Genomic DNA, 56,182 nt, shown 5'->3' with positions numbered 1-56,182 from the left:
GGGTCACACAGGTGATCTGGGTGTCGGACACGATCGTGGGGGCGACGACCGTGCTCCCCAGTTCTGCTCCTGAACTGAACCTGCGTCGCACCGGAGAGATTGCTCCCGGTGAGCGTCACCGCAGTGCCCCCGCCGGTGGAACCCTGATGCGGACTGATCGGCATGGCACCCTCCCGTCTGTGGGAGTACCGGGCGCCCCCGGCCCTTGACTCGACGGGACCGGCAACGGCCCGCTTGCGCTCAGGACCCGTTCCTAATTGGGGATATACGAGCCGTCTGCCACGCCCGGCAATACCGCGACCAATAATTCACCCGGACGAGCTACATGGGCTCCCTGTGGCCTGGGGCGTTCGCCGCGTGGCGCTCACGGGCCTCGCGGCGAGCTCCGTGCTCGCGGCGAGCGCCGCGACAAGGGGCGGGGGAGAGTCCGCCTCGTATGCGCTTTCGAAATTCTGATGCGGGATTAAATAGCTGTGCTTTTTCTGTGAGGGTGTGGCATTTTTAGATTTCGGTAATGACGGGCGTTAATTCAGGGACGCGGAGTGGTCGTGGGGGCATGATGTGAATCACCCGGTACGGCGGATCCGATCCCCCTGGCCGCCTTCCGGGTTTCTTTCATTGGGGGTTAGGGAGGGAGTTCCCATGACGGGAGTTATCAAGCGGTGGATCGCGGTCGGGACGGCGTCGCTCGCGCTTGCGGGCGGTGCGGCACTGACCGCGAGCGGGACCGCGTCCGCCGCTTCTCTCGCGCCGGCGCAGCACAAGCCGGTGAGGCACGTCCACTGCCACGTCGTCCCCGGCCACTGGACGCGGACCTGGCACCGGGCCTACCGCGACCACAAGGGCCACCTGCACGCGGGCTACTGGACGCGCACTTGGCACCCGGCCGAGCGCGTGTGCTCCCGCTGAATCGGTGAGCCTGCTGTGACCGCTTAGCGGAATGGATTCCGGGCCGGGAAGAGCACTTCCCGGCCCGGAATTCTCAGAACTTCATATCCCGGCCTCGCTCCTCGTGTGAGAAGCGAAAGGATTCGTCCGCCCGCCGGATATCAGGAAATGCAGCGGGCCGGGCGGCAGTACGTCACAGAGCCGCGGTCGTTTCCTGCCCGGAGGCGCTGCCCGTGAGCCACTCGTCCCAGCCCAGGTTGAAGTCGGCGTAGCCGTTGTCGGCCGAGGCCTTGGCGCGGGGAGAGCCGGTGATGGTGATGGGGTCGCCCTGCTCGACCTGGCTGTAGAACCACTTGGCGTCCGCCAGGGACAGGTGAACGCATCCGTGGGAGCCGCGGGCGCTGCCGCTGCCCGGGTTGGGGTCGCCGGTGGAGAAGTGCACATAGGTGCCGGACTGGGTCAGGTGGACGTCCCAGGGCAGCGTCAGGTCGTAGTAGTTGGGGCTGCTCTTGTCGCAGCTTATGCCGACGCTGCAGGAGGTCATGTGGACCTTCTCCTGCTTGTCGATGACGGCCATGACGCCGTTCCAGGTCGGGTATTCGGCGCTGCCCGCGTTGATGGACAGGGTGCGCACCGGCGTGCCGTTCCGGGTCACCTTCATGGTGTGGCCGGTCACCGAGACGTCCGCACGCACATCGGCGCCGATCGTGAAGGTGTGCGTGTAGTCGCGTACGCCGTAGCGTCCGTCGCCGTTGGTGACGCCCTTGAGGTCGGCGTCGATCTTCACCTTGGTGCCGGTGGGCCAGTACGTCTTCGGCCGCCAGTCGGCGCGCCTGTCGCCGAACCAGTGCCACGCACCGACCACCGGCTGCGAGGCGCTCACCTTCAGGTGCTTCTCCACCGTGGCCCGTGCCTTGGCCGCCACCGGGTTGGTGAAGACCACCGAAATCGGCATGGCCACACCGGCCGTGGTCCCCGTCTGCGGGGCGATCGAGTCCAGCAGCATCGGCGGCCCCGCGGGCTTCGTCGGCGAAGGGGAGGCACTCGTAGCGGACTTGCCCGGTGCCTTTGCGTCGTCCCCACCGGATGTGTCGCCCCCGCCGCACGCGCACGCGCCCGCCAGTATCGCCCCCGTGACGAGTGCGATTCCTATGCTGCTGCCCTTGCGCCGTCCCACGACCTGCCCCGCTCTCTCGCTTCTTCCGCCCCGAAAGGCCCGACTCCCTGTCAGACAGCCAGTGTGCGGGACCCAGTTGCGTGCGTTGTGTAAAACGTGTCTCAAAACTGGCTGCGAATGGCTGGGTTGAGGACAACCCGGTACACGGCCTGGTCGTCTCCCCGCCGTCGCACGCAGGGGCGGGGAACCCTGCATGCAGTGCGTCAGGCCTTCAGCGCGGCCCGGTCTCCCATCACCACCACGGGGTGGAGTTTGGGGTCGAGGGCGCGCAGCAGGTACTCCATCGCGGACTTGGACTGGCTTATACACGCCGATGTGCCGCTGCCATGGTCCATGTGCAGCCAGATGTTCCCGCCCTTGGACTGACCCTCGGGCCTGGTCGGGTCATTGGGCGAGGTGCCCCTGACCCGGTTGTAGTCGATGGCGATGACGTAGTCGAAGTCGTGCCAGGAGGACTTCTTCCAGGTGTGCGGGGCCTGGAAGGCCGCGGACCGGGTGTAGGGCAGCTTGGTCGCCGGCGCGGCGAGTACACCGCCCGCGTCGCTCAGGGTGAAGACACCCACCGGGCTGCGCAGATCATCCTCGTGGTGCTGCGTCGTCCAGCCCTTGCGTCCGTTGTGCGCCTGCCAGGACCGCTCCTGCTGCCACACGGAGCCGTGCTTGGTGAAGACCGTCACCGTGGAGTCGGCGGAGTCCTTGCCCGCTCCGTACACCGCGACGACCTGGCGCGAGTCGTCCGGCACCTGCTTCCACAACCGGTCCCCGACACCGGGGACCCGGGTGAGAACCGTCTTGTGAGGCGGCGCCCCGTCCGTCCCGTGGTGCGCGTCGTCGCCTCCGGAGCTCCGGCCACCGCAAGCCGCGAGGGGCATCATCAGCGCGGCACCGCAGGCTGCACCGACGGCGGCCCGTATCCAGCCTCTCTTTCGCATCCCCTCATCGTCGCAGGTCGCCTTCGCCCGGCTGCGCCCGGCCCTCCCCGGCGGCCCAGCTCCCCGCAGCCGCGACCGAGCCGCTCGTTCAGCTCCCTTGGGGCGGTGCTCAGGCCGTGAGGCCCTCGATCGCCACGGGAAGGTGGCGGGGGCCACGCAGCACGGCGTTGGTGCGGTACGGCGGCGGGTCCTCGAGGAGCCCGGAGAACGTGACCCGGCGGAACAGCTCGGGCACGGCCATATGGAGTTCCATACGGGCGAGGGGAGCGCCGAAGCAGTAGTGGATGCCGGTGTAGAAACCCAGGTGCTCGTTGTCACTGCGGCAGGGATCGAACCGGTCGGGATCCTTGAAACGCTTGGGGTCGCGGTTGGCCGCGGCCAGCATGAGCCACACCGGCGAGCCCTCGGGGATCGTGGTGCCGGCAACCTCGATATCGGCCAGAGCGGTGGTGAACGGAATGAACTGGACCGGGGGCTCGTACCGCAGCACTTCCTCGATGAGCGGGACGGCCAGCTCCGGCTCCTGCTGGAACCGCCGGAGGACATCGGGGTGGCGCAGCAGGGTGAGGGTCGTATTGGTGATCGCGTTGACGGTGGTCTCGTGCCCGGCCACCAGAAGCAGCACTGCGGTGGCCTCCAGGTCCGCCGGGGTCATGTCGGGGGTGAGCGCGCTGAGGATCCCGGGACCGGGCCGACGGCGCTTGGCCTCGATGAGATCGGCCAGATAGGCGCCCATCTCCTGGCGCGCCCGCTGCGCCGTGTCCGGTCCGCCGCCGTCGCCGGACTGGGGATCGAGCGCCGACGCCAGGGCATCGGCCCAGACATGGAAGCGCGGTTCGTCCTCGCGCGGCACGCCCAGGACCTTGCAGATGGCGGTGACAGGAAGGGGGTAGGAGAAGTCCTCGACGATGTCGACCTGGTCCTTGCCTTCGAAGGCGTCGAGCAGTTCGGTGACGACCTTGCTCAGCTCGCCGCGCAGACCGTCGAGGAACGCGGGGCTGTGCGGGGGACCGAAGGGCCGGTTGATGGTGTCGCGCAGCCGGTCGTGCACGGGCGGGTCGGTGAAGATGAAGCTGGGCGGCAAGCCGGTCTCCTCCGCCGGTTGCCCGGGGCGGGCGAAACCGGGCGGCCGATTGCTCGTGTCGTTGCTCAGCCGCGGGTCGTTGGCCAGGCTCCGCACCTCGTAGTAGGTGCTGACCAGGTAGGTTCCGTCGTCCTCCCGCAGAACCGGAGTCTTGCGCAGTTCCGCGTAGAGCGGGTAGGGATCGGCCCGACTGGCGTAGTCGGTGATCTGCGCGGAAAGGGTGCCGGGCGTCATGGTGTCTCCTCGGGGCTCCGGGCCGCACGGGGCGGTGGATCAGGCGCGCGACGGAACGAACTGGACACGCCGCTCGCTCGGTGAGTGGCCCGTCAGCGTGACCGTGGCCCCATGGGTGGGCAGATGGGGATCCGGGAAGGCCGGGTCGATCGGCTCCAGCATGTCGGTGCGGCGGTCGACCGTGTGGTACTCCGGCGGGAAGGGGGCACCGGCCGCGATCTGCTGCTCGTAGAACCCCAGCCACTTGGCTCCGTCGAAGGACGCCGCGGCGATGACGCGGCCGCGATACCCGTACACCGCGACGAACCGCTGCTCGGTCAGCGTCCCCTGGGCGACGACAAGTTTGTCGCCCAGGGAAGGCACACCCACCGACTTGATGTTGACGCCGAACTGGGAGGACCAGAACATCGGCAGCCACAGGTGCGGACGGCGCTCGGGACCGGCGCAGACCATGTTGTGGGCGGCGATCTCGGACTGTTCGACCGCGTTGCCCCAGTGCTCCAGCGACAGGAACTGATAGTCGAACAGCGGATGGGGGCTCCGTGCGACATCTCCGGCGGCGTAGATGTCGTCGGTGACGATGCCATTGACGTCGAACACCCGGCACCCGGCGTCGCACGCGATCCCCCGGGGGCCCGCGGCCAACCCCGAGCCGGCCAGCCACTCCGTGTTCCGGATGGCACCGAGCGAGACGACGGCCACCTGTACGTCGATCGACGTACCGTCGGACAGATGAGCGCGTCGGAGCCGTCCCCCGTAGTCGCCCTCAAGGGCGGTGACGCTGATGCCGCAGCGCAGATCGACACCCTTGCTGCGCTGCATCCGGTCCGCGACCGCCCCGATCACCCCGCCGAGCGCGCCCACCAGCGGTGCCGGGCCGCGTTCGGCGACCGTGACCGCGAGGCCCAGCTCCCGGCAGGCGGAGGCGACCTCGGAGCCCGTGAAACCGGCGCCGATCACCAGCACCCGGGACACACCGCCGGTCAGCTTCCGGTACAGGCGTGCGGAGTCGTCGCGGGTACGCAGCACGAACACCCCGTCCAGTGCGGCCTCGTCCGGGTGGATCCAAGGCCGTGCTCTGGTCCCAGTGGTGATCAACAGCCGGTCGTAGGGGACCGAGTCGCCGTTCGCCAGACGTACCTGCTTGGCATCCCGGTCCAAGCCTTCGGCGGCGACGCCCAGACGCCAGTCGGCAGCGATGTCGCGCCGACGCGGCAGCAGCGTGTCCTCCGGCCGGGCCCGCCCCAGCAGGCACTGCTTGGAGAGCGGCGGCCGGTCGTAGGGCTCGTACGGTTCATCGCCGATCATGGTCAATGATCCGGTGAAGCCCTTCTCCCGCAAGGTCTCCGCCGCGCGCAGCCCGGCCAGCGAGGCGCCGACGACCACGATGCGGCCCCGCCGCCGCAGGAGCTCGACATCCGTGTCAGCCGACATGGGGCTCCACACCCCTCGTCGGCTCGTCGGAGTAGTCCACGAGGATGGCCTGGACCGGGCACGCTGCGGCGGCCTTCTCCACCCGCTCACGTTCTGCCTCGTCGAAGCGAGGGGAGAACAGCAGTGCTTCGTCCCCGTGCAGGGAGAAGACGTCCGGCGCGAGAAAGACGCACTGCGCGAATCCCTGGCACCGGTTGAGATCGACGACAAGCCTCATCAGGAACCCGCTCCCTGCACAGGCCGCGGCCCAGCTGGGCGCCGCAGTCGACTGTGCTCGGTCCATAGAGTGGTCGGCATGCCTCCCACTCAGGATGGGCCTCTGCGCAGGGCGCCCGCAAGGCGAAGGCCACCGGGCAGAACGATCTATCTGCGGTTCTTCCTGGAGGCGGGCGGGATGCTCTGCTCGTACTGGAACACGTTGTAGGGGTCGTACTGTGCCTTGATCTCGCGCAGCCGGTCGAAATTGGATCCCCAGTAGGCGGTTTCCCACTCCTGCATTCCGATGTTCGGCACGTTGACATAGGCGCCGCTCACATAGGGGCGCAGCGCCTGGCTGAACTCGGCGATCCAGGCCTGCGCCTGCGGGGTCAGCGGGTCGCACACGCCCGGCTGCGTGCCACGCGTCCCCCACCCGGCGCCTGGCTCGGAATAGAAGAGCGCGTCGCGGTGCGGGAACGCGGTACCGCCGCGCGGGCTCCTGCGGACGGCCCCGCCGAATGCCTGGGTGAAGAAGTTGCTGTCGTCCGTCGGAGCGTTCTGCATGAACGAGGCAATCACGCCGATCGCTGCGGCAGGGAACGGCTTCCTGGTGAATTGCGAGAAGAACTTCCAGTTCGCAGGCTCGTTCTGAGTCGGGATCTGGAACCCCGCGTAGATGTCCCCCCAGTTGCCGGTCTGCACCGTGACCTGGGGGCTGCCGACGGAAAGGATCGGGGCCAGCATGTGCTGCGCCTGGGCCGGGGTTCCGTCCGCCAGGACGGCGAACAGCAGGATCTGGTTTCTGTGGATCTCGAGCTGGGTTCCGAGCCGGTTGTCGGCGACCGGCGCCGTCCGTTGCCAGGTGTCGAAGACTCCCGGCAGGTCCCCGATGCCGTTCCATGTCGCTTGCACATAAGTGACGCCCTTCAGAGGGGCCACTTCATAGGTGAGCGACGTGATGATCCCGAAGTTTCCGTTGCCCGCCCCGCGGAGCGCCCAGAGCAGGTCCGGGTTGTTCCGCAGATCCACTTTGATCACCTCGGCGCAGGCGTCACCCGACGCGACCACGATTTCGGCGCCGATCAGGCTGTCGCACGCCATGCCGAGCCAGCGGGTGAGGAAGCCGAAGCCGCCGCCGAGCGTCGCACCCGACAGGCCTACGGTTCCCTCCGTTCCGGTGGTCACCGCGAGGTTCTTCTGAGCGAGCGTGGTCACCGCTTCCAATTGGCTGAGTCCGGCGCCGACTGTCGCGATACGCGAGCGGGTGTCGATGTGGACCGACTTCAACTCGCTGATGTCGATCACGATGCCGTTGTCCACGTTCGACCAGCCCTCAAGGCTGTGACGGCCGCTCCGCACCCGCAGGGCGACGTCGTTCTGCCGCGCCCAGGTGAGGGCGTTGACCACGTCCTGGGTGTTCTGGGCGAAGACGACGACCAGCGGATAGTGAGAGAAGAGCTGGTCCCAGCCGAGGCGTGCGTCCGTGTAACCGGCGTCGTCGGGGCGGACGACGCGGCCGGTCAATTGCGCCGGAGGGCATTTCCTGCTCTCGGTTCGTGGGCTCACGGCCTCCGCGGCCGGAGCCTCAGCGGCTGTGATGCCGGGAACGACAACGGCACCGGCTCCGGCGGCCGCCGTCGCCCTGAACAGACCGCGGCGGGAAAAGTCGTGCATGGTCCATATCCTCTCGACCGGGAAACGCCAGTACTCGGCCGACAGCAATTCCCTCGGCCGACCGATGCGTTGCCGTCTTACGCGGGGAAGCCCCCGGGACCCGAAAAGTAACAGAGGAAGCACGCGAGAGACCGGCCTGACACCCCTGCCGGAGTGGCGGCGGAATATCGGATTTCGCAATTCGGTTTTCCAGTGACGGTGTTGACCTCCGGCGGGGTCTGTCAATATTAATTCCCGCTAAGGGACCTTTGCGTCGGCACGGCATCCATGTCGCCGATGACAAGGGGGCCTGCCAGTCGGGGGCCCACGCGGCGCGATCAACACAGGCGCGGCGAAGTTCACGCTTCCGGGTACATGATCTTCGGAGGTCGTTTCCCGCGGTGGTTCCCTACGCATGAGTCTCCTCGCGCCCCGAGTCGGGGCGTTTCCGAACGCTCATGGCTGTGAAAGGGGACGGGGACAGATGAGGTCCAGGAATTCGAACGTGCGTCGGCGGATCGGCGGGGCCGCCGGGGTGGCGGTCCTGGCAGTCGCGGGGCTGATGGCAGGCGGTGCGACGGCCACTGCGGCCGACAGCACGGTGCGGGCGGTCAGCGGCCCCGAGGTGGGACCGGGCGAAGTCTCCTGGGCGCAGTGCCCCCAGGGCACGGAACTGGTCGGCGGCGGCTATGCCGCCGCGCCCGCCTACACCTATGGGGGTGCCTACTCCGACACCGTGCGGGCCAGCGCCCCTTCGGTGAGTCACCCTGGAGCGTGGGCGGCGCAGCCGCATGCCGGGCGGATCAGGGCGTACGCCCTCTGTGACAGCAGTTCCGCACCCACCCGCGCGGTCGCCGACTATGTGCGCAACGGGGGAGACATCTCCTACGCCCAGTGCCCCGAAAACACCAACCTGGTGACCGGCGGCTATGTCATCAACCCCGTGTACAGCAACGGCGGAACCCCGTACGACTCGGTGGACATCAACGCCCCCTCCGAGAGCCGACCGAACGCATGGGCTGCCAAGTCCCACACCAAGGAAGGCCAGATCCAGGCCTTCGCCCTGTGCCGGGACGTGAGCTGACAGACGATCAGTCCCCGCCCGGCCGATTCCGCTGCGTACGACCGTAGTTGGCGCCTTGGGCCTCAGCCCCCATTCGGTGCTGAGGCCCAAGGCGTGACGACGGAGCCAGGGCCCGGACCTCACGCGAGGGTTCGGCCACCCGGTTCATCCGGTCGGCGACGGCCGTACACGGCGCGGCCGGCCGACCCGTTGCGGCCGTCGACCTCGTGCCCGGCGGCTACTGTGCGGCGACGTCCGAGGAGTACACCAGGGCGGTGCGGTGGTTGTACTGGATGGTGTACATCGTCTTCTGGCCCAGGACGACCCGGCCGCTGGAGGGGAAGTAGTCGTCGGTGGGAGCAGGTGCGGCGGTGGCGACGTACGCCTGGCCGACAGGGATGCTGTACATGCTCAGCGGGGCCTGGGTGGAGGGGGAGAGCCCGGCGGGGTATTCGCTCGCGTCCGGGTAGCTCGATCCGTACACCGCCACCGGTGAGGTACCGGCCGCGCCGACCACCTTCACATCACGGGCAGGTGTGGTGTTGCAGCCGTGCGGGTTGAGGAACCAGACCTTCGTGCCGCTGTACCAGATGGCCGTCCAATCCCCCTGGCGGTCGGCGACGACGAACTGCTGCCCGGCTGCCGCGGTGCTGCCCCAGTCGTTGACGCGGTCGGTGCCGACGCCGTCCGAGTGGATGGACTGGTCGCCGAAGAGCGGCGCGGTCGCGCTGGGGGCCGTGCGCAGATAGACGAAGTTGGAGGCCTGGGTCCGCTCGGTGCACTGGGGCGTGGCGCCCGTGGGGTCGTCGGACGGGCAGACCTGGACGCTCTGCTGGTTGCGGGTGTAGCCGGGGGTGATGGTGACCGCCGAGCCGACGGGGCCCACACCGTGCCGCCGGCCCGCCGGGGCGTGCAGCAGCTGCATGAAGTGCTCCCAGTCCCAGGACGGGCCCGGATCCCAGTGCATTCCGGAGACGGTGGCCGAGTTGGGGCCGGGTACGTTGTCGTGCCCGAGGATGTGCTGCCGGTCCAGCGGGATGCCGAAACGGTCGGCCAGGTAGCGCACGAGCTCCGCGCTGGTCTCGTACTCGGCCTCGGTGTACCAGCTGCCACCCGACGCGGCGTAGCCCTCGTGCTCGATGCCTATCGAGTGCAGGTTGGTCGAGTAGTTGCCCGCCTGGAAGGAGATGTCCTTGGTGGGCACCATCTGGGTCACCGCGCCGTCCGAGGAGCGGATGACGTAGTGCGCCGACCCGCCGCCCGGCTTTTGGAAGGCGTTGATGGCGGCGTCGTAGGACGACTCGGTGTCGTGGATCACGATGGAGTCGATCCTGATCCCGTTGGCGGGACGGTTGGAGACCTGGCCGTTGGCCGCCGCGGACGCAAGGAAGGTGCAGTCGATGGTGGCGGGGCACTCGGTGCCGTCCGCGGCCGCCGTCGCCTTCAGGTGCAGCGCGGACAGTTGCCTGGTGGCCGGCCGGACGCCGGGGGAGGGCGGCAGATCCATGTGCTGCCCGTCCCGGGTGGTCTCGCGCGCGCCGTTCTCGATGGTGGCGAACACCCGGTCGGCGAAGGCGCTTGCCGCGCGCTGCTCGGACGAACCGCTGTAACGGGCCACTGCGGCGTACCACTTGGCCGGGTCCTTCGGGGTGCCTCCGACGGTGACCTTCGCGTAGGACGCCAGAAGGGCCGCACCCGCGCGGATGTTGGCGGCCTCGTCGGTACGCAGTCGTCCGGCGGGCTGCCCCGTCAGCCCGGCGGCGGCCTGGAGGGTGTGCAGGGACGGAGCGGAGGCCAGCTTGGCGAGGTCGCCGCGACCGGCCGCGCCCGCGTCACCCGCCGCCATCATCTGGGCCGTCACGTCCGTCAGATGCATGGGGCCGTAGCCGCCGCTGGTGCTGCGTTCGCCGTCGTGGGCGTCCCAGGCGGACTCGTGATAGGCCACGGCCAGCAGGACGGGCAGCGGGACGTCGTACTCCGCCGCGGCCCGCTCGAAGGTGTGCTGGCGGCTGTCGGCCGCCACCCGATGTCCCGCCGCCTGTGCGGACAGCGGGGTGGCCGCGACTCCTGCGGCTGCCAGCACTCCTGCCGCGAGGGTCAGTGACAGCCGTCTTCGCGACTTGCGCTCATACACGTGTAGTACCTCTGACTTTCCTGTGCTGATGGAACTTCGTGAGCCCCCGCCGGGGCCCGTCGCGACCGTACTGCGGTCTGTGGGCGCCCAGTTGAGTGATGGTGACCTGTACATGAGGTGATGACGATCCGGGCCGCCGGGTTCCCCCGCTCGTGGATCTTGTGCGCGCCCGGCTCGCCAGAGGCGACGGGCGTGTCCCAGGGTCGAAGCGGCCGCCCCTGAACCGAAGCATCGGCCCCGGAATCCAAACGTCACTCGGGCATGGAGCCCGTTGTGAGCCGCCTTGTCTTGGCGGCAAAGACCATTCCGACACCGTCCGCGATTCCGGCTCGGCCCGTGGGTGGTGCCCGGCGAGGAGCCCTGCTTCGACTGCTATCTGGCGCGGCGGATCCAGCACGACGACCAGTCCGCGATCACCGCCGCCCTCTGGACCGCCTACGAGAACGACCCCGAGCCCGGTCCGCGCGGATACCTGCCCCAGCACGCCCGGGCAGCGGCAGGACTGGTACACGGCATGCTCAACAACCGGCCCGTCCCGGCACGGTGGTCACGCTCAGCCCGCGCAGTACGAACATCGACTCCCAGAACGTGCTGTGCTGTCACGGTTGCACACGCTGCGCCCCGGAAACCGTCCCCGGTCTCGACCGCACCGGGGCGCTGGCAGAACTGCTGCGCCACACGGCCAACGAGACGACACCGTACGAGGTCCACCGGCCACCCACGATCGCAACGCCACCGACCGAATGCGTCTGCGCCGCGGGCTCACCGTCGTTCCGACCGAACGCGGACTGGTCGTCGAAGGCGTAGGCCGTCGGCACCTGTTCGGCGGCAAGGCGGCCACGGATCTGCTGCCGCGGCTGTTCGCCCTGCTGGACGGCACCCGCGACCTCGCCGCCACAGCCGCCCAACTCGGCCTTGGAATCGAGCAGATCGGCATGGTCCTCGACATGCTGGCCGACCGGGGCCTCCTCGAAGCGGCCCCATCCGGCGCGCGCACTGCGCAGAAGACGGTCGCCGACTGTCTGTGCCGCACCGGGCCGGTGGCCGCAGCCGACGGCGGATCGGCGAAGGCGCTGGCCCGGCTGGCCCTCGGCCGTGTCGTGCTCACCGGGCCCGCCGCGGTGACCGAGCGCATCGCCGACGCTCTGCGCGCCTGTGGTGTGGGCGAGATCGCGGTCGTGGCGCGGGGCGACCGGCTGCCGGTCGGCCCGGCGAACCTGTTCGTGGTCTGCGACGACGAGGCGGACCGGAGCGCGGAGTCGGTCCAGGGCGAGAGGGGCGGCCGAGGCGGCGGGGCCGATCAGCTTGAGGAAGCATGCCGTATCGGCGCTGCGGAAGGTTTCGACGTCCTGCGGTACAGCGCGCGGCCGACCGCATCGCGGCGATCGAGATCGGACCACGCTTCCACCCCGGCCACACCGCATGCCCGTCCTGCGTCCGGATCGGCCACGAGCAGGCCTTCCCGGAGGAGAGGGCTCAGGCCGCCGACGCATCCGCCGACCTGCCTCCGGCCATGGCGGAGGACAGCGCGGCCACAGCCTGGCCGGGGCCGCCCGACGTCCTCGACCTCACGACCAGTCCGCGACGCCAACTGGTCCCCGCGGACGGTGCCGCATGCACCCCTGGACTGCTGGACGAACAGACGGTCAGCTTCCTGCTGTCCCGCACCGCGGGCTCCCGCGAAGCCTCCGGGGCACAGGATGGCTTTGTGTCGCGCTGGTGCCCCAGCGGCGGCAACCGCGCCTCCGTCCAGCTGTTCCTGCTCACCGAGGAACGCTGGCCACAACTGCCGGGCACCGTCTTCAAGTACGACGAGGGCACCCTGATCGCCGCTCGCGCCGACACCCCCTCCCTGCCCGAACTCCTCGCGGGCACCGGCCTTGAGGGACGGCCGGTCCGGGCCGCGGTGGTCATCACCGGCGCGGTGCACCGGCTGCGAGGCAAGTACGGTGACTTCGCCTTCCGGCTGACCCACCTCGACGCGGGCTGCGCCCTGGCACAGGCGGCGCTGCTCGCGGCCGAACTGGGCCTGAGAGCCGAGCTGGTGACCGGCGGCGTCGGCGACCTTGGCGCGCAACTGGGCCTCCACCCCGCCGATCAGCTGGCGATCGGAATCATGGGACTCTATGGAAGGGACACCGGCGATGCCGCTGCTGGATCAGCGTGAGGTGATGGACGACTTCGCCGCGCGGCTTGCCGCGGCCCGGCCGGTGCCGGTGACCGGCACCGGCCGGGCCGGGCGCTGCCGCTGCCGACCGGTTCGGTGGGGGAGGTCCTGGCGGCCCGGCGATCGGTACGGTCCTTCGCCGACCGCCCGATCGCCGTCACCGACCTCTCCGAACTGCTGGGCACCGCACTGACCGCCGAGCGCGACCGTTGGCCCGCCCGACCGGCGGACGACCTGACGGTGTTGGTGCCGGCCTACCGGGTACGGGGACTGGTCACCGGGTGGTACGAGGCCGCTGCCGGGGGAAGCCTCACCATGGTCGCAGGGGCGCCCGAGCTGCCGGATCCGGCAGCTCGGTACGACGACGCTCCAGCGGTGGTCTCGTTCGGCGGCGACCTGCGGAGCGCGGTGCGTCGTGCGGTTGTCTCCGGATACTCCGACCTGCTGGTGCGGGCAGCGGCACTGGCCCACACCTGCTGGCTGCTCGCGATCGGACGCGGGCCGGGCGGCTGCCTGCGCGGTCGCGCACAGGACGTGTCCACCGCCGCGTTCGCCGCCGGACACCCCGGCCGCCGACACCTCCTCAGCCTGACCCTCGGCCACCCCGGTCCGGAGCCGGTCCGGCACGGCACCCTCCGCCGACGGACGGCTGACGTGACCGGCACGGCTCCCGGAAAGACCGCCGCGGCGCCCGACGAGAAGGCGCACTTCGCGGGCACACACCGCACGTGTCCGCCCGCGGAGACCTGGGCCCGGATCGCCCCGCTGCTTCCGGCCGCAGGTGTCACCCGGATCGCCGATGTGACCTGGCTGGACGACATCGGCATCCCGGTCTATCAGGCCATCAGCCCGGCCAACCACTACCTCTCCGTGTACCAGGGCAAGGGCCTGGACCGCATCTCCGTGAAGGTGTCAGCGGCCATGGAAGCGATCGAGCGTTGGCACGGCGCGAACCTGGACACCCGACCCGACCACATCGGCACCGCCGGGGAGGTGGAGCCCCAACTGGGTTACCGGCTCGACGAACTCGCGCTGCGCCCGCGGCACTGCCTCAACCCGGCGACCCGGCTCGCCTGGCGCAGTGCGGTACGGCTCGACGACGGCGGCCGGTCGCTGGTGCGGCGATCAGCCACGGAGTGCATCGCGGGGTCTACCCGGACCCGCACGAGCACCCGGACGGTTTCGGCTTCCTGCGTTCCTGGCTCACCGACGACGAGGCGACCTGCGGCGACCGGCAGCATCAGCTGAGGCTGTTCCTGTCCCGCAGCTTCGGCACCGATCCGGAGTCAGGCGGCGACTCGGTACTTCTCGACCTTCTGGAACCCACCGAAGAATTCGCCGGGGCGGTACGCACGGCCGCGTCCTGCCACCGTTTCACCGACGAACTGTGCAGGACCAGACCGCAATTCACGCCGGACCGCATCGCGCCGGACCGGATCACTGAACTGCTCCTCGAGCGGTGGGGCGTCCGCCGCACCGACGCCGACCTCCACGCACTGGACCGGGGCTTCAGCTCCTTCGCGGACGCGGTCGAAGCCGCCCGCCCCTACTACCCGCTGGTCAGACTCACACCAAGGACCTGATGCCTCAGCAGCCGCCCCCACACCACCATGCTTATGGCCAAAGGGAGATGCGCCCAAAAGTGAGGTGAGCCACCGAGCTCCCCCTGCTATGGTGCGCCGATGTCATCAGTCAAGCAGTTCCAAGTCACCTTCGACTGCGCAGAGCCTGAGCGCGTCGCGCGATTTTGGTGCGAGGTGCTGGGGTACGTCGTACCGCCGCCACCGAAGGGATACGCCACATGGGGCGACTTCGACCACTCACTGCCGTCTGAGGATCAGGGCAGATGGTTCGCATGCATCGATCCCTCAGGTGTGGGCCCGAGGCTGTTCTTTCAGCGCGTTCCCGAGAGCAAGGCAGCCAAGAATCGGCTCCACCTTGATGTACGGGTCGGCACCGGCCTGACGGGTGACGAACGCCTGGCCGCGCTTGAGGCCGAGTGCGCACGCCTGATCGCGCTGGGCGCGGTGCGCGTACGACTCCTGCGTGCCGACGGTGACAACGAGTCGTGCCTGGTGATGCAAGACATTGAGGGCAACGAGTTCTGCCTCGACTGACCCTTCGCCGGGTCGGCACGGTGCGCGCGTCCCGCGCTGTGTCCTCATGGCTGTGGGGGACGGTCTCCAAGTACGCCACGGGCCGCGGGCGGCGATGTGCTCGGCCCAGTCGCCCGACCAGCATCCGCTCTGCCCCCTCCGCGCGCAGGCCGTCCCGGTCTCAAGGGATGGCCTGCGGGCCCCGGCGGCTGACCTGATCACCGCCCTTGTGGGAGCCCCGAAGCGGAACCGGCTCCGCCTCTTCTGGGCCGTCTCATGCCACCGTGGCGATGAAAATGATTCTCCCCTCCGCAGCCCCCATCCCGCATCTTCCCCTCTCTCGGTTCATCTGTGGCGCCCGTGAAACAGCGCGACGAGAAAGGTGAATAGCGAAATAACTTCCCGTTCTTGAATGAGTACTGACTGTCGAGTAGCTTTTCATGCCATCAACTCCCCTTTTCTGAGCCATGGTTCGGATGTTACGGTCGCTTTACCCGGGGCCGAGGTGCACATCGGTTCTTCGGTCTGCTCCGCTGCCTCGAGGAAGTTCGAGGCTGGAGTTCCCGGATCGAAGCCTGGGAATCTCAAGAGCTGTTACCGCAGCTCTGCTCGGTACGTAACAAAGTTAGGATGCAACATGGCTATCTTCGCCGCACTGGCTTCCGGTGTCCTCGGTTCGCTCATCACGGCGGGCGCGAACCTCATCACCAGCTTCCTGAGCTAGCAATCCACGGGCTGTCCCGTATATCTGACGACCGGTTACGGGTGTCCGGCCGCCGGGCCGCTCATGCGGCGCCCATGAGTTGCACGGGAGACCGGCACCGGACACACCACAGCAGTCTCCCGCCGGTCTTCACCGTGAGATTGCGGGACAGCCCTGGGCCCCCGCCAGGGCCCGCTTCCCCCCATACTGCTCCGCTCTTGAATTGCAAGAGCGCGCGGTCCATATTCTCGACCTGCAATGTCATGGACGCAGTTCGAGGAATTCCGCAATCAGCGGACCGGCCAGAATACTTGGTTGAAACTTGTGCCCCCGTCAGACGTCGAAGCGGCGGCGGGCGGTTTCGATGTGGCCGAGGTACCGGTGGGTCCAGTCGCACATTCCGTCGACCGTTGCGCGCAGGGCCAGGCCCGGCTCGGTGAGGGTGTACTCGACCCGCGGTGGCACGGTGGGGTGCACCTTCCGCTCGACCAGACCGTTGCGCTCCAGCATGCGCAGGTTCTGGGTGAGCATCTTGTGGCTGATGCCCTGGACTTCGTTGCGCAGCTCGCTGAAGCGCTTGGTGCGCTCACCGAGAGTCTCGATGATCAGGAACGCCCACTTGTTGGCGACATCCGAGAAGATCTCCCGCGCCAGGGAGTCCGCGCGCCTCAGGTCCGCTTCCTCGGGTGAGCCCCCGAACTGCTTGGTTCCCATCAGGTTCCCCAGTCACTGAAAAGTGCGTTCTTCCACGTCAGCCGACACTCTCCTACGGTTCCTGAGTAACCACAAGAAACCACGTGCGTCTCGGAACTGGTGGATGTGGGCCCACAGGCGCCCGGAAAAGGAGACAGTCAGCATGGCCATCACTCTGGTGAACCCCAAGGGACTACCCGCGATCGACGCCTACCGGCAGGTGTCGATCGCATCAGGAACCAAGCTGGTATTCATCGCCGGGCAGGTCGCCTGGGACGCCGAAGGGGGAACGGTGGGTGAAGGCGACCTCGCCGCGCAGGTCGAGCACTGCTACCTCAACATCGCGACCGCACTGGCCGAGGTGGGCGGCTCCTTCGACGACGTGGCGAAACTGACCCTGTATGTCGTCGACTGGACCCCGGACAAGATGCCCCTGCTCATGGAGGGGATCTCCCGGGCGGCCGCGAAGCTGGGGGTCACTCCGGTCCCACCGGCCACGCTGCTGGGGGTTGCGGCACTGGACGTACCCGACCATCTGGTCGAGATCGAAGCCACCGCCGTCCTCGACTGACCTGATGACCCTGGGGGCGTGTATCAGTGGCGCTCTCTTGCTGCCGTCGGCAAACCGGGCAGGGGGGCGACCGCCATGTGATGGTGCGCGGCCCCGGTGGCGGTTCAGGCGGTCGAAGTGATCGCTTGGGTGACGGCCGCGATCGCCGGGGCGGGGTGGCCGCAGCGGCGTGCCACGAGCACCCGGCGAATCTCGGGGGGCGCGCCGTCGACGCGCAGCAGGCTCACCCCGGGCGGCAGCACCGGTGAGAGCCCGGACGGCACCGTGGTCACGCCGAAGCCGCCGGCGACCAACTGGAGCTTCGTCAGCCAGTCGCGTGCGGAGTGGACGACGCGCGGCCGTCCGGGCAGGCCGGGCCAGACGCCGAGCAGCGGCTCGGAGTTCGACGACGGGGCGGCAATCCATGCGGCGTCGACCAGTTCGTCGACGTGCACGCTGGTGCGTCCGGCGAAGTCTCCGGTCGAAGACACGGCCACGACCAGTTCGGTGTCCGCGACGGTCTCGAGGTGCAGGCGCGGGGATTCGCTGTCGAAGGGCCGGTGGGGTGGGCGGGATGTCAGCACGGCGAGGTCGAGCGAGCCCGCGCGCAACGCCCGGATCAGGGAGGGTGTGGTGCCCTCACGGGTGGTGACCGTGATCTGCGGGTCGGCCTTTGCGAGGTGTGCGAGTGCGGCGGGCAGGATCGTCGCGCCCGCGCTCAGGACTGCCCCGAGCCGCACCAGTTCGGTCCGCGGGGCGGTGCCGGTGAGTTCACGCTCGGCCGCTGCGAGCGAGGCGAGGACCGTGTGGGCGTGCCGCAGCAGCGTCAGGCCGGAGGGGGTGAGCCGCACCCCGTCCGGGCGACGTTCGAACAGGGCGGTGCCAGCGCTGTGTTCGAGGGCGGCGGCCTGGCGTGAGACGGCGGACTGCGTGTAGCCGAGTCGGGCGGCCGCCGCGGTGAAGCTGCCGGACTCGGCGATCTGCCTCAGGACCCGCAGTCCCGTACTGGAGACATCCATGCGTCATACGCATACCACGGATGCCGGATCGTCGCTTCCCGCATGCCCGTCCCGTTCCTAGTGTTGATCTCAACAGCACGGACGAACATGGAGGTCATCACGTGCGAGCAGCAGTTCTGACGCGGTTCGGCGCCTCACTCGCGGTGCGGGAGGTGCCGGACCCCGAGGCCGGCGGCGGTGAGGTGGTGGTCGAGGTCCTCGCCGCCGGAGTGGCGCCCTACGCCGCCGAAGTCTTCAGCGGCAAGCGGAAGTACCCCCTTGTCCCGCCCGTCGTGCCCGGAGTCGGCGCCGTGGGGCGGATCGTCCATGTCGGCCCTGATGCCACCCGGCTGCGGGTCGGCGACCTGGTGTGGTGCGACTCGACGGTGCGCTCGCGGGACGACGCCCTGACGCCCGACATCACGCTCCAGGGCTGGAGTTCGCGCGGCGAGGGCGGCGCGCGGCTCGCCGAGTACATGCACGACGGTGCGTTCGCCGAGCTCATGCGGGTGCCGACGGAGAACGTCTTTGCGCTCCCGGCCGCGGCCGGGGAGGATCCGGCCCGCTGGGCCGCGCTCACCGTGCACACCATCTCCTACGGCGGACTGCTGGCAGGCGGCCTCGCGGCCGGCGAGACACTGCTCGTCAGCGGGGCCACCGGGAACCTCGGCAGCAGCGCGGTCGCCGTCGCGCTCGCGATGGGCGCGGGCCGCGTGGTCGCCCCCGGCCGCAACAAGGCCGCGCTCGACCTCCTCACCGACCGGTTCGGCCCGCGTCTGCGCCCGGTCCCGCTGACCGGGGACGAGGCCACCGACCGCGGCGCGATGTCCGCGGCGGCCGAAGGCCCGATCGACATGGTGATCGACCTGCTCCCGCCGAGCGCACCCAGCTCGGCCACGCGCGCGGCGGCCATGACCGTGCGCGAGTACGGCCGAGTCGTCCTCATGGGCGGCGTCGGCATGCTCGGCGGCGACGACCTCGCACTCCCGTACCCCTGGATCATGCGCAACTCGATCACCGTGCGCGGGCAGTGGATGTACCCGCGCACCGCCAATGTCGGCATCATCCGGCTCCTCACCTCGGGCACTCTGGATCTCGCCCCCGAACGAGTCCGGTCGTTCAGCCTCGATGCCGTCAACGACGCCATCGCGTACGCCGCCGCACACAGTGGCCCGTTCGACCGCACCAGCCTGACCCCACCGGCAGGCTGACAAGGCCCACCGATTGTTCAACGCCGGATCCCGGCGCACAGTCGATTCCAGTTCTCCGAGCCGATGCGCCGCCGGTCCGCTTCGCTGAGCTCCGCCTCTTGGAGGAACCTGCGGGTTCCGCCGCGCGGCGCCCTCTCGAAGGGATATTCGGTGGCCAGCATGATGCGGTCGGCACCGACGACCTCGGCCGCCCAGCGCAGGTAGCGGCCGCTGAACATCCCGCTCGGCGTGAGGTGGATGTTCTGTCGGAAGTACGCGGCGAGCGGCCGGTCAAGCTTCGCGACAGCGGGGATCTTCTCGATCCGTTCCAGGTAGAACAGCACGGTCTCGCCCCAGTGCCCGACGATCACCTGCAAGCCGGGATACCGGTCGAAGACGCCGCTGAGGATGAGGCGCAGCAACTGCACCCCGCTGTCGTGGTGCCAGCCGAGGCCGAAGGTCGCAAACGCTGCGTCGGCTGCGTCGCCCAGGCCGTGGTAGTAGGCCGCGCGGACCTGAGGCGGCGGTGACTGAGGGTGCAGATACAGCGGCGCACGCAGTGCTTCCGCGGCTTCGAAGATCGGCCGGAAGTCCGGGTGGTCGAGGGTGCGTTCGCGAGTGCGGCAGAACACCAACGCACCGTCGAGTCCCAGTTCCGTGACGCCGCGCCGCAGTTCATCGGCTGCCGCGGCCGGGTCCGGGGTGGCGAGGGTGGCGAAGCCCCGGAACCGGTCGGGGCGGGCTCGTACGGTGGCGGCGAGGAGGTCGTTGGTTGACGTCTGGAGCGCGACGGCGTCGGCGCGTTCGAGGTTCTGCACCCCGGGGGTGGACAGGGACAGGACCTGGACGTCGAGCCCGGTGTCGTCCCTCGCCCTCAGGCGTTCGTCGTCCAGATCGACCAGGAGCCGGGCCGACTCCCTGGGGCGAGGGCACCAGTGCGAGGTCCTGGTGGTGTGGGTCAAGGGCGCGCCTGGCGCGGATCACGTGCGGGGTGACGAAGTGTTCTTCCAGCCCGATCGTCTTCATCTCGACTCCTTGGGCGAGCGGTCAGTGCTCAGGTCTGCCGCAGTTCTTCGGCGAACAGCTCGTCGACCGTGCGCGGGGCAGAGGACAGGCCCTGCTCACAGGAGTACCGCAGGAAGGTCTTCAAGGCTGTGCGATTGGCGTCCACGCCGTAGGGGAACCAGTCTTCGTCGAACAGTGCACGGTTTTCCTCGAAGAGTTGGTACATCCACGGCACCATCGTGGTGACCTGGAAGAGACGTCGCATATCGCGATACGACTGGGCTGCGTCGTCCTTGGCCGTGCGGAAGCCCTGATACAGGCGCTGGGCCAGGCCGGGATTCGCTTCGAGCAGTTCGCGGCGCAGGACGACCGTGTGCATCATGGGGAAGATGCCGGTGCGGCGGTACCAGTCGCGTTCGCGGGCTTCGTGGTCGGGGAACAGCGGTGCGATGTTCGGTGAACCGGCGAGGTAGGGCGTGGGTGCGTTGGAGGCGAAGAGCGCGTCGATCTCGCCACGGTCGAGCATGTCGGCAAGGGTGCGATCCGGCGGCGCGAAACCGACCTCGACGTTGTCCGGGTGGGGGTGTGTGGTGAACTCGAAACCGGCAGGCAGTGGTGTTTCGAGTCCGCCGACGATCCAGCGGTTCGTCGCCGGAGCGAAGCCGTGGTCCTCGGACAACATGCCCTTCGCCCAGATCCCCGAGTCCTGGCCGTACATGCCGAACTCACCGATCGTGCGCCCGGTGAGGTCCTCCGGACCGTCGATCCCCTTGGACGTGTTGACGAAGACGCAGGAGTGCCGGAACACCCGTGCAGGGAACACGGGCAGGGCGACGAGATCGGTACCGGCGTCCCGCGCCCGCAGATAGTGGGTGAGGCCGAACTCGGCAACGTCGAACCGGCCGGATGCCAGGCCCGCGAAGATCTCCGGGATGGCGGGGCTGTGCAGGGTGACGTCGATGCCGTCGAAGGAGACAGAGCCGTCGAACAGGCCTCGCGTGTTGTCGTAGCGGGTGACGGCGATATCGAGATGGGGGAGGGACACTGCGGAGTCCTTGGTTCGGTGAATGGGGTACGACTGGTGCCGAGCGACGCGCCACGCTCGCCCGGCTCTGCCCGCTTCCGATGGGGCGGGGCGGCTGTCCTGGTGCCGTGGGCCTGCTCCCGGGTCGCGCGCGGTCACCCCAGCCCACCTGGCCGTCTGACCGGGTGATCACCGGCTCGGCAGCGGCCGACCGGATCGGCTCCACTCCACCGAGCACAAGCCTGCGCAGCGAGCCCGCCTGCTACCTGCCGGGCGGGAAGGGCTGAGCCCGGCAGGGTCGACGTGCCCTTGGGCGCTCAGGTGTCGAGCAGTTCGGGGGCGATGATCTCCTCGACCGTCCAACGACGTGCCGACAGGCCCTGCTCGTAGTGGTAGCGCAGGAAGGTGTCCAACGCGGTGAAGTTCGCGGACACGCCGTAGGGCCACCAGTCCTCACCGAACAACCGATCGTTTTCCTCCATGAGCGCGTTGGCCCAGGGCAGCATGACCGGTGACTGATAGAGGCGACGAAACTTCCGGTAGCGCTCTGCACCGGCTTCCTTGGCGTCGTAGAAAGCGGTGTACACGGCCCGGGCGAGGCCGGGACTGGCCTCCAGCAGATCCTTTCTGGCCACGACCAGGTGACTCATCGGGAAGTTCCCGGTCCGGCGGTAGTAGTCCCGCTCGACCGGCACGTAGTCCGGGAACAGCCGGGAGACGTTCGGGGAGCCGTCCAGGAACGGCTGCGGGACGTTCGAGGTGAACAGGGCGTCGATCTCGCCGCGGTCGAGCATGTCGGAGAGGGTGCGTCCCGGTGGTGCGAACGTGACCTCGACGTCGTCCGGGTGCGGATGCGTGGTGAACTCGAACCCCTTCGGCAGCGGTGTCTCGAGACCGCCGATCACCCACCGGTTGCGTTCGGGCCGGAAACCGTGCTCGTCGGCGAGGATCCCCTTGATCCAGACGCCGGGATCCTGGCCGTACACACCGAACTCACCGATCGTCTTGCCGACGAGATCCGCAGGACCGGTGATGCCGCTGCCCGTATGGACGAACACGGACGAATGCCGGAACAGCCGCACCGGGAACGCCGGAATGCCCACGAGCGGAACCCCCTGGTCAAGGGCCCTCAGGAAGAAGGTCAGCCCCAACTCCGACACATCCACGCCCTCGCCACGCAGGATCCGCTCGAAGATCTCGGTCAGGACCGGCGCGGTCGACATCGTCGTGCTGCCCACGCCGTCCACCGTCACCGACCCGTCGAACAGGGCCGACGTGTGGTCGTACGGGAAACTCCCCATACGCAGGTCCACCTTGCTCATGTGCTGCTCCTTCCGTCGCTGGTTGCACTCCTCATCGTCACGGCGGACACGGACGTGCAGCCAACACCGATCCGGTTGGCTCGATACCGGATCGGTATGGTGGGGCGGTGGACCTGCGCGCCCTGAGGTACTTCGTCGCCGTCGCCGAGGAACGGAACATCGGCCGAGCCGCCGACCGGCTGCGGATGACGCAACCACCGCTGAGCAGGGCCATGCACCGGCTCGAAGCCGATCTCGGCGCCACCCTGCTGGACCGCACCGCCGGTGGGGTGGAACTGACCCGGGTCGGCCGGATCCTCTACGACGACGCCCTGGCGCTGCTGGAGTACGCCGACCGGCTCGAGGCCCGCGTACGATCGGCCGCCGGCCGCACCACCCTGACCGTCGGGTCGCTGGCCGACACCGCAGAACTCGTGGGAGGCCGGATCGTCCCCGCGTTCCGGGAACACCACCCCAACGTGTCGGTGCACGTTCACGAAACCGACCTCGGCGATCCCAGCGCCGGGCTACGGGCCGGGCTGGTGGATGTCGCACTGACCCGACTGCCGTTCGAGGACACCGGGCTGCACAGCCATGTCCTGCATGCCGAACCGGTGGGACTCGTCGCCCGCGAGGACGACCCGCTCGTCCGACAGACGTCGGTACGGCTGGCCGACCTGCCCGGCCGGCGATGGGTGCAGCTGCCCCCGGACACCGACCGCGTGTGGAGCGCGTATTGGACCGGGCCCGCGACTCCAGGCGCTCAAGAAGCCCCGGTGCGCACCATTCAGGAAGCCCTTCAGGCGGTCCTGTGGAACGGCATGTCGGCGCTCGCCCCGCTGGACCAGCTGCTACCCGCCGGACTGGTCACCATCCCCGTCACCGACCGCCCGCCCAGCCGACTGGTCCTCGCCTGGCCAGAAGCCGACCCGCCCCCGCTGGTCCGTTCGTTCGTACGCATCGCAGCCGCGACCTTCCACCGCAAGGACACGCACTCCACCTGAGAGAGCCGATGCCGATCGGCAGCAATGTGCCCGGGAGTGTTGTGGTCCGAAGCAGCGGTGTCGCGCCGAGCGACGTCGAGTGTCTGCGCCTACGACCGAACTGGCGGATAGGCTCGGCCACGTCCGTGAGATCGCCGAAGCCCTTCTTCCGGGCACCGAGGAGCCGTTGATGTGCCACCCGGACCCGCGGTATGCCGCACGGCTCGCCACGTATGGAACAGTGGCCACGCGCCTGTCCCTGCTGAGCGACCGTCGGCTCGGCGAGATGGTGGCCGCCGCAGTCCCGCTCGGGTCCGGCGTCGGCGGCAGGTCTTCGGAGTTGGACGTTGATGGCACGAGGGCGTTCGTCAAGCGGGTCCCGCTGACGGACCGCGAGCTGCTGCCGGAGAATGCGCGGTCGACGGCAAACATCTTCGGACTGCCGATGTTCTACCAGTACGGTGTGGGCTCGGCGGGGTTCGGAGCCTGGCGAGAGCTCGCCGTGCACGTCATGACCACCAACTGGGTCCTCGGGAAGGAGTATGAGGGCTTTCCACTGATGTACCACTGGCGCATCCTGCCCGACTCTCCTCCCGAAGGGTTCGCCGACGAGTTCGGGGGCATCGACGGGGCGGTCGCGCATTGGGAAGGATCATCGGCCGTGCGCGAGCGCCTGGAGGCCATCGGCCGGTCCTCGTCCAGCCTCGTCCTCTGCTTGGAGCACGTCCCGCAGACACTCGGCAACTGGCTGCACGACTACCGGAGCGCCGCTTCGGAGGGCGGGGAGGGCTCGCCGGACCCATGGGTGGAGGAGGCCCTGGCGCGAGGGACCGCCTTCATGAGTTCGCACGGACTCGTCCACTTCGACGCGCACTTCGCCAATATCCTGACTGACGGTCAGCTACTGTACTTCGCGGACTTCGGTCTCGCCCTGAGCTCCGGTTTCGAACTATCGCCAACCGAGGCAGAGTTCCTCTCCGCCCATCTCGCCTATGACCGCACCTACACCGCGAGCCATCTGCTCCGCCACCACCTGCCCGATGGTCTGCGCGGCGATAAGGAGTATGGGGCGTTCCTGGGCGAGTGGATCGCCGGCCGGCGACCGGATGGCGTCCCACGCGAGATCGCCGGGATCATCGACCGACATTCCCGAGCTGCCGTGGTCATGGACGAATTCGCCCGCCGTCTGCTCACCGAGACCAAACGGACGCCATTTCCGACTGCCGAGATCGAGCGAGCCTGGCACACCACCTCGGTCGCGGTGCCTCGCTGAGGCGGCCAGGCTTCCACAGCGGATCACGGTCAAGACGGCTGCTTCGCTGCGGGCTGCGGGCGCCAGGGGCGGTCGAGTCGGACGCCTGCGGCCGCTGCGACCCGGTCGCGGGAGGCAGCCAGGCGCTTCTTCAACGCGGGCAGGTCTACGCCGACCAGGGCGCCGTCCCGTTTGACGATGCGGCCGGCGACCAGGACGGTGTCGACGAGACCGGGGTGGCCTTGGATGACGATGGTGGCGGCCGGGTCGGTGACGGGGCAGACGGTGATGTCGGCGGCGCGCAGCGGGATGATGTCGGCATCCTTGCCGGGTGCGATGCTGCCGGTCCGGGCGGCGAGTCCGCAGGAAGCGGCGGCGTCGATGGTGGTGAATTCCAGCAGGTCCCGGGAGTTGAGGCCGCCGTCCAGGCCGCGCTGGACGGCGAAGGCGGTACGCAGAGTGGAGAACATGTCGCCGCCGACGAGGCGACGTCGTCGATGGACAGCGTCGGACGCAGACCGGCGGCCAGCGCCCGGCCGGTCATCGGCCAGCCGAAGCCCATCTTCAGCTCGACGTCGGGGCTGATCGAGATCGAGCAGCCCGCGTCGGCGAGCATCCGCAGCTCTTCGTCGCTGATGCCGTTGGCGTGCACGTATGTGGTGGTGTCCCGCAGCAGCCCGTGCTCATACAGGTCGGCGACGGGGCGCTGCGTCCCGTCGGAGCCGGTGTGCAGGCTGGTGCGCAGCCCCAGCTCGGCGGCCAGCCTCAGCTCCCGGGCAACGGTGTCCATGCTCGTGTCTTCGGGACCGCGCAGCCCCCAAGTCATGGTGACCAGGCCACCGTCGGTGAGTTCGGAGCGGAAGCGGTGAATGGCGGTGTCGACGGAGTCGGGGGTGGCCCATCCGGCGCCGAGGCAGAAGATCGAGCGCCCCGGCACATCGCGCAGCGCCGCGACGGCGGCGTCCTCGCTCGCTGATCCGCGGCTACCGGGCGCTGATCGACCCCGCCGCGGTCGGCCGCAGCCTGCGTGTGTTCGCCGGAGTCCGGCTGATGCGGCACACCCGGGCGGACGTGATCGCGTTCGAGCGCGGAATCACCCAACTGCCCCAGGTGGCCGCCTGCCACCACATCACCGGCAACTTCGACTACCTGCTCCAGGTCGACGTCGCCGATCTGCCCGCCTATGAGGACTTTTACGCCAACCAGCTGGCCGCCCTGCCCGGCGTGGCCACGGTGACCAGCTACGTCACCATGAAGACCCTTTCGCCCGACACCGCATGACACGCCTGCCCTGACCCCGGCGGGTCCGCCGTTCCCGCCGGATCTGTCCACCGGCATGTATCCCTCACCCAAGAGCCGTCCGAGTCTGCCGCCGCAGGCCGCGGAGAAGGCCGCCGCGAGGGGCGTGCGCGGTGGACCGTCGGCGAAGCGTTCCGCGGGCCTGACGGGACCGGGGAGTGGTGGTGGTCTTCCTCGTGCCGCGGCAGATGGCGGTGCTGCGGTGCTGACGGATGAGGCGTCAACGCCACAGCGTATAGGTGGAGTTGCGCTGTTACGGAATGCGGACAGACCGGAGGGAACAACGCCGATCCCGGCGTCATCTCATGGGGTGCAGCGACACAGTCGATGCGGTCGGCCGCCCCGCGGGAGCAAAGGGGAGGTACCGCGTCCTGAACAGACCATGGGGGAGTTTTCATCATGACCACACACCGCGCCCGCCGTACCGCCCGTTCCGCCGCTCTGGCCGCCGTCACCGCCGCACTGACGCTGGGGCTGACCGCATGCGGCGGCACCGACGACTCGAAGGCGGCGGGCAGCGACCACACCGCGGACACCGCGCAGAGCCGGACTGCGTCCCACGACAAGGGCACCACGGAGCAGGCCAACACCGCCGGTGACACCGGGAAGGGGACGGGCTCGGCGGCCGCCTCGGGCGCGGGCAAGGCTGCGGGCAAGGGCGCGACCGCCGCTGCCCAGCAGTGCCGCGGAGACGAGTTGCTGGTCACCGCGGTGCACCGGTTCGCCGGACAGCAGGGCGACCACCTGCTGGTCACCGCGTCCAACCAGGGCCCCAAGCCGTGCTGGGTGACCTCGTACCCGGCCGTGAAGCTCGGCCAGGACATCGATGTCGCCGCACTGCCGCACTCGAAGAAGGACAATCCGGGCGGCACCAAGCACATCACGCTCCAGCCCCGAGGCACGGTGTACAGCGCGGTCACTCTCTTCGACTACGGCTCGAAGAACCACACCGCGAACTCGTTCGCCATCGCGCTGCGCGGCGCGGACGGCCACGTCGGCCCCTACTACTCCGTCGACGTCAAGGGCCAGAAGCCGCAGTTCACCTGGAACGAGGCCGATGTCCTGAACTGGAACACCGAAAAGCCGTACAACTTCTGATGTTCCGGCCACTGCTGACGTGACATCAGCATCGAGGATGTCCACGGTCGGCAACTCGGAAGAACTCCCGACTGCGGAGCCGCCCGAGGCGTGCTGACGAGCCTTCCACGGTCACCGGCCGCCGGTCACTGGCCGCCGTCTGATGGGTTGTTGGCGGGCCGTTGGGCCATTGCCTCGATGCCTGGGCCGAGCCTGTGTACGAACAGAACCGAACTGAGGTGTCCGTCATGCGTGAGATCGAGATCAAGCCTGTGTCCGTCAAGCGGGAAGAGCGCCGCACCAGCGCCTTCAACAAGAGGTGACCATATGGCGGGCCGGCGCCGCATCTGCCGGCGCCGACCCGTTCCCCAGTGGGAGGAGCGGACGTGCGGCTGAGGCGGGTCAGAGGTTTGACGTGCTACTGGCACCGGGAGGGCTTTGTCGCCCATGCCTACCGGGGGCACGCGCCGGTCGCACTGCACCCCTCGGCCGCCGAGGTCCTCACCGCCTTTGGCACCTGGACCACTCCCGCCCAAGCGGCCGAAGCTCTGGACCACCTGCATCCCGAGACGGTGGTGAAGGCGGCCGGAGCCCTGCTCGAATGCGGTCTGCTGGCCGCGGAAGGCAGCCCCGAGGCCGAAGAGGACGAGCGCTTGGGGGAAGCCTGGGACCCTGGTCACCGGAGGCATCCTTCTTCCACTACGTCACGCGCGATGTCCCCTTCGAGGCAGCCACCCCCGAGCTGCGCCAGCACCTCACCCGCGACGGGCGTCCGGCGCTGTTCACCGAGTATCCCGACGCCGACCGCATCCTGCTGCCCCGGACACCGGACCCTCGCCTGTCCGCACCGCTGGAGCAGACCCTCTATCGCAGGCGCACGCACCGCTCCTTCAGCGCCCAGCCGGTGAGCCTGCACGATCTCGCGGTCCTGCTCCGTACCGTCTTCGGCGCTGCCGACTTCATCGACGGCTTCGAGTACGGGGCCCTCATCCGGCGCGCCAGCCCCTCCGGTGGAGCCCGGCACGAACTCGACGCCTATCTCGCCGCCCCCAACGTCACCGGTATCCCCGCCGGTCTGTTCCACTACAACACCCGCGAACACAGCCTGGAACTGCTGCGCGAAGGCTTCACCCACACCGAAGCCGAGGCCCTGTGCGCGCACCAGGAGGGCACCGGCCAAGCGGCCTTCATCGTCTTCGCGATCGCTGCCTGGGAACGTATGCGCGCAAAGTACCGACACCCCCGTGCCTACCGGGTCAGCCATCTGAACGCCGGACACCTCGGGCAGACCTTCGCCCTGGCCGCCACCGCCCTGGGCCTCGGCCCCTTCCAGAGCGCCGCCTTCGACGACACCGCCGTCGAAGACAGCCTCGGGCTCGACAGCGCCACCCACAGGACCCTCTACGCCCTCGCTGCGGGACATCCGGCCCCCGACACTCCGACCGACACCGCCGACCTGAACGCCTTCCGCCACACGGCCCTCCGCCACGGACAACCGGGACGCCCTGACACCTGACCCCGTCGGAACACGGCCCAGGTCTGCTGTGGGGACAGGTGGGTGACGCGACCGGCTGGTGTGCGGCCGCCGGTTCTGCATCCCAGTGGGGCGGCCCCCTCGCCAGCCTTCAGCCGAGTTGCTCGGCCAGTCCGACGATGATCCCCTCGGGGCCGCGGACGTAGCACAGCCGGTAGCTGTCCTCGTACTGTGCCAGCTCGCCGACGAGTTCGGCGCCGTGGGTGCGCAGGCGGGCAACGGTGTCTTCAATGTCATCGACGGCGAACATGACGCGGTGCGTGCCCAGAATGTTGTGCGGCCGGTTGCGCGGCCCGGCACTGATCGCCTCGGGGCTGTGGTACTTCGCGAGCTCGAGCCGACTGTGACCGTCCGGGGTGCGGACCATCGCGATGTCGCAGCGGACGCCGTCGAGTCCGGTGCACTGGTCGGCGAAGAGGCCTTCGACCTCCGCCCTGCCTTCCAGCTCCATACCGAGCTCCACGAAGAACGCAATGGCGGCATCCATGTCCTCGACGACGATGCCGACGTTGTCCATCCGCTGAACCGCCATGCTGGTCCCGCCTTCTTCCTCGTGCAGCCGGTGGTGGCCGCTGATGTCCCTGGGACGGAGCCGGCGGCACGTTCCCTCCATCCTGCACCACGAGTCCCGGCGAGGCGCCGACGACGGAGCAGATCCATACGGCCGCCGGGATGCCGCCGTAGCCCATGAAACCGTCATCGCCTCCGTGCGGGACTTCCTTGCCCGGCTCCCGACCCGCGCCGAGGACCGCACCGGACACGAGCCCACCGTCCGGAGTCCCGGCGGTGGCGTCAGCGTCCGTCACAGCATGACGTGCTTGACCTGGGTGTAGTCGAGCAGACCGGTGAGGGAGAGGTCGCTGCCGTAGCCGGAGTGGCGTACGCCGCCGTGTGGCATCTCCGAGACCGTCGTGCCATGGGTGTTCACCCAGACGATGCCGGTGTGCAGTGCTCGGCTGGCGCGCATCGCCCGGTCGTGGTCACGGGTCCAGACGCTCGCGGCCAGCCCCTGGGGGACGTCGTTCGCCATGCGGAAGGCCGCGGCCTCGTCGGCGAACTGCTGCACGGTGACCACCGGGCCGAACACCTCGCCGCGCACGATCTCGTCGTCCTGCCGGACCCCGGCGACCACCGTCGCCCGGTGGAAATAGCCCGGGCCGTCCTGGGCCGTGCCTCCGGCGACGACCTCGGCGTGCCCCGGCAGTCGCTCCAGCATGCCGCGCACCGAGGCCAGTTGGGAGGCGCCGACGAGTGGGCCGAAGTCGGTTCTTGGGTCGTCGGGGGCTCCGGTGACCCGCCGCGCGGCCTGCCGGGCGAAGGCGTCCAGGAAGGCGTCGTGGATCCGCCGGTGGACGAGGATCCGGGTGGGGGCCGTGCAGTCCTGGCCCGCGTTGTAGAAGGACAGGTATGACAACTGTTCGACGGCGTCGTCGAGATCGGCGTCCTCGTGGATCAACACAGGTGCGTTGCCGCCGAGTTCGAGATGCAAGCGCTTCAGGTCGGCGGCCGCGGCGGCGGCGATCTCCTGCCCGGCACGGACGCTGCCGGTGACGGCGACCAGCCGGACGTCGGGGTGCACGACGAGACGCCGTCCGGTGCCGCGGTCGCCGCACACCACGTTGAGCACGCCGGGCGGCAGATGTCCGGCCGCCAGCCGGGCGAGGAGCGCGGTGGACGAGGGAGTGGTGTCGGACGGCTTCAGGACGACGGTGTTGCCCGCGGCCAGCGCCGGGGCGATCTTCCAGACGGCCATCATCAGCGGGTAGTTCCACGGCGTGATCTGGGCGCAGACGCCGACCGGCTCGCGGCGCAGCACCGAGGTGCGGTCCGGTGTGTACTCGGCGGCCGCGGCGCCCGGCAGGTTCCGTGCCGCTCCGGCGAAGTACCTGAGGACGTCCACGATCGCCGGCAGTTCGTCGGCCAGGAACAGCGCGCGGGGCTTGCCCGTGTCCGTGACCTCCGCCCGGGTCACGGCCTCCGCCTCCCGCTCCAGGGCGTCGGCGATCCGCAGCAGCGCGACCTGCCGCTGGGCCGGGGTCGTGGCCGACCAGTCCGGGAAGGCGTCCCGGGCGGTCCGGCAGGCCGTGTCCACGTCCTCGGCGCCGGACAGCGGCGCCGTGCCGTGCGGGAGCGCGGTGGCCGGGTCGATCAGCTGGAGGGTCGACCCGTAGGCGGCCGGGACGTCCTTGCCGCCGATGTGGTTGAGGACGGTCGTCGGGGGAGTGGTGTCAGCCACGGCGCAGCGCCTCCTCGGCGGCGGCACGACCGGTGCGGACCGCGCCCTCCATGTATCCGGCGACCCACTGGTCGGAGCCGCACACGTAGAACGGTGGCTCGTGCGTGCCGTGCAGCGGGCCGACCGCCAGCACTTCGCCCGGCGGCCACTGGGTCACGTAGCCCTGGGTCCACGGGTCGGAGCCCCACAGCCGCAGATGGCAGGAGGCCGGGTGCAGCGCCTCGTCCCCGAACATGCCGGCGATCTCGGCGAGCAGTTCGGGTGTGCGCAGGTGGGGCGGGGTGCCGAGCAGCACCCCGTAGCGCTCGGGCGGCACCAGAGCCGACAGGACGCCCGTGTTCTGCGGCCAGGTGCTGCCCAGGACGCCCTCTGTCTCGGAGAGGCCGCTCAGATCGTCGTCCCGCCAGAAGGGGCGGTTGTACACGGCGGTGAACTTCGCGGCGACCGCCTGGCGCTGGCGGTGCAGGGAGGCGAGGCGGGCCTCGCTCACTCCGCTGACGGCGACGGAGCGCAGCGGTCCCACGGGCAGGGCGCTCACCACGGCGGTCGCGGTGACGACCTCGCCGGTGGCCAGCCGCACCGCGCAGCGGCCGGGGCGGACGTCCACGGCGGACACCGGGGAGCCGAGCCGGATCCGGGGTCCCAGCTCACGGCCGAGGACCTCGGCGAGGGTTGCCGAGCCCGCGGCGAGCCGCAGCCCCTCCCAGGCGTCGTAGTCGTAGTCGCCGGCCGGGCCGGGTACGGCGGCGCTCTTGCGGAGCGCGGCCAGCAGCGAGATCCGCTCGTAGGACCCTCCGGCCAGGGCGAGTTGGCCGATCTCCCACAGCCGTACCACGGCGGGGGTGGCGTGCCGGTCACGCAGCCAGTCGTTGACGGACAGCCGGTCCAGGGCGGCGGCCTCCGGGTGGGACCAGGGGTCGCCGGGGTCGACCGTGGCGGCGAGCGCGGCGAACTCCGTGCCGAGTTTGCTGTGCAGGGAGTCGTCCGAGGGGCCGAACCAGTGCGGGGGAGCCCCGGCCGAGAGGCCCTCGGGGGTGGCCCGGGTGAGGCGGCCGGGTTCGGCCACATAACTCGGGACGAGTTCCAGGCCGAGTTCCCCGGCGAGCCCGAGGTAGGCGGTGTGCGCCCGGCCGACCACCTCGCCGCCCAGCTGCACGCTGCGGCCGTCGGGTGTGCGGGTCTGCTCGACCCGGCCGCCGACGCGGTCCCGGGCCTCCAGGACGAGCACGTCGGTGCCGGCGGATGCCAGGTCCCGGGCGGCGGCGAGCCCGGCGAGCCCCGCGCCGAGCACGATCACGTCGTGGTGCATGAGCTTCGCTTTCGTGAGGGGGAGTGCGTGGAGGGAGGAGCCGGGGGAGCGCAGGACGGCGGGAGCGACGGGGCGGTGCCCGGCCGGGAGGTCAGGCGAGCACCAGGCAGTGCTCGGGCCGCCAGCCGAACTCCACCGTCTCGCCGCCGCTCCAGCGGTCCTCCATCCGGGCGCGGTCGGTGTTCTGCTCCAGCACCGACAGGGTGACGCCCGGGGCGAGTTCGATCAGATAGGTGGTGGTGGGGCCGCTGTAGACGGTCTCGCGGAGGACACCCCTCTGCATCGACATGCCCGGTTCGAAGTCCGAGAGCCAGATCTTCTCCGGGCGTACGGACACGCTCACCTCGGCACCTTCGGCAATGCCCGCGCGCGGGCCGACGGCCAGCGCGGGTCCTGCGTCCAGGGCGACCTCACCGCCGTGGTAGGTGCCGCTCATCAGGTTGGAGGTGCCCATGAAGGACGCCACGAACCTGGTGGCGGGATGCTCGTAGATGTCCTCGGGGGTGCCGCACTGCTCGATCCGTCCGTCGTTCATCACGGCGATCCGGTCGGACATGGTCAGCGCCTCGTCCTGGTCGTGGGTGACGAACACGAAGGTGATGCCGACCTCGCGCTGGATCTGCTTCAGTTCCACCTGCATCTGGCGGCGCAGCTTCAGGTCGAGGGCGGCCAGCGGCTCGTCGAGCAGCAGCACGGCGGGACGGTTGACCAGCGCGCGGGCGAGCGCGACGCGCTGGCGTTGGCCGCCCGAGAGGGTACGCGGTCTGCGGTCTGCGAGGCCGCCGAGCTGGACCAGCTCCAGCATCTCGCCGACGCGCTGTCGTGTCTCGGCCTTGGCGACGCCCTTGCGCTTGAGGCCGAAGGCGACGTTGTCCGCGATGCTCAGGTGGTCGAACAGCGCGTAGCTCTGGAAGACCGTGTTGACGTTGCGCAGGTTCGGCGGCAGCGCGGTCACGTCCTCACCGGCGAGCAGCACCGTGCCCTCGGTGGGGTCGCTGAACCCGCCGATCATGCGCAGCGTGGTGGTCTTGCCGCAGCCGGAGGGGCCCAGCAGCGAAAAGAAGTGGCCGGCTTCGATGTCGAGGTCGAGGCGGTGGACGGCGTAGGAGTCCGCGAACTGCTTGGAGACGCCGTCGAGCCGGACTGCGGGGGGCACGTCCATGGGTCACTCTCCGGAGAGTATGTCGAGGCCGCCGCGGCGGCCGAAGAGGCGCGGGATGAACAGTGCGAGGGCGATCAGGCAGATGGATCCCGCAAGCATCAGCGTGCCGACGGCGTTGATGGTCGGCTGCACTCCGAAGCGGACGGCCGAGTAGATGCGCACGGACAGCGGCTGGGGGTCGACGCCGGTGGTGAAGTAGGCGAGCACGAAGTCGTCGAAGACCAGCGCGAAGATCAGTACGGCGGCGGCGAGCACGGCGGGCAGCAGTGCAGGCAGGGTGACCAGGCGGACGGACTGCCAGCGGGTGGCGCCCAGGTCCATCGCGGCCTCCTCCACCTCCGGGTTGAGCGCCGCCACCCGGGAGCGGAGGATCACCGTGACGTAGGAGATGGAGAAGGTGATCTCGGCGAGCATCACCGTGCCGGTGGACAGCGGGATGCCCAGGCCCTTGAACAGCAGCATGGAGGCCACGCCGGTGACGATCTCCGGGGTGATCAGCGGCACCAGCATGACCAGTCCGGCCATCGAGCCGAGCCGGGTGCGGCAGCGGACCAGGCCGAGGGCGAGGGCCACGCCGAGGACGACCGATCCGGCCGTGGCGACCAGCGAGATGCGCAGGCTGGTGCCGAGCGACGAGATGAGGAGATCGTCGTGGACGAATGCCCGGTACCAGCGCAGGCTGAACCCGCTGAAGACGGTCAGGGATTTCTGGGAGTTGAAGGAGAACAGCGCCACCACGGCGATGGGCAGATAGAGCAGGGCGAGGAACAGCCCGGTCACGGCGAACAGGACACGAGGGCGGCGGTTGGCGCGCCCGCGGCGCCCCCGTTCGCGTGACGTCGCAGGGGTGGGGGGCGCCGCGGGGGGCGTCTTGAGCAGGGTCATGGGCGGGCCTCCGCCTCGTCCTTGCGGGTGCGCCGCAGATAGCCGAACATCCCGACCAGCAGCACCAGCATCAGCAGCATGGTGAGCGCCGAGCCCAGCGGCCAGTTCTGGCCCTGGAAGAACTTGTCCTGGATCAGGTTGCCGATCATGATCTGGTCCGGGCCGCCCATGAGCTGGGCGCTGACGAAGTCGCCCATGGCGGGCAGGAACACCAGGACCAGCCCGGCCGCCGCGCCCTGCCGGGTGGCGGGCAGGGTGACGAAGAAGAAGGTGCGCACGGGGCCGCCGTACAGGTCGCGTCCGGCCTCGATGAGCGAGACGTCCAGCCGTTCCAGGGCCGCGTACAACGGGATGATCATGAAGACGACAAAGCCGTAAACCAGTCCCGCGACCACGCCGAAGCCGGTGTTGAGTATCTTCGTGCCGCCGTCGGCAAGCCCGATGGCGCGCAGCGTGCGCAGCACCGGTCCGTCGTCGGAGAGGACCACCGACCAGCCGTACATGCGCACGAGGTAGTTGGCGAAGAACGGCACCACGATGGCCGCGATCAGCGCGTGTTTGAAGCGTCCGCCGTGCAGCGCGATCGTGTACGCCACCGGATAGGCGATCAGCAGGGAGATCAGGCAGGTCAGCAGGGCGTAGCCGAGGGAGCGTGCCAGCACCTCGGTGTAGGCGGGGTCGGCGAGGGCGCGCAGGCCGGAGAGGTCGAAGCCGAAGCGCGGATTGCCGAGTTCGTCGGTGGTGCCGACCGCGAGCACGCCGACGAGCACCAGCGAGGCGATCAGGAACCCGGTCATCCACAGGGTGCCGGGCAGCATGAACCAGACCCAGATGCGGTTGCCGGCGGTGTCCGGGCAGCGCTTTCGCCTGCGTGCGGAGCGGGAGAGAAGTGGCATGGTCAGCCCGCCTTCACATGGGTCCAGGCGGTGTCGCGGGCGTTCTCCGCCGCGCGGCTGCCGTTGCGGAAGAACCGGTCCTCCCGGAGGTCGTCCGGGGTGACGAGGCACTCGGGGAACGGGCCGACCAGCTTGGCGTAGGTCTTCTCGGTCCCGGCCACCGGCATGGGGTATCCGATGTACTCGATGTTCTTCTTCACGTTCTCGGGCCGCAGCATGTAGTCGATGAACAGCATCGCGGTGCCGGGGTGCTGCGCGTTCCAGGGGATCGCGTAGCAGTCGGAGTTGATCGGCGTGCCCTCCTTCGGGGCCTGGAAGCCGAACACCGAGGGGTCCTTGGCCTGGTTGAGCATGGCGGCCATGTCGCCGCTCCACGCCTGGGTGATGAAGGCGTTGCCGTTGAGCAGGTTGTTGTAGCTGTCGCTGGAGAAGCCCCGCAGCCGCGGGCGCAGGGTGCCCAGCAGGCGGGTGATGCGGTCCAGGTCGGCGCGGTCGCCGGTGCTCACGTCCAGGCCGAGATCGAGGGCGCCCATGCCGAGCACCTCGTCGCGGTCGTCCAGCAGGAAGACCTTGCCCCTGGCCCGGTCGCTCCACAGGTCCTTCCAGGAGCCGGTGAGGTCGCCGATCTTGTCGCGCCGCCAGCCGATGCCGGTCTTGTAGGCGGTGAAGGGGACGGTGTGCGCGGAGCCGCGGTCGTACCACGGGTCGGCGAAGTAGGTGTAGGAGCCGAATATGGCTTGCGTGCAGGGGAGTTGCGTGTGGTCGATGCGGCGCAGCCGCCCGCCGCGGATCAGGCGCTGGGCCCATTTGGCGCTGGGGAAGATGATGTCGTAGCGGTTGCCCGCGTTGAGCTTGGCGACCATGCCCTCCATCGAGTCGAAGTTCGACTGGACGACCTTGACGCCGTATTCCTTCTCGAAGCCCTTGAACACGGACGGGTCGACGTAGTCGGCCCAGTTGAAGTAGACGAGATCGCCGTCGGCGCGCGCCTTGACCGGGGCGAGCTGCTGGGCGTCGGGTGTCTTCGCAGGCATGAACCCGCACCCGCCGACAGCGGCGCCGAGCAGGCCGTAGGCGCCTGTCCGCAGTATGGCGCGTCTGGTCGGTGGGAGTACCTGGCGGTGCACGGAACGTCCTCTCCGTCGAGGAACGGCACGACTGCTCCAGGGCTGGACCGGATGGTCGGCTCACGGAGGCCCTGACTCCGTGGGAATGACCGGTCTGGGGTGGAGGCGAGTGCGTTCAGCGGGAGAAGGGTAAGTCCGGTCGGCGTCGGAGGGCGGCCGGAGTGCCGGGGGCGGTCACTGCCCGGACCCGTCGAGGTCGTCCCGGACCCGGCGGGCGAACCAGCCCACGGCGGCCTCGCGCTCGGAGAGCGGACCCGGTTCGCAGCCGGGAGTGGTCAGCCCCGTCTGCACGCGCTCCACCAGCTCGGCGTCCTCGTCGTTGGTGACCCAGCCGATGCGGATGTTCAGCCGCCGGGCCAGCCGGGTGCGCATGCTTTCCCCGTGCTTCGTGTAGAAGGCGCCGGGAATCGCCGCCCGGTCCTGGGCGGTGGGGAGAGCGGTCCAGGCGAGCACATGGTCGGGGTAGAAGTCGATGAGCGTGTTCGGGTAGATCACGGCGTAGCGCCATACCCGCCGGTCCGCCTCGGTCAGCCCCGGCATCGGGGTCGCGAGCCGCTGGTAGAGACGTTCGGTCCAGTTCGAGGACGGTTTGTCGCGCAGCGGCGACTCGAACAGGACATAGTTCTCCCGTACGTCCACCGTGTACGCCTGGTAGTCGAGCAGCCGCATCAGCGCCGGGTGGGCGACGGGGACGTGATAGCCCTCCAGATAGTTGTCGACGATCACCTTCCAGTTGGCGTTCTGCTGCTCGGCGGTCCTGGTCTCGTGGATGCGGTATTTGCCGACCGGCACCAGGCCGGTCCCGGCGTAGTGGCCTACGGCCTCGGCGAGGCCCGCGCAGCTCTCGGCGAGCGGCGTCGCCTCCAGATCGAGGTTGACGAAGACGAAGCCGAGGAACGACTCCACATTGACCGGATGCAGTCCGAGACGCGGCTTGTCCAGGCAGGGGATCCGGCGGGCCTCCGGGGCCCCGACGAGGCTGCCGTCGAGCTTGTACGTCCAGCCGTGGTACGGGCAGCGGATCGCCTTGCCCGACGGCTCCGGCGCGGACACCAGGCGCGTGCCGCGGTGCCGGCAGACGTTGAGGTGGGCGGCCAGGCTGCCGTCCTCGGTCCGTACGACGAGCGCCTCCCGGCCGGCAACGGTCGCGGCGAGGCGCGCGCCCGGCCCGGGGAGGTCGGACTCGTGGCAGACGAGCTGCCAGGACTTGGCGAAGATGCGCTCGGTCTCCGCCTCGGCGAGGGCGGGGTCCGTGTAGTAGCGGGCGGGCAGCGCCGTCCCGGGACTGCCGACGGCCGACTCCGGTTCGCCCGGTGGGGCGGCGGATGGGGCAGATGGGGCAGGAGTCATTGTGGCTGCCCGTGTGGTCAGGGGCTTCATGGGTCCTCCTCCGCGCCGCAGCGGCGGCGATGGGCGGTGAGGCTGTACCAGGGGCGGGTACGGAGCGATGCGTCGTCCGGCCCGAGCGAGCTGACTAATTGGTTAGTCAGACTCCGGCCACAGTGGCGTGAAAGTCAAGACTTGTGGACTGACTAATTAGTTAGTTAGTGTCATGGCAGGTTGACGACCCGGCCACTCGGACCAGTCCCGTCGCCTTCCGCGGCCCGCACAGGCCGTACGCGCCCCGTCCCGTGCCCGAACGGCACGCAAAGGGATCCGGCCGCCCCGGCCGCACCCGAGAACCCAGCTCTCCACCCCTCCCACCGCCTGCCCGGCCCCGCCGGACGCACCGCACACGGCTCCCCGCCCCTCTTCTCCCGGCCCGGAGCAACCCCACCACGTCGTCGCCGCGCACCCCCTCGCCGGACCATCCGGAGGCGGTGCGGACCCGGAGGCACGCATGAGCGCTCGCCGAAGTCTCGTATGGCTCGGCCTCACGCCGGAGCCCGAACAGGAACTGCCCGCCGCGGTCGCGGCCCTGCGGGCCCCCGCCGCCCGCCGCCCGCCCGCCGCCCTCGTCGCCGCCGAGCGGCAGCGCGTCGAACGACTGGTGCTGCGCGGCACCCAGCGCAGCTGGCTGCGCTACCTCGGCGAGGTCACGGGCCTCGTGGTCGACGCCGCGGCCGGTCCGGCCACCGCCGACCCCCGGCCCGCCCTGCTGGCCGCCGAGGTCGTCCTGGACCACCACCGCATGCTGATCGGCCTGCCCGGCGCGGGCTACGCCCGCACCGCGGCGCAGCGACGGGACCTGGAACACGCGCTGACCCGCCTCACGGCACGGCACCGCCCCGCAGCCTCCCGCCGCCACGGCCACTCCGAGCCCAGGAGCCCCGCATGACCGGCGTCCACTCCCTCCTCCCCGACGGCCACCCGGGCCTCCTCCTGCCGCCGGGGCAGCACGAGGACCTGCCCCGCTACCTCGCGGCCGGAGGCTACGCGCCGCTGCCCGATCCCGAACCGCTGCTCGACCGCGTCGCCGGGGCCGGACTGCGCGGCCGGGGCGGCGCCGGATTCCCCACCGCCGTCAAACTCCGCGCCGTACGCGACGCGGCCGGACCTGCCGTCGTCGTCGCCAACGGCGAGGAGGGCGAGCCGGGTTCCGTCAAGGACCGCTGGCTGCTGCGCCACCGCCCGCACACCGTCCTGGACGGACTGAGGCTGGCCGCCGCCGTGACCGGCGCCCGGCGCACCGTCGTCTACCTCTCCGACACCGCCGCCGAACGAGCCGTGCGGCGGGCCCTCGCCGAGCGGCCCGCCGACCCGCGGGTCGACGTCGTGCGGACCGAGCACACCTACGTCGCCGGCGAGGAGACCGCGGTCGTACGACGCGTCGACGGCGGCCCGGCACTCCCGGCCGCGAAGCCGCCGCGGCCGTACGAGAGCGGAGTGGGCGGCGCGCCCACCCTCGTCGCCAACGTGGAGACCCTGGCCCGGATCGCCCTGCTGCACACCCACCCGGACGCCGACGGGGCCGCCGTGGCCGAGGGCCACCTGGTGACCCTCGCCGGTTGCGGCGGCCGCGCGGCGGCACTGGCCGAGGTCCCCGCCGGCACGCATCTGAAGGTCCTCGCCGACCTGTGCGGCCACGGCAGGGCCGAAGCGGTCCTGCTGGGTGGCATGTTCGGCGGCCTGCACGGCCCCGGCTGGGCGGACCTGCCGCTCGACCACGACCAGCTGAAGGCGGCGGGGGGCGCCCTCGGCTGCGGCGCGCTGCACTTCCTGGAGCCGGAGGACTGCCCGCTCGCCGTCGCCGCCGACGCCACCGCCTACCTCGCGGCGCAGAGCGCCCGCCAGTGCGGGGTGTGCGTCTCCGGCACCGGGGCGCTCGCGGCCGCCCTGCGTGCCGTCGCCGCCGGTGACGCCGCCGCCGACACGGCCGACCGGCTCGGCCGCTGGTCGGCACAACTGCCCGGCCGCGGCGCCTGCGGCCTGCTGGACGCGGCTGCCCGGGTCGCAGGCAGTCTGCTCGCCCACTTCCCCGGACAGATCGACGCCCACCAGGACGCCGGATGCGCCGCCTGCCGACGCGCGCGACCCGGCGACGGACACCGGTTCGCGGTCCGCGTCCCCTGAGCCGCACCCCCGCCCGCACGCTCCGAGCGCCGCACCGAAAGGACCGCACGATGAAACTCCTGCTCGACTCCACCCGCTGCCAGGGCTACGGCCTCTGCCAGGAACCCGCCCCCGAGCAGATCGACCTCGACGAGTGGGGCTACGCGCGGCTGCGCGAGACCGAGGTGCCGAAAGACGGCGAGGACGCCGCCGCTGCCGCCGTCGCCGCCTGCCCCAACTCCGCGCTCCGGCTGGTGAAGTGAGATGGGGCGCGATTTGACGGCGCTCTTCGACCCGGTCTCGGTCGCCGTGGTCGGAGCCAGCGACGACCCGGCCAAGTACGGCCACACCATCGCCGCTCAGGCGCTGCGCGCGGACGGCGGCCGCCGCCCCGTCCACCTGGTCAACCGCCGCGGCGGCACGGTGCTCGGCAGGACCGCCGCCCCCAGCCTGAGCGCGCTCGGCGAACCCGTCGGCCTGGCGGTGCTCTCCGTGCCGGTCTCCGGATTCGAGGAGACCGTGGACGAGGCCCTGCGGTGCGGCGCCCGGGCGATCGTCGCCATCACCGCCGGATTCGCCGAGACCGGTGAGGCGGGCCGGGCCCGCCAACTCGCCGTCACCGAACGCGTCCGCGCCGCGGGCGCCGTGATGGTCGGCCCCAACTGCCTCGGCATCGCCGACAACACCACCGGCCTCCACCTCGCCTCGGACACCTTCGCGTCCGGCCGGGTGGCGCTGCTCAGCCAGAGCGGCAACCTCGCCCTCGAACTCCAGCTGCGCTTCGAGCCGCACTGTCTCGGCTTCTCCCGGTTCGTCTCCCTCGGCAACCAGGCCGACATCACCCTCGTCGACCTGCTCGCCGACTGCGCCCGGCACGACGGCACCGAGGCCATCGCGGTCTACGCCGAGGACTTCGGTGACGGACGCGCCTTCGCCGAGGCCGCGGCCGACGCGGGAAAGCCGGTGGTGCTGCTCAGCGCCGGCCGCGGCGCCGCCTCCGCCCGCAGCGCCCAGTCGCACACGGGAGCGCTGACCACCTCGGCCGACGTGGTGGCCGCGGCCTGCCGCGACGCCGGGGTGGAGCTCGTCGCCACCCCGCGCGAGCTGACCGTCGCCCTCGCCGCGCTCAAGGGCGGCCGCCGGGCGGGCGGCCGCCGCGTGGCCGTGCTCACCGACGGCGGCGGCCACGGCGTCATCGCCGCCGACGTGGCCGAGGCGGCCGGACTGACCGTCCCCGAGCTCCGCGAACCCGCACAGCGGATGCTGCGGGACGTCCTGTGGGAGCAGTCCGCCGTCGTCAATCCCGTCGACCTCGCCGGCATGGGCGAGCAGGACCCCGGCTCGTACGCGGCGACCGTCGCCACGCTGCTGGCCGCCGAGGAGGTCGACGCCGTCCTGCTCACGGGCTACTTCGGCGGGTACGCCGCGGCCGAGGGCGGACTCGGCGGCGGGGGCTCGGCGCTCGCGGCCGGTGAGCAGGAGGCGGCCCGGCTGATCGCCGCCCGCCGGACCGACAGCGCCAAGCCCCTCGTCGTCCAGTCGATGTACCCCGGCTCGCCGAGCTGCCGCACCCTCGAAGCGGCCGGCATCCCCGTCTTCGACGCCACCGAGGACGCCGCCCGGGCCCTTGCCGTCACCGTGCCCCGTCCGCGCCGCGTCGGCGTCACCCCCCTGCCCCGCCCCGCGCCGCCGCTGCCCGGCACCGGCTACCTGGACACCCGCCGGGCCCTCGAAGCCGCCGGACTGCCCTTCCCCGCCGCCCGCGAGATCCACAACGACACCCAACTGCTGGCCGCCACCGAGGAGTTCACCGGCCCCTACGTCCTCAAAGCCCTCCATCTGCTGCACAAGTCCGACGCTGGCGGCGTCGCACTCGGTCTCGCCGGACCCGGGGAACTCCTCGCGGCCTTCCGCGACATGCACGCCAGACTCGGCGCCCCGTCCTACTCCGTGGAGGAGATGGCCGACCTGTCCGACGGCGTCGAACTGATCGTCGGCGTCAACCGCGACCCGCGCTTCGGCCCGGTCGCCATGGTGGGCCTTGGCGGCGTGCTGGCCGAGGCACTGCACGACGTCGCCTTCACACTCGCCCCCGCACCCGCCGACCGTGCCCTGCACCTGCTGCGCGGACTGCGCACCGCGTCCCTGCTCGACGGGGTCCGGGGCCGCCCGCCCGTCGACGTCGCCGCCGCCGCACATGCCGTGGAGACGATCACCGCGTTCGCTGCCGCCCACCCGGAGATCGCCGAACTGGAGGTCAACCCCCTGCTGGTGACCCCCCGCGGCGTCCTCGCCCTCGACTCCCGCGCCGTACCCGCCTGACCCCGCCCGCCGTCCCGCGACCGAAGAGGCCCCCATGGACATGAGCTACACCCCCGAGCAGGCCGACCTGAAGCGCCGCGCCGCCGAGTACGCGCGCCTGCTGATGCGCTACGAGGACCAGTCGGAGCAGGCGGGCGGACCCCTCCCGCGGGAACTCGTCGCCGAACTGACCCGGGCCGCCATGGACGCCGGTGTCTACGCCATCAACATGCCTGCCGAGTGGGGCGGAGCGGGCCTCAGCCTGCTCGACCAGGTCATCGTGGAGGAGGAGTTCGGCAAGGCGACCAACTGCCTGTGGGACATCCCCTGGCGGCCCGCCAATGTCCTCGCCCAGGGCGACGAGCGGCAGCGCGAGAAGTATCTGCTGCCCGTGATCCGGGCGGAGAAGTTCGACGCGTTCGCCGTCACCGAGCCCGGCGCCGGATCCGACCCCTCCTCGGGCCTCTCCACGGCGGAACGCGCCGACGGCGGCTGGCTGTTGAACGGTGAGAAGTGGTTCGTCACCTGCGGCGACATCGCCGACTTCCTGCTGGTCCAGGCGGATGCCGGACCCGACCGGCTGCCCACGCTGTTCTTCGTCGACAAGTCCGCCCCCGGCGTACGGATGACGCGTGTGCCGCACTTCATGCACTCCGCGGTCAATGGGCACCCCGAGTTCACCTTCACCGACGTGTTCGTCGCCGACGAGGACGTGCTCGGCGGCGTCGGCAACGGCTACGAACTGACCAAGGAATGGTTCACCGACGAACGCCTCATGATCGCCGCCCGCACCGTCGGCGCTGCCGAGCGGGCCCTGCAACTGGCCCGGGACTGGGCGGTGGAGCGGGAGCAGTTCGGGGCGCCGATTGCGTCGTACCAGCTGATCCAGGGCATGCTCGCCGACTGCGCCGTGGACATCGCCGTCAACCGCGCGTACACCCACCAGGTCGCCTGGGAGGCCGACCAGCCGCACACCGACCGCAAGACGCTGCACGCCAAGGCGTCCACCGCCAAACTCGCCGCCAGCGAGGCCGCCGGGCGGGTCGCGGACCGCTGCCTGCAGATCTTCGGCGGCCGCGGCTACGACCGCAGCTACCCCGTCGAGCGCATCTACCGCGAACTGCGCGTCGACCGGATCTGGGAGGGCACCTCCGAGATCCAGCGGCTGATCATCGCCAACGAGCTCATCAAGCGCGGCACCCGCGCCCTCGCCCTGCCCACGCACTGAGCCCGCCCCCAGGGACCCGGAACCCACCACCCGGAACCCGCCGCCCGGACCCGCCCCCCGGCACCCGCGAACAGAACGCGAACCGAACAGCGAGGACATCCATGGACTTCCGCATCACCCCGCGCCAGGCCCGGCTGAAGGCCGACGCACGCGCGCTGACCGACCTCATCGCCGCCTACGAGGTCGAGTGCGAGGAGAACAACGGCCTGCCCGCGAGCGCCCACGAGAAGATCCGCGACGCCGTGCTCGACTCGGGGCTCCAGGCCGTCAACATGCCAGCCGAATGGGGAGGCGCAGGACTCACCATCGCCGAACAGGTCACCGTGCAGGAGGAACTGGGCCGGCTCACCGGAGCCCTGTGGGACATGGTGTGGCGCCCCGCCAACGCCCTGCGCTTCTGCACCCCCGAACAGCGCGAGCGCTTCCTGGTCCCGGTCATCAAGGGCCGCCGCCGCGACTGCTACGCCGTCACCGAGCCCGGCGCGGGTTCGGACCCGCAGAACCTCGCCACCACCGCCACCAGGACCGACCAGGGCTGGGTGCTCAACGGCGAGAAGTGGTTCGTGACCGTCGGCGACCACGCCGACTTCATGATCGTGCTGGCCGCCGCCGGAGCCGAGCGCGCGCCCACGCTGTTCCTCGTCGACAAGGACACCCCGGGCATCGAGATGACCCGCGTGCCCCGCTTCATGCACACCTTCGTCTACGAGCACCCCGAGTTCACCTTCACCGACGTCCAGGTCGGCGAGGACGCAGTGCTCGGCGGCATCGGCGAGGGCTACGACATCACCCGCTCCTGGTTCACCGAGGAGCGGCTGATGATCGCCGCCCGCACCACGGGCGCGGCCGAGCGGGCCCTGGAACTGGCCCGGGACTGGGCGGTGGAGCGGGAGCAGTTCGGGGCGCCGATCGCGTCGTACCAACTGATCCAGGGCATGCTCGCCGACTGCGCGGTCGACATCGCCGTCAACCGCGCGTACACCCACCAGGTCGCCTGGGAGATCGACGCGTCCTCGGCCGAGGACCGCAAGCGGCTGCACGCCAAGGCGGCCATCGCCAAACTCTCGGCGAGCGAGGCCTCCGGCCGGGTGATCGACCGCTGCCTTCAGATCCACGGCGGCCGCGGCTACGACCGCTCGTACGCCGTCGAACGGCTCTACCGCGAGCTGCGCGTGGACCGGATCTGGGAGGGCACCTCCGAGATCCAGCGGCTGATCATCGCCAACGAACTGATCCGCCGCGGCACCGGCGTCCTGGACCTGCCCGTCGCATGACGCCCGCGGGGCCGGGGCCCCCACCGCCCCGGCCCCGTCAGCCCGGACCGCCGCCGCACAGGGGAGCTCAGGGGAGAGGAAGGACAGATGAGGGACAGATGAGAGACATCGAGCGCGTGGGGATCGTCGGCTGCGGCCTGATGGGTGCGGGTATCGCCGAGGTTTGCGCCCGCGCCGGGCTGCCGGTCACAGTCGTCGAACGCGACCCGGCTGCCGCTCGGGCCGGTCGGCAGCGCATCACCCGCTCGCTCGACCGGGCGGTCGAGCGCGGCGGGCTCGACGCCGAGCGCAGAGACGCCGCCGCGGCTCTGCTCACCATCGACGACGACCTGGACGCCCTGCACGGCCACGACCTGGTCATCGAGGCCGTCGCCGAGGACGAGAGCCTCAAACTGGACGTCTTCGCCCGGCTCGACGCCGCGATCACGGACGACCACGCCCTCCTCGCCACCAACACCTCCGCCATCCCGGTCGTCCGGCTCGCCGCCGCCACCGCACGGCCCGAACGCGTGGTCGGCGTCCACTTCTTCAACCCCGTGCCGGTGCTCCGGCTCGTCGAACTGGTCCCGTCGCTGCTCACCTCGCCGGACACCGTGGCACGTGCCGAGGCGTTCGTGACGGGCGTCCTCGGCAAGGAGGTGGTCCGGACCCGGGACCGGGCCGGTTTCGTGGTCAACGCGCTGCTCGTGCCGTACCTCCTGGCCGCCGTCCGTATGGTGGAGTCCGGCGCCGCGACCGCCGAGGACGTCGACCGCGCCATGGTCCTCGGCTGTGCCCACCCGCTCGGACCCCTGGCCCTGACGGACCTGATCGGCCTCGACACCACCCGGGCGATCGCCGAGTCGCTGTACGCCGAGTTCCGCGAACCCCAGTACGCACCGCCCCCGCTGCTGTCCAGGATGGTGGAGGCCGGACTGCTCGGGCGGAAGTCGGGGCAGGGCTTCCACACCTACGACGGGCGGCCGCGGGCCGAGGCGGCTGCGGCGCGATCACGGTGAGGAACGCCCGGGACGCGGGAACGTGCGCGACGTGCGGGACATGAGGGAAAATGGCCACGTCGTACGGCCACCGAACGAGGGGAGCGGCAGGGTGTCCACCAAGGAGCGCACCGCGGACTCGCGCGAGCGCATCCTGACCGCGGCGTGCGAGGTCATCGCGGAGATCGGCTTCGAGAAGATCCGCATGCGGATGGTCGCCGAGCGGGCGGGAGTGTCCACGGCACTGCTGCACTACCACTTCGACACGCGCGAGAAGCTGTTCACCGAGGCGATGGCCCACTCCTTCGCCAGCACGGCACTCGACGCCGAGCGCGACGTGGAGACCGCCCCCGCCGCGGTCGTCCTCGCCCGCATCCTGCGCAGCCTGCTGCCCACCGATCCCGAACTGCGCCAGGACTGGCGACTCTGGCAGGAGCTTTGGGCCCGGTCCCTGCGCGACGAGACGACCCGCACCTTCGCCGTGGACCTGTACGCGCAACTGCATGCCTGGGTGGCCGGAGCGGTGCGGCGCGGCATCGAGTCCGGCGAGTTCGCGCCGGTGGACGTGGACGAGCTGAGCACGCTGGTGCTGTCCCTCAGCGACGGCTACGGCATCAGGCTCATGCTCCGCGACCCGACCGTCACCCTGGACGGAGCCCTCACATCCATCTGGCGTCAAGCGTCCGCCGCACTGGACCTGCCCGACGCGATGCCGACCTCTTGACCGCACCCGGTTCTGTGCCCGCCGACGCACACAGAACGGGAAGCGTTCGACGACCGACCGTGCCCATGCGGCACTGAAACACCTGCGCAACCACGGCCAGTTCCAGCAGCACGCCGCACCCCTGCCGCTGTTCACTTCCGTGACCGGGCGCGCCGTTCTGCTGGGTGGCCGACCGCTGTCGGCAGCACGGGATGTAGGCAGTCTGTCGGTGTGATGTCGGCGGACTGGTACAAGGTTGTGAGCATGACTGAGCTTCTTGCATCGTCTGATGACGGCCGCCCCATTACCGCTCTCGACGCCGGATCCGGTCCGAACCTGCTGGTGGTCCATCCAGGCGGCGGAGATGCGACGGCCTGGGACGGCGTCACTCGCCACCTCACCGACGACTTCCGCGTCGTCAGGATCCGACGCCGGATCTACGTTCCCGAAGCAGACATCGCGCTACCTCACTCGATGAGCATCGAGGCAGCCGACATTGTGGCCGTCGCGGATCTCCTGGAGCCCCCTGTGCTTCTTGTGGGGCATTCCTCGGGCGCCGTCGCCGCACTGGAAGCAGCATTGCTGGACCCATCAAAGTTCGCCGGACTCTTCCTCTACGAACCTCCCATTCCCACAAGGGAGTTGATCGTCGGGACAGCGGGAGCACGTGCCCGTGCCGCGTTCGACGGGGGCGACCCGGTCGAGGCGATGCGGATCCATATGCGGGACATCGTGCGCATGCCCGCGACCGTGGTCGATGCCATGTTCGCCGACCAGCACATGCGAGCAGCGTTGTCCGCGTACGCGGCGGCACAGATCGCAGACAATGAAGCGATCGACGCGCTCGGCGTCGGTATTGATCGCTTCGCGACGCTCGAAACCCCGACGACCCTGATCGAGGGCGATCTCAGCCCCTCACACCTGCGTGAACGTCTGGCCGACCTGGCGGCAGCCCTGCCGAATGCGCGAATCGTCACGCTCGCTGGCCAGGGACACGTCGCCCACCTTGCCGCTCCTGAAACCCTGGCCAACACCATTCGGGACATGGCGGGACAAGTTCTCGACCTATGACTGGTTCCGTAACCGCACAGGCTCGCCGGGCTGGTCAGGCTGCGGGCGCCAGGGGGCGCCCTCCCCAGCGGATGCCCTTCTCGCCGCGGAGCGGGCGCGTTCCTTGCGCTGGGCGGCGCGGCCATCGGAGTGACGGGCGGGTCCATCTCGGTGGGAGTGGGGAGTCGTGTGCTGAGCTGGGATGGCTGGGTGAGCTGGCGCAGGGCGTTGGGTCCGAGGTTTGCCGTAATTCTGCTGACGCCGAAGATCGCTGGGGCGGGTCCTGCCCCCGAGTGATACCGGCAGATGTGCGACGAACACGGCGCGGGTGAGGGCCGTTTGGTGCAGTCCGACGTCAATCGGGTTGGCTGGTCCGGGTCATGCTGCCGGGGCGGTCAGGACGGCCTTGGCTGCCAGCCGGAGATTCCTGATCATCGGGTTCGGGTCGCCCTTGCGGCTGACCAGGACGACCTGGCTGGGGGGAGCGCCCTCGATCGGGACGGTGACGAGGTTGGGGCGTAGTGAGCTGCGCCGATCGCCGGCCGGTAGTACGGCGATTGCCCTGCCGCTCGCGACGAGTTCGAGCTTGTCCTCGTAGCGCTCGACCGGCGGCACGTCGGCCCCGAGGATCCGGTAGGAAGTCCAGTCGGCGGTCTCGAACGCGCACGGCGCCGCTTCCTCACCAGCCAGTTCTTCTGCGGTCACCGACTTGCGGTCGGCCAAGGGGTGGCCGAGCGGGACCGCGAGCATCCGGGGCTCCTGGTACAGCGGGGTGGTGACCATGTCGTCGGCAGCGAGCGGCAGCGGGGCCCGCGCAATCAGGGCATCGACGCGCTTCTCGGACAGCGCGCCGACGTCGCGGCAGCTCAGGTACTGAGTGGTGATCTCGGCGTCCGGGTAACGCCGACGCAGTTCCCGTACGGCGGCGGTGATCACCAGGTCTTCAACGTAGCCGATGGCGATTCGTTCGGTCTCGGCTTGTTCCCGCACGGCCAGCTCGGCCTGGCGGGCGGCCTGCAGCAGGGCTTGAGCCCGGGGGAGGAACCTCTCGCCGGCCGGAGTGAGCCGGGTGCCCTGGGGCACGCGGTCCAGCAGTCGTGCACCGAGATGCTTCTCGAGCCGTTGGATCTGGCGGCTCAGCGCCGGCTGGGCCACGTGCAAGTCGGCGGCGGCCCGGCCGAAGTGCTGGTGCGCCGCCACCACGGTGAAGTAGCGCACCAGCCGCAGTTCCAGGTCATGTCCGAGATCGTTCACCCGTCCAGCGTACGCGTCATGCCGTTTCGGAATGATGAGGTTGCCGAACCGGTCTTGGACAGCCACGCCGTCCTGGACCTTGACTGAAGGAGCAACGTTTCTCCCAGGAAAGCGACAGGCGCGATGAAGGCGATTCAGTTCCACGAAGCGGGCGGCCCGGAAGTTCTGCGGTATGACGAGGTGCCGGTTCCCGAGATCGGCCCGGGCGAGGTCCTCGTCCAGGTGCATGCGGTGGGCATCAACCCGCCGGATTGGTACCTGCGGGAAGGGATGAAGGTCATGCCGGCCGAGATGAGGCCGGCGCTGGAGTTTCCCCTGATCCCCGGAACGGACATGTCGGGCGTGGTCCGGGCGGTCGCTCCGGACGTGCTGGGGTTCGCCGTCGGGGACGAGGTCTTCGGTATGCTGCGGTTCCCCGGACTTGACGGCCGGACGTACGCCGAGTACGTGGCCGCGCCCGCTTCGGACCTGGCTCACAAGCCGTCCGGTATCGACCATGTGCAGGCGGCTGGGGCGCCGATGGCCGTGCTCACGGCGTGGCAGTACCTGGTTGATCTGGGCCACGATGTGCCGTCTCCTTTCACCGGCCAGGTGCACCAACCGGTGCCGATCACGCCAGGAATGACTGTGCTGGTCAACGGGGCCGCCGGTGGAGTGGGCCACTTCGCGGTGCAGCTGGCGAAATGGAAGGGGGCCCACGTCATCGCGGTGGCCTCGGGTCGGCACGAGCAGTTCCTCAGCCAGCTCGGCGCCGATGAGTTCATCGACTACACCAGGACTCGGGCTGCGGACGTGGTCAGCGGTGTCGACCTGGTGATCGACACTGTCGGTGGCCCGGACAGCTCACGCTTCCTTACCGTTCTCAAGCGCGGCGGCACCATGCTTCCGGTGTTCTTCGCTCAGTACGACCCGGAAGAGACGGCGAGTCTGGGTATCACGGTCTCGAACATTCAGGTGCGTTCCAACGGCCCTCAGCTCGCCGAAATCGGGCGCCTGTTCGACGAGGGTAAGCTCCAGGTCGGGGTGGACAGCACCTACCCGCTCCCCGACGCGGGCAGCGCACACACGCGAGCCGCGCAGGGCCACCTCCAGGGCAAGATCGTGCTGACGGTGGTCCCATGAGCTGGCCCCTCCGCTCGGTCAGTAGCTGCTGCACAGCGTCCATCCCGCCGTCACCGGTCAGCAGCGGGCTGTCTCTCGTCGACGGGCGTCTCAAGCCGGGCCCCGCCTCTTCGACGCCCAGCAGGCCGGCGCCGGCGACCAGCAGCTTCAACAGATCGCCGCCGAGGGGGCTCAAGGAGGTGTACTTCCAGGACAACGGCCGCCGCGCAGGCCAGTTGGAGGAGGTTCGCTTCACCGACATCGAACACCTGGAGTTCGACCTCTGACCCACCGTTGCCTGGAGAGTCCCGACCGCAAGCACTCGAGCCGAAGCACGGTAGTTGTCTCATGGGCAGCCTTGCTGTCACTGCCTGGTAGCGGGCTGCTGTTCGAGACGGTGGGTTCCCGTGCGAGCGGGGGTGCCTCGGTGGCGAAGGAACGTCGCCGCTGCGTGAGCGCCGCCGTGCGGGATCAACCGCGGGCTGAAGGGGCGGCCGTGGTGCGACTGCGGCTGGTGCCTCATCGGATGAGCCGGATCTGCGGGTAGCGGGGTGAGGGGTGTTGGAGCAGGTGGTTGTCGAGGTGACGTAGATGAAGGTCGAAGAATGCTCGTATGTAGGCGCGTTGTGCGTGGATGGCGCGGTGCGGATCGAGGGTGCCGATTGCTTGTGTCACCTGGCTGGGCGTCAGCCCGAGGAGGGGTGCGGCCTGGGGCAGTAGTGTTTCCAGGTCGGTGAACGAGGTGTGGGTGGAGTTGGTGAGGGCCAGTTCGCGTTTCCAGCCGGACTGGCTGTTCCAGAACTGGTCCCAGCTGGGATCCTCCGGGCCTGGGCCGAGGTCACTGCCGAAGAGAAGGAATGGCCGGTCGGTGCCGGTGGTGACGGGTGCCAGGAGGCTGCCGTCCAGGTTGACGCCCGCCCGCAGGCGCCGGTCGGCGCGGATGGCTGCGGCGGCTGTGGCGCCACCGAGGGAGTGGCCGAGCATGCCGACGCGGGACAGGTCGAACGCGCCGGCGAGGGTGGGTGGCAGGAGTCGTCGTCCGGCGTTGAGCGCGGTGAGCTGGTCCAGTACGAACCGGGTGTCCGCTGTGCGGACAGCGAGGGCCTTGGCGATCAGGGCGTCGTCGATGTCGCCGGTAAGGGCGAAGGGTTCCACCCGGCCGCCGGGAAATTCGACTTGGTCGGCGTCGTAGGTGTGGTCGATGGCCACGACCAGGTAGCCGTGGCTGGCCAGTTCCTCGATCAGAACAGTGCCGAGACTGCGGTTGCTGCACAGGCCCGGTGAGTACAGGACGATCGGCCTCCCGCACCGGCCGTGGTCCACCGGTGCCGCCAGGCGGGCGTGCGTGGTCGGCAGCAGCAGGGTGCCGGACACGATGCCTTGTTCCCGCTCGAAGACGGGGACGGAGCCGGGTGACATCCACGGCGCGCGCGGGTGGCCATGGGCGGTGTGTGCCGGGTACCAGAGCTGGATCATGAGTTCCCGCGCCGGGCGGGAAGCCTGCCAGGGGTCGACGCGCGCCCGGTCGACCAGGTGCAACGAGACCGTGCCCAGGGGGTGCGGACCGGTTGGTGCGGGCAGTCGGAGCCGCACCGGAGTCGGCGTGGGGCTGGCGCCGGTCGGTGAGGCCGTGGAGGGGCGCGACTGGGCGGATACCGCGGTGGTCATCGAAAGTGAAGTGATGGCTGACGCCACGGCAGTACGGAGCAGTGCCCGGCGGGTCGGGAGCCGTCTCTCGTTCAACATGACCAGAATGTAAGGTGACCTTTCCATCAAGTCAAGACTGCTTGACTTGATGGAAAGGTCACCTTACATTCATTGCATGGCTAAGCAGGTAGAGCAGGACCAAGTGACGCGCGCGGCCCGCCGCGCTGTACTCATCGACGGCATCCCCGTGTCCGCTTTGGGTGTGATAGCCCTGGCCCTGGGCAGCAACCCCGACCCGAGCACCGCCCAGAAGGCGTGGTGGATCGCGACGACCGCCGTCTTCACCCTCGCGATCGTCTGGGTGCTGCTGCGGGCATTCCGGCGCGCGGACGAATACCTGCGCAGGATTCAGTTGGAGAGCATGGCTGTCGCCTTCGCCGCGGTCCTCGTGGGGCTGCAAGTGGCCACCCTGCTCGATGCCGCAGGCATCATCCAGCTCCGTCAGGTCGCGCAGTTGATCCTCCTTGGCGGCGTGGGCATCTGGATGACGATCGCCGACCTGCGTACCCGCCTGGGCCGGTGACGGCCCCCTGTGAAGAACCGACTGCGTGAACTACGTGCAGCTCGCCGGTGGAGCCAGGCCGACCTGGCCGACCGGTGCCAAGTCTCCCGACAGGCCATCAACGCCATCGAAACCGAGCGTCACGATCCCAGCCTGCCTCTGGCGTTCACCATCGCCGACGTCTTCGGCCTGACCATCGAGGAGATCTTCCGTCCCGACCGGACGGAGACGACGGACAACCCGGCCTGACACCGGGCCTTTTCAGCCGGACCCTTCGGGGGTGTTGTCGACCAGGCGAGCCGAAGGGTGGCAGTGGTCCTGCTGGATCAGTTGACTCAGCTTGTCATTTATGGTCCGGCGTCGAACGCGGATCGAACTTGGTCAGCGTTTTCGCAGTTCGGCGGACGTGTCAGCGGCCTTCGTCTGATCCTGTGCTCCGTCACAGAGTGGATCAACACGAAGGCCGTGGCCGTGAGTTTGGTGCATCAGGGCGTCCTGCGGGATGCGTTCGCGGAAGTGTCACACTTCCGGTCGGAGCTGTATGCGTGTCTGACCGCACGGGGCGACGCGTTGTTCGAGTTGTGCGACGCGTTGCTGTGCACGGACGGGCCGGTGCGGACGCTGGTCGATCTCGCGCTCGCGCCCGAACACCGCCGTGGGCACGGAGCCCTGTACGGCGGACTCAACCAGGGCCGGATCGACGTCGCCCGGCTGCGTCGGGCCCTGGCCGGGGTGCCGCTGCCCAGGGCGGCGGACGGCCGGCTCGTGCTGGCGGTGGATGTCTCGCCCTGGCTCCGGCCGGACGCCAACACCTGTGCCGACCGGGCCTTTTGCCGCACGTTCGGCCGGGGTGAGGGCAAGCATCAGGTGGTGCCCGGCTGGCCTTACTCGGTGGTGGCCGCGCTGGAGACCGGCCGTACGTCCTGGACAGCGGTGCTGGACGCGGTGCGCCTGGACCCCGGCGCCGACGTCGCCGCGGTGACCACGGTCCAGCTCCGCGAGGTTGTCGAACGGCTCGTCGCCGCCGGCCCGTGGAAGCAGGGCGACCCCAACGTCTTGGTCGTGCTGGACGCCGGATACGACGCGCCCCGCATCGCTCACCTGCTGGGCGACATGCCCGTCGAGATCCTGGGCCGACTGCGGTCGGACCGGGTGATGCGCCGACCGGCGCCCTCGCTCAAGGAGTACGCCCTGTCCTATCCCCAAGGCGGGCGACCGCCGAAGCACGGCGGCGAGTTCGTCTTCGGCGACCCGGCCACCTGGGGCACCGGGCAGGCCGTGACGGTCACCGACACTCGCCGCTACGGGAAGGCGACCGCGCAGGCGTGGGACCGGCTGTATCCGAGACTGACACGTCGGGCGGCCTGGCTCGACCACGACGGCCCGCTTCCTCTCATCGAGGGCACTGTCATCCGTCTGGTCGTGGAGAAGCTGCCCAGCGGCGGGGTCAACAAGCCGGTCTGGCTGTGGTGGTCGGGCACCCACGCCACCACGGGCGACGTGGACCGCTGCTGGCAGTCCTTCCTCCGCCGCTTCGACACCGAGCACACATTCCGCCTGTTCAAGCAGACGCTCGGATGGACCAAGCCCCGGCTTCGCAGCTCGGAAGCAGCCGACCGGTGGACCTGGCTGGTGATCGCCGCCTATGCCCAGCTCCGGCTCGCCCGCCCGCTGGCCGCCGACCTCCGGCGCCCCTGGGAGAAGCCAGCCGAGCCGAACAGACTCACTCCTGCCCGCGTCCGACGGGGGTTCAGGAACCTGCGCACGAAGACCGGCACTCCTACCGGTGCACCGAAACCGTCCCGCCCTGGACCCGGCCGTCCGGCGGGCTCAAAGAACCGTCACCCCGCCCCCCGTCATGACGTGGGCAGAGTCCTCGCGACCGGCGAGGCGTATACCCGTCCCGCCCATCACAAGGTGGGCACCAAGCCTCGCCGCACAGCGTGAACCCGCAGCGCACGCCCCTATGACAATCGATGCACCTCCCACCAGGCAAAATGAGCGACATGGTCAACGACGGGAACACCAGCTTCGTGCTGCCGCGCGGGGCGACAGGCTTCTTCTGGCCGAAGGAGGGCCCGCTCCCGAAGACCGACCTGCGGGCGTTCCGCACCGCTCTGTATGCCGCTGCCCGCGGCGCCGGAGGCAAAGTGGGCGAGGTGGAGGAACAGGCATACCCTCGGACCTTCCACACCGCATCGGTCGTCGGAGGCGCAGGCGAGAGCATCGTCCCGTGTCCCGCTCATCACCCCTGGATCGCCTTCGCCCAGACACGTCGGAACTGGTACGGGGAGGAGTTCCTCGCACCGCCTCCGTGGGCTCACGCCTTTACCGACGCGGGCTTCGACGTCCTGAGCAGCGAGTTGCTTGCTACACCGCTATCCGACGTGGACACCTCAGAGGTCGTTCTCTTTCCGAACCTCATGTGCGGTTTCCGCTGGTCAGGCGTGAAATGGGGGCTGGCACGGAAGTCTCGGTCCGTTGCTGACCGAGATGTCGTGGGGGTGGCGGATGCCGTCGATGCGGGCGGTGTTGGAAGCGCGGCAGAAAGCCGCGGCGGTGCGGGTGGAGGATCTCGAAGCCGAGCTGGAGCGAGTGCGTGCGGCTCTGACGGAGGCGGAGGAGGTGCTCAGACGCCGGGTGATTGGCCTGGAGCAGTATCTGGAGGCGCTGGCCGAGGAGGATGCGCCCGCCGAGGCCGTCGTGTCGCCCAGGAAGCCGGTGGGGCCGCGCCGGGCGGTGCCTCACCGCCAGGACGCGGCCGGAGCCGAGGTGCTGTCCGTGGACTACCAGGCGTTGATGGCCGCCGCCTTGGAAGCGGGAGCCGATGGGCTGGGTGCCCGGCGGGCGGCGGTGGTGCTGGGCTGGGACAGCGCCTCCGCTTCCCGTGTCGAGGGAGCGCGGGCCCGGCTGAAACGGCTGGTGGAACGGGGCTGGCTGGTCGAGGAGAAGCCGGGCAGGTTCATGCTGCCCGCGCCTGAGCAGGACGCTGTCGGCGCTGGGCGGCCAGACGGCGGCTCATGAGCATGGTCATCGACCACAGGACGACGGTCTCGCTGGTGTCGGTGCGCCGTTCATAGTCACGGACCAGCCGTCGGCTGCGCAGGAGCCAGGCGAAGGATCTTTCGACGACCCAGCGGCGGGGCAGGACCTGAAAACCTTGGACGTCGTCGCTGCGGCGGACGACGTCGAGGACGACGCCGAGGTGCTGGACGGTCCAGTCGGTGAGGTGGCCGGTGTATCCGCCGTCGGCCCAGACCCGGGCCAGCCGCCGGAAGTGACTCTTCGCCGCGGGCAGCAGGACGCGGGCCGCGTCCCGGTCGGTCGTGGATGCCGGCGTGACCAGCACGGCCGGCAGGAGCCCGAGGGTGTCGGTGAGCAGGTGGCGTTTGCGCCCGTTGATCTTCTTCCCGGCGTCGTATCCCCGTGAAGCGAGGGGGACAGTGGCGTCCGCCTTCACCGACTGCGAGTCCACGACCGCCGCACTCGGCTCCGGGCTGCGGCCCTCTACCAGGCGAACGGCCTCGCGCAGCCGTTCATGCAGCTCGGCTACCAGCCCCGCATCCCGCCAGCGGGCGAAGAAGGCATACACCCGCGGCCACGGCGGAAAGTCAGACGGCATCGCCCGCCATTTGATGCCGTTGTCGACGAGGTAGCGCACAGCGTCGATCATCTGCCGGTGGCAGTAACCCTCTGGCCGCCCGCCCCGGCCCGCCAGCCATCCCGGCACTGGCAGCAGATCCCGCACCGACGCCCACTCAGCATCGCTCATGTCCGAGCCGTACCGGGGCCGGCGCTCTGGCCGGTCGGCCGCGTTCCCGAACCGATGGGCGAGACAGTCACACCCAGGAGTGGACGGACTGGACCCGGCAACCACGACCACGCGACACTTCGACAACAGGGCCTCTTGCTTCTCGCTGGACTCGACAACCGCGAGCTACCAAGAGGCCCTTCCTCCATGCCCCACCAGCCCACCAGTCACCCGATCCAGGACCCCGTTCGAACCAGACCGAGCGCACGACCGGATAGAGAACGGGCAGTCAGTGCTCGGTCCGGGCGAGTGGCGTGAGGTCCGCTTCTACGGCATCACGACATTGGGCGGAGTCCTCTTCAACGCATGGGACTGATAAGCAAGGCAGAGCCGTTAAACGACAAGGTCAGACCATGTCCTATTGTGGTGAGGCGGTCGTTGGGCTGTATATGGGGCGGGGGGCGTGGAGTTGGATTGTTCCGGACGGGCTGTGGGGGAGCGCGAAGCCGCTGATCCCTCCGTCGAGGGTTCGGCCGCAGGGTGGGGGCACGCAGGGCA

At 69.9% G+C, this 56,182-nt stretch carries 53 protein-coding genes and 3 pseudogenes (1 of these 56 cut by a window edge); 29 read left to right on the top strand and 27 right to left on the bottom strand.

From position 1 onward, the window contains the following. Together ACIHAA_RS23665 and ACIHAA_RS23660 are read right to left on the bottom strand one after the other, a co-directional pair. On the bottom strand, window positions 1–7 hold the 5' portion of the coding sequence (locus tag ACIHAA_RS23665; RefSeq protein ID WP_399820535.1) for an IPT/TIG domain-containing protein. The gene continues 464 nt to the left of window position 1, outside the view; 7 of the gene's 471 nt are visible here — the first part of the coding sequence; it begins with the start codon at window positions 5–7; the stop codon falls past the left edge of the window. Window positions 8–83: 76 nt separating this feature from the next. Then, window positions 84–164, bottom strand: a pseudogene (locus tag ACIHAA_RS23660) (IPT/TIG domain-containing protein); the annotation flags it as partial. A gap of 478 nt (window positions 165–642) precedes the next feature. Between ACIHAA_RS23660 and ACIHAA_RS23655 the strand changes: the two are divergent. After that, a complete protein-coding gene (locus ACIHAA_RS23655; protein ID WP_399820308.1) occupies window positions 643–909 on the top strand; it encodes a hypothetical protein in 267 nt (88 codons plus the stop codon). Window positions 910–1,081: 172 nt separating this feature from the next. On the opposite strand, the gene ACIHAA_RS23650 is transcribed toward ACIHAA_RS23655, so the two are convergent. The 6 genes from ACIHAA_RS23650 to ACIHAA_RS23625 form a co-directional block, all read right to left on the bottom strand. Then, window positions 1,082–2,065, bottom strand: coding sequence for an Ig-like domain-containing protein (locus ACIHAA_RS23650; RefSeq protein WP_399820306.1), 984 nt, complete (start codon window positions 2,063–2,065; stop codon window positions 1,082–1,084). Between the two features lie 203 nt (window positions 2,066–2,268). After that, entirely contained in the window at window positions 2,269–2,997 is a 729-nt protein-coding gene (locus ACIHAA_RS23645; protein ID WP_399820304.1) for a hypothetical protein, read from the bottom strand. Between the two features lie 109 nt (window positions 2,998–3,106). Then, window positions 3,107–4,315 carry a cytochrome P450 gene (locus ACIHAA_RS23640; protein ID WP_399820302.1) on the bottom strand — a complete coding sequence of 403 codons (1,209 nt, stop codon included), beginning with the start codon at window positions 4,313–4,315 and terminating at the stop codon, window positions 3,107–3,109. Between the two features lie 39 nt (window positions 4,316–4,354). Next, entirely contained in the window at window positions 4,355–5,749 is a 1,395-nt protein-coding gene (locus ACIHAA_RS23635) for an NAD(P)/FAD-dependent oxidoreductase (RefSeq protein ID WP_399820300.1), read from the bottom strand. After that, the gene (locus tag ACIHAA_RS23630; RefSeq protein ID WP_399820299.1) at window positions 5,739–5,966 is read right to left on the bottom strand and encodes a ferredoxin; all 228 of its coding nucleotides are present in this window, start codon (window positions 5,964–5,966) and stop codon (window positions 5,739–5,741) included. Before ACIHAA_RS23630 ends, ACIHAA_RS23635 begins: the two co-directional genes overlap by 11 nt. Before the next feature lie 146 nt (window positions 5,967–6,112). Further along, the gene (locus ACIHAA_RS23625) at window positions 6,113–7,621 is read right to left on the bottom strand and encodes an FAD-binding oxidoreductase (protein ID WP_399820298.1); all 1,509 of its coding nucleotides are present in this window, start codon (window positions 7,619–7,621) and stop codon (window positions 6,113–6,115) included. 463 nt (window positions 7,622–8,084) lie between these two features. On the opposite strand from ACIHAA_RS23625, the gene ACIHAA_RS23620 reads away from it, so the two are divergent. Then, window positions 8,085–8,684 carry a hypothetical protein gene (locus tag ACIHAA_RS23620; protein ID WP_399820297.1) on the top strand — a complete coding sequence of 200 codons (600 nt, stop codon included), beginning with the start codon at window positions 8,085–8,087 and terminating at the stop codon, window positions 8,682–8,684. Window positions 8,685–8,901: 217 nt separating this feature from the next. On the opposite strand, the gene ACIHAA_RS23615 is transcribed toward ACIHAA_RS23620, so the two are convergent. Next, complete coding sequence (locus ACIHAA_RS23615; protein ID WP_399820294.1) at window positions 8,902–10,797, bottom strand: N-acetylmuramoyl-L-alanine amidase; 1,896 nt, start codon at window positions 10,795–10,797, stop codon at window positions 8,902–8,904. 599 nt (window positions 10,798–11,396) lie between these two features. Beyond that, window positions 11,397–12,197, bottom strand: coding sequence for a hypothetical protein (locus ACIHAA_RS23610; RefSeq protein ID WP_399820292.1), 801 nt, complete (start codon window positions 12,195–12,197; stop codon window positions 11,397–11,399). Window positions 12,198–12,310: 113 nt separating this feature from the next. On the opposite strand from ACIHAA_RS23610, the gene ACIHAA_RS23605 reads away from it, so the two are divergent. The 4 genes from ACIHAA_RS23605 (at window position 12,311) to ACIHAA_RS23590 (ending at window position 15,081) form a co-directional block, all read left to right on the top strand. After that, a complete protein-coding gene (locus tag ACIHAA_RS23605) occupies window positions 12,311–12,964 on the top strand; it encodes a nitroreductase family protein (protein WP_399820290.1) in 654 nt (217 codons plus the stop codon). Between the two features lie 96 nt (window positions 12,965–13,060). Next, entirely contained in the window at window positions 13,061–14,212 is a 1,152-nt protein-coding gene (locus ACIHAA_RS23600; protein ID WP_399820288.1) for a hypothetical protein, read from the top strand. Further along, a complete protein-coding gene (locus ACIHAA_RS23595; RefSeq protein ID WP_399820286.1) occupies window positions 14,101–14,547 on the top strand; it encodes a hypothetical protein in 447 nt (148 codons plus the stop codon). Before ACIHAA_RS23600 ends, ACIHAA_RS23595 begins: the two co-directional genes overlap by 112 nt. A gap of 99 nt (window positions 14,548–14,646) precedes the next feature. Continuing rightward, on the top strand, window positions 14,647–15,081 hold the full coding sequence (locus ACIHAA_RS23590; protein ID WP_399820284.1) for a VOC family protein: 435 nt from the start codon (window positions 14,647–14,649) through the stop codon (window positions 15,079–15,081). Between the two features lie 1,015 nt (window positions 15,082–16,096). Here ACIHAA_RS23590 and ACIHAA_RS23585 read toward each other — a convergent pair. Further along, window positions 16,097–16,477: a winged helix-turn-helix transcriptional regulator gene (locus tag ACIHAA_RS23585; RefSeq protein WP_399820282.1), complete on the bottom strand. Its 381-nt coding sequence runs from the start codon at window positions 16,475–16,477 to the stop codon at window positions 16,097–16,099. Between the two features lie 142 nt (window positions 16,478–16,619). Between ACIHAA_RS23585 and ACIHAA_RS23580 the strand changes: the two genes are divergently transcribed. Beyond that, the gene (locus ACIHAA_RS23580) at window positions 16,620–17,027 is read left to right on the top strand and encodes a RidA family protein (RefSeq protein ID WP_399820280.1); all 408 of its coding nucleotides are present in this window, start codon (window positions 16,620–16,622) and stop codon (window positions 17,025–17,027) included. Window positions 17,028–17,131: 104 nt separating this feature from the next. On the opposite strand, the gene ACIHAA_RS23575 is transcribed toward ACIHAA_RS23580, so the two are convergent. Beyond that, window positions 17,132–18,025, bottom strand: coding sequence for a LysR family transcriptional regulator (locus ACIHAA_RS23575; RefSeq protein ID WP_399820278.1), 894 nt, complete (start codon window positions 18,023–18,025; stop codon window positions 17,132–17,134). 101 nt (window positions 18,026–18,126) lie between these two features. Between ACIHAA_RS23575 and ACIHAA_RS23570 the strand changes: the two genes are divergently transcribed. Next, the gene (locus ACIHAA_RS23570; protein ID WP_399820276.1) at window positions 18,127–19,215 is read left to right on the top strand and encodes an alcohol dehydrogenase catalytic domain-containing protein; all 1,089 of its coding nucleotides are present in this window, start codon (window positions 18,127–18,129) and stop codon (window positions 19,213–19,215) included. Between the two features lie 17 nt (window positions 19,216–19,232). Here the strand turns inward: ACIHAA_RS23570 and ACIHAA_RS23565 are convergent, their stop codons facing one another. The 3 genes from ACIHAA_RS23565 to ACIHAA_RS23555 form a co-directional block, all read right to left on the bottom strand. Then, window positions 19,233–20,156 carry an amidohydrolase family protein gene (locus tag ACIHAA_RS23565; protein WP_399820274.1) on the bottom strand — a complete coding sequence of 308 codons (924 nt, stop codon included), beginning with the start codon at window positions 20,154–20,156 and terminating at the stop codon, window positions 19,233–19,235. Between the two features lie 92 nt (window positions 20,157–20,248). After that, window positions 20,249–21,244, bottom strand: coding sequence for an ABC transporter substrate-binding protein (locus tag ACIHAA_RS23560; protein ID WP_399820272.1), 996 nt, complete (start codon window positions 21,242–21,244; stop codon window positions 20,249–20,251). A gap of 296 nt (window positions 21,245–21,540) precedes the next feature. Next, on the bottom strand, window positions 21,541–22,545 hold the full coding sequence (locus tag ACIHAA_RS23555) for a 4,5-dihydroxyphthalate decarboxylase (RefSeq protein WP_399820269.1): 1,005 nt from the start codon (window positions 22,543–22,545) through the stop codon (window positions 21,541–21,543). Between the two features lie 107 nt (window positions 22,546–22,652). On the opposite strand from ACIHAA_RS23555, the gene ACIHAA_RS23550 reads away from it, so the two are divergent. Further along, the gene (locus tag ACIHAA_RS23550) at window positions 22,653–23,528 is read left to right on the top strand and encodes a LysR family transcriptional regulator (RefSeq protein ID WP_399820267.1); all 876 of its coding nucleotides are present in this window, start codon (window positions 22,653–22,655) and stop codon (window positions 23,526–23,528) included. Window positions 23,529–23,697: 169 nt separating this feature from the next. Further along, entirely contained in the window at window positions 23,698–24,780 is a 1,083-nt protein-coding gene (locus ACIHAA_RS23545; RefSeq protein WP_399820265.1) for a protein kinase family protein, read from the top strand. Between the two features lie 29 nt (window positions 24,781–24,809). On the opposite strand, the gene ACIHAA_RS23540 is transcribed toward ACIHAA_RS23545, so the two are convergent. After that, the gene (locus ACIHAA_RS23540; protein ID WP_399820263.1) at window positions 24,810–25,229 is read right to left on the bottom strand and encodes an amidohydrolase family protein; all 420 of its coding nucleotides are present in this window, start codon (window positions 25,227–25,229) and stop codon (window positions 24,810–24,812) included. Window positions 25,230–25,809: 580 nt separating this feature from the next. Between ACIHAA_RS23540 and ACIHAA_RS23535 the strand changes: the two genes are divergently transcribed. From ACIHAA_RS23535 to ACIHAA_RS23525, 3 genes are all read left to right on the top strand, one after another. After that, window positions 25,810–26,040, top strand: coding sequence for an Lrp/AsnC ligand binding domain-containing protein (locus ACIHAA_RS23535; RefSeq protein ID WP_399820261.1), 231 nt, complete (start codon window positions 25,810–25,812; stop codon window positions 26,038–26,040). Between the two features lie 417 nt (window positions 26,041–26,457). Next, window positions 26,458–27,156, top strand: a complete 699-nt coding sequence (locus ACIHAA_RS23530) for a DUF4232 domain-containing protein (protein ID WP_399820259.1) — start codon at window positions 26,458–26,460, stop codon at window positions 27,154–27,156. A gap of 580 nt (window positions 27,157–27,736) precedes the next feature. Beyond that, window positions 27,737–28,651 (top strand): SagB/ThcOx family dehydrogenase, encoded by a 915-nt coding sequence (locus tag ACIHAA_RS23525; RefSeq protein ID WP_399820257.1) that lies wholly within the window; start codon window positions 27,737–27,739, stop codon window positions 28,649–28,651. A gap of 109 nt (window positions 28,652–28,760) precedes the next feature. On the opposite strand, the gene ACIHAA_RS23520 is transcribed toward ACIHAA_RS23525, so the two are convergent. From ACIHAA_RS23520 to ACIHAA_RS23485, 8 genes are all read right to left on the bottom strand, one after another. Then, the gene (locus tag ACIHAA_RS23520) at window positions 28,761–29,201 is read right to left on the bottom strand and encodes a VOC family protein (RefSeq protein WP_399820256.1); all 441 of its coding nucleotides are present in this window, start codon (window positions 29,199–29,201) and stop codon (window positions 28,761–28,763) included. A gap of 270 nt (window positions 29,202–29,471) precedes the next feature. Beyond that, a complete protein-coding gene (locus tag ACIHAA_RS23515) occupies window positions 29,472–30,905 on the bottom strand; it encodes an aminobutyraldehyde dehydrogenase (protein WP_399820253.1) in 1,434 nt (477 codons plus the stop codon). Then, complete coding sequence (locus tag ACIHAA_RS23510) at window positions 30,898–32,214, bottom strand: flavin monoamine oxidase family protein (protein ID WP_399820251.1); 1,317 nt, start codon at window positions 32,212–32,214, stop codon at window positions 30,898–30,900. Before ACIHAA_RS23510 ends, ACIHAA_RS23515 begins: the two co-directional genes overlap by 8 nt. Before the next feature lie 91 nt (window positions 32,215–32,305). Further along, entirely contained in the window at window positions 32,306–33,376 is a 1,071-nt protein-coding gene (locus ACIHAA_RS23505) for an ABC transporter ATP-binding protein (protein ID WP_399820249.1), read from the bottom strand. Window positions 33,377–33,379: 3 nt separating this feature from the next. Beyond that, window positions 33,380–34,156 carry an ABC transporter permease gene (locus ACIHAA_RS23500; protein ID WP_399820247.1) on the bottom strand — a complete coding sequence of 259 codons (777 nt, stop codon included), beginning with the start codon at window positions 34,154–34,156 and terminating at the stop codon, window positions 33,380–33,382. Window positions 34,157–34,257: 101 nt separating this feature from the next. Then, window positions 34,258–35,157 (bottom strand): ABC transporter permease, encoded by a 900-nt coding sequence (locus ACIHAA_RS23495; protein WP_399820245.1) that lies wholly within the window; start codon window positions 35,155–35,157, stop codon window positions 34,258–34,260. A gap of 2 nt (window positions 35,158–35,159) precedes the next feature. Continuing rightward, the gene (locus ACIHAA_RS23490; protein ID WP_399820243.1) at window positions 35,160–36,191 is read right to left on the bottom strand and encodes a spermidine/putrescine ABC transporter substrate-binding protein; all 1,032 of its coding nucleotides are present in this window, start codon (window positions 36,189–36,191) and stop codon (window positions 35,160–35,162) included. A 267-nt stretch (window positions 36,192–36,458) separates the two neighbouring features. Then, window positions 36,459–37,664, bottom strand: coding sequence for an SRPBCC family protein (locus ACIHAA_RS23485; protein ID WP_399820241.1), 1,206 nt, complete (start codon window positions 37,662–37,664; stop codon window positions 36,459–36,461). Between the two features lie 460 nt (window positions 37,665–38,124). Between ACIHAA_RS23485 and ACIHAA_RS23480 the strand changes: the two genes are divergently transcribed. From ACIHAA_RS23480 to ACIHAA_RS23440, 9 genes are all read left to right on the top strand, one after another. Beyond that, window positions 38,125–38,562 carry a hypothetical protein gene (locus tag ACIHAA_RS23480; protein WP_399820239.1) on the top strand — a complete coding sequence of 146 codons (438 nt, stop codon included), beginning with the start codon at window positions 38,125–38,127 and terminating at the stop codon, window positions 38,560–38,562. Beyond that, the gene (locus ACIHAA_RS23475) at window positions 38,559–39,797 is read left to right on the top strand and encodes an NADH-ubiquinone oxidoreductase-F iron-sulfur binding region domain-containing protein (RefSeq protein WP_399820237.1); all 1,239 of its coding nucleotides are present in this window, start codon (window positions 38,559–38,561) and stop codon (window positions 39,795–39,797) included. Before ACIHAA_RS23480 ends, ACIHAA_RS23475 begins: the two co-directional genes overlap by 4 nt. Window positions 39,798–39,847: 50 nt before the next feature. Then, window positions 39,848–40,039, top strand: a complete 192-nt coding sequence (locus tag ACIHAA_RS23470) for a ferredoxin (protein WP_399820235.1) — start codon at window positions 39,848–39,850, stop codon at window positions 40,037–40,039. A gap of 1 nt (window position 40,040) precedes the next feature. Further along, complete coding sequence (locus ACIHAA_RS23465) at window positions 40,041–42,098, top strand: acetate--CoA ligase family protein (protein WP_399820232.1); 2,058 nt, start codon at window positions 40,041–40,043, stop codon at window positions 42,096–42,098. Between the two features lie 34 nt (window positions 42,099–42,132). After that, window positions 42,133–43,305, top strand: a complete 1,173-nt coding sequence (locus ACIHAA_RS23460; RefSeq protein WP_399820229.1) for an acyl-CoA dehydrogenase family protein — start codon at window positions 42,133–42,135, stop codon at window positions 43,303–43,305. Between the two features lie 101 nt (window positions 43,306–43,406). Next, window positions 43,407–44,579, top strand: coding sequence for an acyl-CoA dehydrogenase family protein (locus tag ACIHAA_RS23455; protein WP_399820227.1), 1,173 nt, complete (start codon window positions 43,407–43,409; stop codon window positions 44,577–44,579). A 98-nt stretch (window positions 44,580–44,677) separates the two neighbouring features. Then, entirely contained in the window at window positions 44,678–45,577 is a 900-nt protein-coding gene (locus ACIHAA_RS23450) for a 3-hydroxybutyryl-CoA dehydrogenase (protein WP_399820224.1), read from the top strand. A gap of 91 nt (window positions 45,578–45,668) precedes the next feature. After that, complete coding sequence (locus tag ACIHAA_RS23445; protein ID WP_399820222.1) at window positions 45,669–46,280, top strand: TetR/AcrR family transcriptional regulator; 612 nt, start codon at window positions 45,669–45,671, stop codon at window positions 46,278–46,280. Window positions 46,281–46,523: 243 nt separating this feature from the next. After that, on the top strand, window positions 46,524–47,330 hold the full coding sequence (locus ACIHAA_RS23440; protein WP_399820220.1) for an alpha/beta fold hydrolase: 807 nt from the start codon (window positions 46,524–46,526) through the stop codon (window positions 47,328–47,330). 357 nt (window positions 47,331–47,687) lie between these two features. Here ACIHAA_RS23440 and ACIHAA_RS23435 read toward each other — a convergent pair whose 3' ends face one another. Continuing rightward, complete coding sequence (locus tag ACIHAA_RS23435) at window positions 47,688–48,563, bottom strand: LysR family transcriptional regulator (protein WP_399820218.1); 876 nt, start codon at window positions 48,561–48,563, stop codon at window positions 47,688–47,690. Window positions 48,564–48,686: 123 nt separating this feature from the next. On the opposite strand from ACIHAA_RS23435, the gene ACIHAA_RS23430 reads away from it, so the two are divergent. Both ACIHAA_RS23430 and ACIHAA_RS23425 read left to right on the top strand, forming a co-directional pair. After that, window positions 48,687–49,685, top strand: coding sequence for an NADP-dependent oxidoreductase (locus ACIHAA_RS23430; RefSeq protein ID WP_399820216.1), 999 nt, complete (start codon window positions 48,687–48,689; stop codon window positions 49,683–49,685). A gap of 91 nt (window positions 49,686–49,776) precedes the next feature. After that, window positions 49,777–49,951 (top strand): annotated as a pseudogene (locus ACIHAA_RS23425) (XRE family transcriptional regulator); the annotation flags it as partial. 232 nt (window positions 49,952–50,183) lie between these two features. On the opposite strand, the gene ACIHAA_RS23420 reads toward ACIHAA_RS23425, so the two are convergent. Next, a complete protein-coding gene (locus ACIHAA_RS23420) occupies window positions 50,184–51,332 on the bottom strand; it encodes an alpha/beta hydrolase family protein (RefSeq protein ID WP_399820214.1) in 1,149 nt (382 codons plus the stop codon). A gap of 154 nt (window positions 51,333–51,486) precedes the next feature. Here ACIHAA_RS23420 and ACIHAA_RS23415 point away from each other — a divergent pair, with 154 nt between their 5' ends. From ACIHAA_RS23415 to ACIHAA_RS23400, 4 genes are all read left to right on the top strand, one after another. Beyond that, window positions 51,487–51,894 (top strand): hypothetical protein, encoded by a 408-nt coding sequence (locus ACIHAA_RS23415; protein ID WP_399820213.1) that lies wholly within the window; start codon window positions 51,487–51,489, stop codon window positions 51,892–51,894. Between the two features lie 9 nt (window positions 51,895–51,903). Next, complete coding sequence (locus tag ACIHAA_RS23410) at window positions 51,904–52,122, top strand: helix-turn-helix transcriptional regulator (RefSeq protein WP_399820211.1); 219 nt, start codon at window positions 51,904–51,906, stop codon at window positions 52,120–52,122. A 222-nt stretch (window positions 52,123–52,344) separates the two neighbouring features. Beyond that, on the top strand, window positions 52,345–53,820 hold the full coding sequence (locus ACIHAA_RS23405; protein WP_399820533.1) for an NF041680 family putative transposase: 1,476 nt from the start codon (window positions 52,345–52,347) through the stop codon (window positions 53,818–53,820). 573 nt (window positions 53,821–54,393) lie between these two features. Continuing rightward, complete coding sequence (locus ACIHAA_RS23400; RefSeq protein WP_399820531.1) at window positions 54,394–54,897, top strand: hypothetical protein; 504 nt, start codon at window positions 54,394–54,396, stop codon at window positions 54,895–54,897. Here ACIHAA_RS23400 and ACIHAA_RS23395 read toward each other — a convergent pair. Continuing rightward, the gene (locus tag ACIHAA_RS23395; protein ID WP_399820209.1) at window positions 54,836–55,645 is read right to left on the bottom strand and encodes an IS5 family transposase; all 810 of its coding nucleotides are present in this window, start codon (window positions 55,643–55,645) and stop codon (window positions 54,836–54,838) included. The two genes, ACIHAA_RS23400 and ACIHAA_RS23395, sit on opposite strands and share 62 nt — an antisense overlap. Before the next feature lie 428 nt (window positions 55,646–56,073). Between ACIHAA_RS23395 and ACIHAA_RS23390 the strand changes: the two are divergent. After that, a pseudogene (locus tag ACIHAA_RS23390) lies at window positions 56,074–56,182 on the top strand (IS5/IS1182 family transposase); the annotation flags it as partial.

It is taken from the genome of Streptomyces sp. NPDC052040, assembly GCF_044548405.1.
GTDB lineage: Bacteria > Actinomycetota > Actinomycetes > Streptomycetales > Streptomycetaceae > Streptomyces.
The sequence above is the reverse complement of the archived record's forward strand: the minus strand, read 5'-3'. Positions and strand labels throughout refer to the sequence as shown.

Excerpts from the sequence above, each read along its gene's own strand:
- ACIHAA_RS23620 (WP_399820297.1), top strand. The coding sequence starts at position 8,085 with ATGAGGTCCAGGAATTCGAACGTGCGTCGGCGGATCGGCGGGGCCGCC.
- ACIHAA_RS23480 (WP_399820239.1), top strand. The coding sequence starts at position 38,125 with ATGAGCGCTCGCCGAAGTCTCGTATGGCTCGGCCTCACGCCGGAGCCC.
- ACIHAA_RS23495 (WP_399820245.1), bottom strand. The coding sequence starts at position 35,157 with ATGCCACTTCTCTCCCGCTCCGCACGCAGGCGAAAGCGCTGCCCGGAC.
- ACIHAA_RS23630 (WP_399820299.1), bottom strand. The coding sequence starts at position 5,966 with ATGAGGCTTGTCGTCGATCTCAACCGGTGCCAGGGATTCGCGCAGTGC.
- ACIHAA_RS23420 (WP_399820214.1), bottom strand. The coding sequence starts at position 51,332 with ATGACCACCGCGGTATCCGCCCAGTCGCGCCCCTCCACGGCCTCACCG.
- ACIHAA_RS23590 (WP_399820284.1), top strand. The coding sequence starts at position 14,647 with ATGTCATCAGTCAAGCAGTTCCAAGTCACCTTCGACTGCGCAGAGCCT.
- ACIHAA_RS23545 (WP_399820265.1), top strand. The coding sequence starts at position 23,698 with ATGTGCCACCCGGACCCGCGGTATGCCGCACGGCTCGCCACGTATGGA.
- ACIHAA_RS23415 (WP_399820213.1), top strand. The coding sequence starts at position 51,487 with ATGGCTAAGCAGGTAGAGCAGGACCAAGTGACGCGCGCGGCCCGCCGC.
- ACIHAA_RS23625 (WP_399820298.1), bottom strand. The coding sequence starts at position 7,621 with ATGCACGACTTTTCCCGCCGCGGTCTGTTCAGGGCGACGGCGGCCGCC.
- ACIHAA_RS23510 (WP_399820251.1), bottom strand. The coding sequence starts at position 32,214 with ATGCACCACGACGTGATCGTGCTCGGCGCGGGGCTCGCCGGGCTCGCC.
- ACIHAA_RS23430 (WP_399820216.1), top strand. The coding sequence starts at position 48,687 with ATGAAGGCGATTCAGTTCCACGAAGCGGGCGGCCCGGAAGTTCTGCGG.
- ACIHAA_RS23505 (WP_399820249.1), bottom strand. The coding sequence starts at position 33,376 with ATGGACGTGCCCCCCGCAGTCCGGCTCGACGGCGTCTCCAAGCAGTTC.
- ACIHAA_RS23645 (WP_399820304.1), bottom strand. The coding sequence starts at position 2,997 with ATGCGAAAGAGAGGCTGGATACGGGCCGCCGTCGGTGCAGCCTGCGGT.
- ACIHAA_RS23580 (WP_399820280.1), top strand. The coding sequence starts at position 16,620 with ATGGCCATCACTCTGGTGAACCCCAAGGGACTACCCGCGATCGACGCC.
- ACIHAA_RS23475 (WP_399820237.1), top strand. The coding sequence starts at position 38,559 with ATGACCGGCGTCCACTCCCTCCTCCCCGACGGCCACCCGGGCCTCCTC.
- ACIHAA_RS23655 (WP_399820308.1), top strand. The coding sequence starts at position 643 with ATGACGGGAGTTATCAAGCGGTGGATCGCGGTCGGGACGGCGTCGCTC.
- ACIHAA_RS23440 (WP_399820220.1), top strand. The coding sequence starts at position 46,524 with ATGACTGAGCTTCTTGCATCGTCTGATGACGGCCGCCCCATTACCGCT.
- ACIHAA_RS23540 (WP_399820263.1), bottom strand. The coding sequence starts at position 25,229 with ATGTTCTCCACTCTGCGTACCGCCTTCGCCGTCCAGCGCGGCCTGGAC.
- ACIHAA_RS23455 (WP_399820227.1), top strand. The coding sequence starts at position 43,407 with ATGGACTTCCGCATCACCCCGCGCCAGGCCCGGCTGAAGGCCGACGCA.
- ACIHAA_RS23460 (WP_399820229.1), top strand. The coding sequence starts at position 42,133 with ATGGACATGAGCTACACCCCCGAGCAGGCCGACCTGAAGCGCCGCGCC.
- ACIHAA_RS23525 (WP_399820257.1), top strand. The coding sequence starts at position 27,737 with ATGCGGTCTGCTGGCCGCGGAAGGCAGCCCCGAGGCCGAAGAGGACGA.
- ACIHAA_RS23450 (WP_399820224.1), top strand. The coding sequence starts at position 44,678 with ATGAGAGACATCGAGCGCGTGGGGATCGTCGGCTGCGGCCTGATGGGT.
- ACIHAA_RS23400 (WP_399820531.1), top strand. The coding sequence starts at position 54,394 with ATGCGGGCGGTGTTGGAAGCGCGGCAGAAAGCCGCGGCGGTGCGGGTG.
- ACIHAA_RS23575 (WP_399820278.1), bottom strand. The coding sequence starts at position 18,025 with ATGGATGTCTCCAGTACGGGACTGCGGGTCCTGAGGCAGATCGCCGAG.
- ACIHAA_RS23470 (WP_399820235.1), top strand. The coding sequence starts at position 39,848 with ATGAAACTCCTGCTCGACTCCACCCGCTGCCAGGGCTACGGCCTCTGC.
- ACIHAA_RS23535 (WP_399820261.1), top strand. The coding sequence starts at position 25,810 with ATGCGGCACACCCGGGCGGACGTGATCGCGTTCGAGCGCGGAATCACC.
- ACIHAA_RS23490 (WP_399820243.1), bottom strand. The coding sequence starts at position 36,191 with ATGCCTGCGAAGACACCCGACGCCCAGCAGCTCGCCCCGGTCAAGGCG.
- ACIHAA_RS23635 (WP_399820300.1), bottom strand. The coding sequence starts at position 5,749 with ATGTCGGCTGACACGGATGTCGAGCTCCTGCGGCGGCGGGGCCGCATC.
- ACIHAA_RS23485 (WP_399820241.1), bottom strand. The coding sequence starts at position 37,664 with ATGAAGCCCCTGACCACACGGGCAGCCACAATGACTCCTGCCCCATCT.
- ACIHAA_RS23555 (WP_399820269.1), bottom strand. The coding sequence starts at position 22,545 with ATGAGCAAGGTGGACCTGCGTATGGGGAGTTTCCCGTACGACCACACG.
- ACIHAA_RS23605 (WP_399820290.1), top strand. The coding sequence starts at position 12,311 with ATGGCGGAGGACAGCGCGGCCACAGCCTGGCCGGGGCCGCCCGACGTC.
- ACIHAA_RS23530 (WP_399820259.1), top strand. The coding sequence starts at position 26,458 with ATGACCACACACCGCGCCCGCCGTACCGCCCGTTCCGCCGCTCTGGCC.
- ACIHAA_RS23640 (WP_399820302.1), bottom strand. The coding sequence starts at position 4,315 with ATGACGCCCGGCACCCTTTCCGCGCAGATCACCGACTACGCCAGTCGG.
- ACIHAA_RS23520 (WP_399820256.1), bottom strand. The coding sequence starts at position 29,201 with ATGGCGGTTCAGCGGATGGACAACGTCGGCATCGTCGTCGAGGACATG.
- ACIHAA_RS23465 (WP_399820232.1), top strand. The coding sequence starts at position 40,041 with ATGGGGCGCGATTTGACGGCGCTCTTCGACCCGGTCTCGGTCGCCGTG.
- ACIHAA_RS23395 (WP_399820209.1), bottom strand. The coding sequence starts at position 55,645 with ATGAGCGATGCTGAGTGGGCGTCGGTGCGGGATCTGCTGCCAGTGCCG.
- ACIHAA_RS23585 (WP_399820282.1), bottom strand. The coding sequence starts at position 16,477 with ATGGGAACCAAGCAGTTCGGGGGCTCACCCGAGGAAGCGGACCTGAGG.